Annotated in this window: 42 protein-coding genes, 2 tRNA genes and 1 pseudogene; 19 read left to right on the top strand and 26 right to left on the bottom strand. The window is 51.7% G+C overall.

The window, feature by feature from the left end; translation table 11 throughout:
* Positions 1 to 195 precede the first annotated feature (195 nt).
* Complete coding sequence (locus Q4D85_RS10265) at positions 196 to 1,446, top strand: RtcB family protein (protein WP_303200194.1); 1,251 nt, start codon at positions 196 to 198, stop codon at positions 1,444 to 1,446.
* Positions 1,447 to 1,520: 74 nt separating this feature from the next.
* Here Q4D85_RS10265 and Q4D85_RS10270 read toward each other — a convergent pair whose 3' ends face one another.
* The 4 genes from Q4D85_RS10270 to Q4D85_RS10285 all read right to left on the bottom strand — a co-directional run bounded on the left by Q4D85_RS10270 (position 1,521) and on the right by Q4D85_RS10285 (position 6,085).
* Positions 1,521 to 1,784 carry an HPr family phosphocarrier protein gene (locus Q4D85_RS10270; RefSeq protein ID WP_303200195.1) on the bottom strand — a complete coding sequence of 88 codons (264 nt, stop codon included), beginning with the start codon at positions 1,782 to 1,784 and terminating at the stop codon, positions 1,521 to 1,523.
* Positions 1,785 to 2,154: 370 nt separating this feature from the next.
* The gene (locus Q4D85_RS10275) at positions 2,155 to 4,224 is read right to left on the bottom strand and encodes a fructose-specific PTS transporter subunit EIIC (protein ID WP_303200197.1); all 2,070 of its coding nucleotides are present in this window, start codon (positions 4,222 to 4,224) and stop codon (positions 2,155 to 2,157) included.
* 68 nt (positions 4,225 to 4,292) lie between these two features.
* Complete coding sequence (locus tag Q4D85_RS10280; protein ID WP_303200199.1) at positions 4,293 to 5,285, bottom strand: 1-phosphofructokinase family hexose kinase; 993 nt, start codon at positions 5,283 to 5,285, stop codon at positions 4,293 to 4,295.
* On the bottom strand, positions 5,282 to 6,085 hold the full coding sequence (locus tag Q4D85_RS10285; protein WP_303200200.1) for a DeoR/GlpR family DNA-binding transcription regulator: 804 nt from the start codon (positions 6,083 to 6,085) through the stop codon (positions 5,282 to 5,284). The genes Q4D85_RS10280 and Q4D85_RS10285 overlap by 4 nt, the downstream gene beginning before the upstream one ends.
* Positions 6,086 to 6,451: 366 nt before the next feature.
* On the opposite strand from Q4D85_RS10285, the gene ptsP reads away from it, so the two are divergent.
* Positions 6,452 to 8,152, top strand: coding sequence for a phosphoenolpyruvate--protein phosphotransferase (gene ptsP / locus Q4D85_RS10290; RefSeq protein ID WP_303200202.1), 1,701 nt, complete (start codon positions 6,452 to 6,454; stop codon positions 8,150 to 8,152).
* 78 nt (positions 8,153 to 8,230) lie between these two features.
* Here ptsP and Q4D85_RS10295 read toward each other — a convergent pair whose 3' ends face one another.
* Both Q4D85_RS10295 and lexA read right to left on the bottom strand, forming a co-directional pair.
* On the bottom strand, positions 8,231 to 9,010 hold the full coding sequence (locus tag Q4D85_RS10295; protein ID WP_303200204.1) for a DeoR/GlpR family DNA-binding transcription regulator: 780 nt from the start codon (positions 9,008 to 9,010) through the stop codon (positions 8,231 to 8,233).
* 363 nt (positions 9,011 to 9,373) lie between these two features.
* On the bottom strand, positions 9,374 to 10,090 hold the full coding sequence (gene lexA, locus Q4D85_RS10300) for a transcriptional repressor LexA (protein WP_303200206.1): 717 nt from the start codon (positions 10,088 to 10,090) through the stop codon (positions 9,374 to 9,376).
* A gap of 326 nt (positions 10,091 to 10,416) precedes the next feature.
* Between lexA and Q4D85_RS10305 the strand changes: the two genes are divergently transcribed.
* Positions 10,417 to 10,875 (top strand): hypothetical protein, encoded by a 459-nt coding sequence (locus Q4D85_RS10305; protein WP_303200207.1) that lies wholly within the window; start codon positions 10,417 to 10,419, stop codon positions 10,873 to 10,875.
* 109 nt (positions 10,876 to 10,984) lie between these two features.
* Positions 10,985 to 11,443, top strand: coding sequence for a transcriptional regulator NrdR (gene nrdR / locus Q4D85_RS10310; RefSeq protein WP_303200265.1), 459 nt, complete (start codon positions 10,985 to 10,987; stop codon positions 11,441 to 11,443).
* 9 nt (positions 11,444 to 11,452) lie between these two features.
* On the opposite strand, the gene hrpA is transcribed toward nrdR, so the two are convergent.
* Positions 11,453 to 15,481 (bottom strand): ATP-dependent RNA helicase HrpA, encoded by a 4,029-nt coding sequence (hrpA, locus tag Q4D85_RS10315; protein WP_303200209.1) that lies wholly within the window; start codon positions 15,479 to 15,481, stop codon positions 11,453 to 11,455.
* 161 nt (positions 15,482 to 15,642) lie between these two features.
* Between hrpA and Q4D85_RS10320 the strand changes: the two genes are divergently transcribed.
* Positions 15,643 to 17,259 carry a hypothetical protein gene (locus Q4D85_RS10320; protein ID WP_303200210.1) on the top strand — a complete coding sequence of 539 codons (1,617 nt, stop codon included), beginning with the start codon at positions 15,643 to 15,645 and terminating at the stop codon, positions 17,257 to 17,259.
* 119 nt (positions 17,260 to 17,378) lie between these two features.
* Here the strand turns inward: Q4D85_RS10320 and Q4D85_RS10325 are convergent, their stop codons facing one another.
* The 3 genes from Q4D85_RS10325 to Q4D85_RS10335 form a co-directional block, all read right to left on the bottom strand.
* The gene (locus Q4D85_RS10325) at positions 17,379 to 18,311 is read right to left on the bottom strand and encodes a hydrogen peroxide-inducible genes activator (RefSeq protein ID WP_303200211.1); all 933 of its coding nucleotides are present in this window, start codon (positions 18,309 to 18,311) and stop codon (positions 17,379 to 17,381) included.
* Between the two features lie 255 nt (positions 18,312 to 18,566).
* Positions 18,567 to 21,107: an RNA helicase gene (locus Q4D85_RS10330; protein WP_303200213.1), complete on the bottom strand. Its 2,541-nt coding sequence runs from the start codon at positions 21,105 to 21,107 to the stop codon at positions 18,567 to 18,569.
* Between the two features lie 62 nt (positions 21,108 to 21,169).
* Complete coding sequence (locus Q4D85_RS10335; RefSeq protein WP_303200214.1) at positions 21,170 to 22,138, bottom strand: PAC2 family protein; 969 nt, start codon at positions 22,136 to 22,138, stop codon at positions 21,170 to 21,172.
* 306 nt (positions 22,139 to 22,444) lie between these two features.
* Here Q4D85_RS10335 and Q4D85_RS10340 point away from each other — a divergent pair, with 306 nt between their 5' ends.
* Positions 22,445 to 23,554, top strand: a complete 1,110-nt coding sequence (locus Q4D85_RS10340) for a DUF4192 domain-containing protein (protein WP_303200216.1) — start codon at positions 22,445 to 22,447, stop codon at positions 23,552 to 23,554.
* Here the strand turns inward: Q4D85_RS10340 and galE are convergent.
* The 6 genes from galE to Q4D85_RS10370 all read right to left on the bottom strand — a co-directional run bounded on the left by galE (position 23,551) and on the right by Q4D85_RS10370 (position 29,659).
* Positions 23,551 to 24,534, bottom strand: a complete 984-nt coding sequence (galE, locus tag Q4D85_RS10345; protein ID WP_303200218.1) for a UDP-glucose 4-epimerase GalE — start codon at positions 24,532 to 24,534, stop codon at positions 23,551 to 23,553. The genes Q4D85_RS10340 and galE overlap by 4 nt on opposite strands.
* A 160-nt stretch (positions 24,535 to 24,694) precedes the next feature.
* Entirely contained in the window at positions 24,695 to 25,378 is a 684-nt protein-coding gene (locus tag Q4D85_RS10350) for an iron dependent repressor, metal binding and dimerization domain protein (protein WP_303200220.1), read from the bottom strand.
* A 247-nt stretch (positions 25,379 to 25,625) separates the two neighbouring features.
* Positions 25,626 to 26,690 carry a sigma-70 family RNA polymerase sigma factor gene (locus Q4D85_RS10355; RefSeq protein ID WP_303200223.1) on the bottom strand — a complete coding sequence of 355 codons (1,065 nt, stop codon included), beginning with the start codon at positions 26,688 to 26,690 and terminating at the stop codon, positions 25,626 to 25,628.
* A 143-nt stretch (positions 26,691 to 26,833) separates the two neighbouring features.
* Positions 26,834 to 27,268: a D-aminoacyl-tRNA deacylase gene (dtd, locus tag Q4D85_RS10360; protein WP_303200225.1), complete on the bottom strand. Its 435-nt coding sequence runs from the start codon at positions 27,266 to 27,268 to the stop codon at positions 26,834 to 26,836.
* Between the two features lie 23 nt (positions 27,269 to 27,291).
* Positions 27,292 to 28,908 (bottom strand): class I SAM-dependent methyltransferase, encoded by a 1,617-nt coding sequence (locus tag Q4D85_RS10365; protein WP_303200226.1) that lies wholly within the window; start codon positions 28,906 to 28,908, stop codon positions 27,292 to 27,294.
* Positions 28,909 to 29,065: 157 nt separating this feature from the next.
* Positions 29,066 to 29,659: a DUF3099 domain-containing protein gene (locus Q4D85_RS10370; RefSeq protein ID WP_303200227.1), complete on the bottom strand. Its 594-nt coding sequence runs from the start codon at positions 29,657 to 29,659 to the stop codon at positions 29,066 to 29,068.
* Positions 29,660 to 29,714: 55 nt separating this feature from the next.
* Between Q4D85_RS10370 and Q4D85_RS10375 the strand changes: the two genes are divergently transcribed.
* The 4 genes from Q4D85_RS10375 (at position 29,715) to Q4D85_RS10390 (ending at position 34,163) form a co-directional block, all read left to right on the top strand.
* Positions 29,715 to 29,951, top strand: coding sequence for a DUF3039 domain-containing protein (locus Q4D85_RS10375; RefSeq protein ID WP_047262203.1), 237 nt, complete (start codon positions 29,715 to 29,717; stop codon positions 29,949 to 29,951).
* On the top strand, positions 29,951 to 31,660 hold the full coding sequence (locus Q4D85_RS10380; protein ID WP_303200228.1) for a DEAD/DEAH box helicase: 1,710 nt from the start codon (positions 29,951 to 29,953) through the stop codon (positions 31,658 to 31,660). The genes Q4D85_RS10375 and Q4D85_RS10380 overlap by 1 nt, the downstream gene beginning before the upstream one ends.
* A 398-nt stretch (positions 31,661 to 32,058) precedes the next feature.
* Positions 32,059 to 32,634: a hypothetical protein gene (locus Q4D85_RS10385; RefSeq protein WP_303200229.1), complete on the top strand. Its 576-nt coding sequence runs from the start codon at positions 32,059 to 32,061 to the stop codon at positions 32,632 to 32,634.
* A 149-nt stretch (positions 32,635 to 32,783) separates the two neighbouring features.
* The gene (locus Q4D85_RS10390) at positions 32,784 to 34,163 is read left to right on the top strand and encodes a DUF418 domain-containing protein (RefSeq protein WP_303200231.1); all 1,380 of its coding nucleotides are present in this window, start codon (positions 32,784 to 32,786) and stop codon (positions 34,161 to 34,163) included.
* 148 nt (positions 34,164 to 34,311) lie between these two features.
* Here the strand turns inward: Q4D85_RS10390 and Q4D85_RS10395 are convergent, their stop codons facing one another.
* Together Q4D85_RS10395 and ppgK are read right to left on the bottom strand one after the other, a co-directional pair.
* Positions 34,312 to 35,928, bottom strand: a complete 1,617-nt coding sequence (locus Q4D85_RS10395; RefSeq protein WP_303200232.1) for an RNA polymerase sigma factor — start codon at positions 35,926 to 35,928, stop codon at positions 34,312 to 34,314.
* A gap of 281 nt (positions 35,929 to 36,209) precedes the next feature.
* On the bottom strand, positions 36,210 to 36,962 hold the full coding sequence (gene ppgK, locus Q4D85_RS10400; protein WP_303200234.1) for a polyphosphate--glucose phosphotransferase: 753 nt from the start codon (positions 36,960 to 36,962) through the stop codon (positions 36,210 to 36,212).
* 139 nt (positions 36,963 to 37,101) lie between these two features.
* Here ppgK and Q4D85_RS10405 point away from each other — a divergent pair, with 139 nt between their 5' ends.
* The gene (locus tag Q4D85_RS10405; RefSeq protein WP_303200237.1) at positions 37,102 to 38,100 is read left to right on the top strand and encodes an inositol monophosphatase family protein; all 999 of its coding nucleotides are present in this window, start codon (positions 37,102 to 37,104) and stop codon (positions 38,098 to 38,100) included.
* A 501-nt stretch (positions 38,101 to 38,601) separates the two neighbouring features.
* Positions 38,602 to 38,895 carry a DUF4193 domain-containing protein gene (locus Q4D85_RS10410; RefSeq protein WP_303200239.1) on the top strand — a complete coding sequence of 98 codons (294 nt, stop codon included), beginning with the start codon at positions 38,602 to 38,604 and terminating at the stop codon, positions 38,893 to 38,895.
* A gap of 81 nt (positions 38,896 to 38,976) precedes the next feature.
* Here Q4D85_RS10410 and Q4D85_RS10415 read toward each other — a convergent pair whose 3' ends face one another.
* Positions 38,977 to 39,501 (bottom strand): DUF3093 domain-containing protein, encoded by a 525-nt coding sequence (locus Q4D85_RS10415; RefSeq protein WP_303200241.1) that lies wholly within the window; start codon positions 39,499 to 39,501, stop codon positions 38,977 to 38,979.
* Between the two features lie 237 nt (positions 39,502 to 39,738).
* Positions 39,739 to 40,977 (bottom strand): annotated as a pseudogene (locus Q4D85_RS10420) (low temperature requirement protein A).
* Positions 40,978 to 41,175: 198 nt separating this feature from the next.
* Here Q4D85_RS10420 and dut point away from each other — a divergent pair.
* The 4 genes from dut (at position 41,176) to dxs (ending at position 45,993) form a co-directional block, all read left to right on the top strand.
* Positions 41,176 to 41,613, top strand: coding sequence for a dUTP diphosphatase (dut, locus tag Q4D85_RS10430; RefSeq protein ID WP_303200244.1), 438 nt, complete (start codon positions 41,176 to 41,178; stop codon positions 41,611 to 41,613).
* 190 nt (positions 41,614 to 41,803) lie between these two features.
* Positions 41,804 to 42,646, top strand: a complete 843-nt coding sequence (locus Q4D85_RS10435; RefSeq protein ID WP_303200246.1) for a DUF3710 domain-containing protein — start codon at positions 41,804 to 41,806, stop codon at positions 42,644 to 42,646.
* A gap of 50 nt (positions 42,647 to 42,696) precedes the next feature.
* On the top strand, positions 42,697 to 43,941 hold the full coding sequence (locus Q4D85_RS10440) for a class I SAM-dependent RNA methyltransferase (RefSeq protein ID WP_303200247.1): 1,245 nt from the start codon (positions 42,697 to 42,699) through the stop codon (positions 43,939 to 43,941).
* Between the two features lie 141 nt (positions 43,942 to 44,082).
* Positions 44,083 to 45,993: a 1-deoxy-D-xylulose-5-phosphate synthase gene (gene dxs, locus Q4D85_RS10445; protein WP_303200249.1), complete on the top strand. Its 1,911-nt coding sequence runs from the start codon at positions 44,083 to 44,085 to the stop codon at positions 45,991 to 45,993.
* On the opposite strand, the gene Q4D85_RS10450 is transcribed toward dxs, so the two are convergent.
* Positions 45,985 to 47,196 (bottom strand): HRDC domain-containing protein, encoded by a 1,212-nt coding sequence (locus Q4D85_RS10450; protein ID WP_303200251.1) that lies wholly within the window; start codon positions 47,194 to 47,196, stop codon positions 45,985 to 45,987. The two genes, dxs and Q4D85_RS10450, sit on opposite strands and share 9 nt — an antisense overlap.
* Positions 47,197 to 47,206: 10 nt before the next feature.
* On the bottom strand, positions 47,207 to 47,821 hold the full coding sequence (locus tag Q4D85_RS10455) for a DUF3000 domain-containing protein (RefSeq protein WP_303200253.1): 615 nt from the start codon (positions 47,819 to 47,821) through the stop codon (positions 47,207 to 47,209).
* Positions 47,822 to 48,063: 242 nt separating this feature from the next.
* Between Q4D85_RS10455 and Q4D85_RS10460 the strand changes: the two genes are divergently transcribed.
* Positions 48,064 to 48,231: a hypothetical protein gene (locus Q4D85_RS10460; protein ID WP_303200256.1), complete on the top strand. Its 168-nt coding sequence runs from the start codon at positions 48,064 to 48,066 to the stop codon at positions 48,229 to 48,231.
* A 39-nt stretch (positions 48,232 to 48,270) separates the two neighbouring features.
* Positions 48,271 to 48,975: a hydrogen peroxide-dependent heme synthase gene (gene hemQ, locus Q4D85_RS10465; protein WP_303200258.1), complete on the top strand. Its 705-nt coding sequence runs from the start codon at positions 48,271 to 48,273 to the stop codon at positions 48,973 to 48,975.
* An 85-nt stretch (positions 48,976 to 49,060) separates the two neighbouring features.
* Here hemQ and msrB read toward each other — a convergent pair whose 3' ends face one another.
* From msrB to Q4D85_RS10485, 4 genes are all read right to left on the bottom strand, one after another.
* Positions 49,061 to 49,471, bottom strand: coding sequence for a peptide-methionine (R)-S-oxide reductase MsrB (gene msrB, locus Q4D85_RS10470; protein WP_303200260.1), 411 nt, complete (start codon positions 49,469 to 49,471; stop codon positions 49,061 to 49,063).
* 25 nt (positions 49,472 to 49,496) lie between these two features.
* Positions 49,497 to 50,750 carry a glycosyltransferase family 87 protein gene (locus Q4D85_RS10475; RefSeq protein WP_303200262.1) on the bottom strand — a complete coding sequence of 418 codons (1,254 nt, stop codon included), beginning with the start codon at positions 50,748 to 50,750 and terminating at the stop codon, positions 49,497 to 49,499.
* 172 nt (positions 50,751 to 50,922) lie between these two features.
* On the bottom strand, positions 50,923 to 51,693 hold the full coding sequence (locus tag Q4D85_RS10480; RefSeq protein WP_303200264.1) for a pyrimidine reductase family protein: 771 nt from the start codon (positions 51,691 to 51,693) through the stop codon (positions 50,923 to 50,925).
* A gap of 66 nt (positions 51,694 to 51,759) precedes the next feature.
* Positions 51,760 to 51,834 (bottom strand) — tRNA-Val (locus tag Q4D85_RS10485).
* A gap of 255 nt (positions 51,835 to 52,089) precedes the next feature.
* Between Q4D85_RS10485 and Q4D85_RS10490 the strand changes: the two genes are divergently transcribed.
* Positions 52,090 to 52,165: transfer RNA gene (locus Q4D85_RS10490), tRNA-Gly, on the top strand.
* Positions 52,166 to 52,242: the final 77 nt, after the last annotated feature.

Here is a 52,242-nt window from a genome sequence, read left to right on the forward strand (position 1 = left end):
GCACTTGTTGTCCTACGCCTCAACCACAAGAAGCTCTGGTGAGAAAACCTCAGTTGTATTCGGTAGTTAGGTCATCGGTGCGATTAGGTAGCACCGATTATGAAGCTTGCCCTTCAGTAGTAACCGACAGCGGCGGCATAGGCTAGCTACCCGTTAACCAATTGTCAGTATTTTTCTCAAACTTTGGAGTTTCTCATGGACACAAAGTCCGTTCAGTATAGCCATCCCGTCAATGACTACGGTCTACCCCAATCCTTACCAGGCACCGAAGCGCCGGTGAAATTATGGTCGCCGTTATTAGAGATCGATTTTTCTGCCCAGAGTCAAATCCGCACGGTTGCCGCGTTGCCGAACGTGCACGGTATTGCGATCATGCCGGATGTACATTCTGGTAATTCCGTAACCGTCGGTAGCGTTATCGCAATGCGCCAGGCAGTTTCTCCGGCTGCGGTTGGAGTCGATATCGGTTGCGGCATGATTGCGGTGAAACTCAGCATAACTATCGCTGACCTGCCAGCCGATCTTTCGAGCATCAGGAACGCGTGGGAATCTGTTGTCCCGGTTGGGTTTGCGAAGCATAAAACCAAGGCTGAAATCTTCAAAACCGATGGATTTTTTCGCCGAGATCTGAAAAAACTGTACTCCAGGTTCAACCAATTGCGGGTTGACGTGTCTAACTTGGAAAAAACTAGCGTGCGCCAGTGCGGTACTTTAGGCGGTGGTAATCACTTTATAGAACTGTGCGCCGATAGCGCTGGCACGCTCTGGTTGATGCTGCATTCAGGTTCCCGCGGAATTGGAAAAGCGCTCGCTGAGCAGCACATAGCTCGGGCACGCAACTTGGAGTGGAATAGCGACTTACCCGACCGGAATCTTGCAGTTTTCCTGCACCGCGATGAATCGGGACACGAGTTTCCCGAATGGAAAGACTACTTGCATGATCTCTACTGGGCGCAGGAATACGCTGCGTTTAGCCGTCGTGTCATGATGGCATCGATCATCAAGGCATTTCGTGCGTTTATTCCGGGATTTAGCTGTGGCGAACCCATTAATTGTCATCACAATTATGTCAGCGAAGAGCGTTTTGACGACCTTGAACTGGTGATAACAAGGAAAGGCGCAATTAGCGCCCGGCGCGGCGAGCTGGGGATTATCCCAGGTTCGATGGGAACCGGAGCATATATCGTTCGTGGGCTCGGGAACGAATCTTCGTTTTGTTCCGCTTCCCACGGCGCGGGTCGCGTAATGAGCAGGTCTGAAGCGCGACAAACGTTCAGTTTGGCGGATTTATTGGAACAAACCGCTGGCGTTGAGTGCCGCAAAGATCGAGGAGTGTTGGATGAAGCTCCTCGGGCCTATAAGGATCTTGACCGTGTGATGGATTTTCAACGTGATTTAGTTGAGATAGTTGCGAAACTGGATACCCTTTTGTGCATTAAAGGCTAAGTAACAAATGTGCCGGTGGAAGACTTGAATACCAAGTCTTCCACCGGCACACCTGTATTAAAAAGGGGGAGAAGTTAAGCGTCGAGATCCTGTTCGATCAAGTCTGCGATCTTTTCAACCGCTTCTGCGTTTTCTGAGGTGACAGTCACCTTTGCGCCTTTTTCTGCGCCCATTGCCATGATCATCATTAAAGAAGCTGCGTCTACCTCTTCGTCTTCCTCACCTTCGAGAAAGAGGAAGATGTCGTCGTCATATTCTGCTGCAGCTTCAGAAATGATGGAAGCAGGACGAGCGTGCAAGCCGACTGCGGAACCTACGACAACTGTCTTGGAAGCCATGTGATGGTCCTTTCTAAAAACCTAACTAGGGAGTTTATTAACTAGATAGGGAAGAGGGATGTGATGAAAGTCGGAGAAGAAATGTCTACTCGGTTTAGAGTTCTAACCTTCAAGTGGTTCTAACTCTAGTGATGTGGATAATTCGTTCTACGCCTATGCCCGATTCTATGTGGAATTCTGTGGTTTCGCCACCAATCGGGCATGGGATTTTTGGTTTTCTTTGCTGGCGCGGGGTGACCCGTGAAGATTATCGATATAACCAGCGGTTATCGAGAGCACCCCGATCCAGCAAGTATCACCAATCCGTTATGGTCTTCGGTTCGTTCGATACCTTCTTTTGGAGGGCATCATACGTGAACCTGGACGATCATTAGACGGTTGCTGTGGTTTTAGCGGTTGCTTGGGCAGCACTTGCAACTAATGGGTTCGGCCAGAATTGCTTGAGGGCGAGGACTAATACGGTAGACACGATGACGCCAGCTGCAATTGCCACCAACCATGCCCAAATCGGATCAATAGCGAAGAGGACGAAGATACCACCATGCGGAGCGCGAGAAGCCACGCCCAAGCTCATCGATAGGGCGCCGGTTACCGCACCGCCAACCATCATGGATGGAATTACGCGCAACGGATCCGCGGCTGCGAATGGAATCGCGCCTTCGGAAATGAATGAGATTCCAAGCAGCCAGGCGGATTTGCCGTTTTCTTGTTCGGCCGGTGTGAAAAGGTTTTTACGAATCAAGGTAGCAAGTGATAGCGCAATCGGGGGAACCATGCCGGCGCCCATGACTGCGGCCATGATGGTAAGCGAAGCGGTATCGCCTGTTGAAAGGCCTGCTGTTGCGAACAGATACGCGGCCTTATTGACCGGTCCACCTAGGTCGAAGCACATCATCAGCCCCAAGATGATTCCCAGCACGAGGGCAGAGGAACCGGACATTCCCGCTAACCAGTCTTGTAGCGCAGTGAGCACGGCAGCGAGGGGGCGTCCTAAGAACAGGAACATCAGGAGGCCAACGCCTAAGGATGCAACTAGTGGGATGATAACGACGGGCATCAAGGAACCCAGGATTCGTGGAACACGCAACTGACCCAACCACATGGCTAGAAGCCCGGCGATGATACCGGTGATGAGGCCACCAATGAAGCCCGCGCCGAGAGTGACTGAGATTGCGCCGCCGACGAATCCTGGCGCGATGCCGGGCCGACCAGCAAGTGCGTAGGCGATATATCCGGACAATGCGGCCACGACAAAGCCCATGGCAGCTTGTCCGATCGCGAAGAAAACAGCACCTAGGTACAGACTCAATCCAGCACGGTCGAAGGTCACCTCAGCGCCGTCGATAAACATGGAGTGGCCAGGAAGGTTGGTTATCGAATATTCGGTGGCGATATGCATCCATCCGTTAGCCATATCGTAGCCGCCGACCAAGAATCCCAAAGCTAGTAGCAAACCGCCAGCTGCCACGAATGGAACCATGTAGGAGACTCCGGTCATGACGGCTTGTTGTAGCCGCTTTCCGATGCTTAAGCTACTTGCTCCGGCGGCGGATGCATCTTCGGATGCTGAGCTTGTGCTGCCAGAAACCCGTGGTGCCTGTGGGTTTGATACTGCTGCAATTGCCTCATCTATCATCACATTCGGCTCGTTAATTGCTCGTTTGACGCCGGATTCAATGACCGGTTTTCCAGCGAAACGTTCTTTGTTTTTCACTCCGATATCGGTGGCGAAAATAACGGCATCAGCGTTGCGAACAATGTCTTCGGCAAGAGAGGTGATTGACGAGGAACCTTGGGTCTCCACATGAAGCACCACGTCGTCGCGCTCTGCTGCCGCCTGCGCGAGAGAATCAGCTGCCATATAGGTGTGTGCGATTCCGGTTGGGCAAGCCGTGATAGCTGCGATTGTGAAAGTGGCATTGCTGGTTGTTGGTTCCTGGCTTACTGTGGTTTCCGGTTGTGGAGAACTCGGTGCCGTTTTATCCGGAACTGTAACAACTTCGGTGACCAGCGCTACTAATTCTTCTTTGGACGATGCGGCGCGCAGGGCGGCCACAAATTCTTTCCGTACCAATGCACGGGCCAGCTTGGAGAGGATTTTTAAATGCGCTTTTCCTGCGCCAGCTGGGGCGGCAATCAAGAAAACAAGGTCTGCTGGCCCATCGGGACCGGAGAAATCCACTGGGTTACTTAACCGAGCAAAAGCCAAGGTTGGTTCGACAACTGCTTCCGAACGGCAGTGTGGAATAGCGATTCCACCGGGGACACCGGTGGGGGATTTTTGTTCCCGAGCATTGGCGTCGTCGAAAAGCAATTCTGCATTGGTGGCGCGTCCGGCGGATGTCACAGCGGAGGCCAGATTTTTGATCACTTCAGGTGGCGTTTCGCCGAGGTTAGCATCTAGCTCAACTAACTGCTGCGTGATGATGTTCTCAGACATGGATAGTCCTTAAGTAGTGGGAAACATGTGGGTTTTTAGTTATGAAATTCCGTTACACCGAGGATCGGCTACAGCGCTGCTTGTTCAGCTGAAGTCTGAGATGGGCGGACGGTCACGGCGCTTGTGTCTATTAGCTCCGGGGTCGGAATTGTCGTACCAGGTAGCATGACAGCCGCTCTGCCGTAAGCTACTCCCAATGCTAGAGAATCGGCTGGGTTAAGTCCGGCAGCTTGCCCCATCACGAAACCGGCCAAGGCGCAATCGCCAGCACCAACTGTCGATACCACTTGGGTTTTCGGGGTATTGGCAACCCAAGCCCCGTCTGTGGTGGCTAAAACTGCTCCCGCCGCGCCTAGAGTGATCAGCGCCATCTCAACTCCCTTTTCCACGAGTTGATTCGCTGCTGAAACCACCGGAAGATAGTCGCCGTTCATCGCTGCTTTTTCTAGTTCGTCTCCGGCGGCTCCAATTATTTGGCCAAGTTCAATGCTGTTGGGTGTCAGCAATGTGGGGGCGTTGTCTGGCAGCGCGTTTGCTATGGCTAACAACGGTTCATTGGACGTGTCGACGGCAATTTTTGGCGCAGGTGACACCCTCGTACGCAGCAATTCAATTACGTGCGTGTACCAGTCAGCAGAAACACCCGGAGGTAATGAGCCAGCAAGTACCACCCAGTCTGCGGACTGGGCCTGAGCTACAATCGCGGCTTCTAGTGCCTGTAAATCGGAGGTGCTCAATTGCGCACCGATGCCGTTGAGCTTTGTGGTTTCACCATCTGGGTCAGCCAATGTGGTATTGACTCGGACCGGGAAGTCAGTGGGGGTTGTCACGAACGGCAATCCCACTTCTTGAACAAGTCCGACGAAGGGGTCGTCCTGGGAGGCCGGAAAGATAGCTGTAGTAGCTTTGTTGGCGTTATGGACTGCGTGGGCGACGTTAATGCCTTTGCCTCCAGCTACGGACACCGCGGCGCTGAGTCGCATGACCGTGCCAGGGATGAGCTTCTCCGTCAGCTGAAACGTCGAATCGACGCTCGGGTTAGGGGTAGCCGTGATAATCATGGAATCACCATTCTTGTGTTAAACGGGCAAAGTTTTTGGGAAAAATCTTCAGGTGCTTGGCGATCCGAAATAACGACATCTATTTCAGAAAGTTGGGCGAAGGATACTGCGGATTCGCGGTTGATTTTCGTGGAATCGCATAACACAACCGAGAACTTCGATTGTTGAATCATTAGTGATTTAATTGTTGCCTCGCGGGGATCGGAGGTGCTTAATCCATGGTCGATACTCAGTCCGTTTGTGCCCATAAATGCGATATCCGCACGTAAACGTTGGAGATCTTGGACTGCCTGGGGGCCGACGATTGCCTGGGTACGTGGTTTTAGAATCCCACCAAGGATGATCACAGAGGGCACGCCAGCTGAAGCTAAAGTATGGGCAATATTTGGAGAGTTGGTGACGACATTCCACTGTTGGCCAACATAGGTGCGTGCAAGTGTTTGGGCAAAAGCTTCAGTAGTTGAACCTGCATCGATAAACATGGCGGCATGGGGGCCAGGAATGTAAGTGACACCGAGCTGAGCGATAGAATTCTTTCGTCTTTGGGACTGCTGAATTGGCAAATCGTCGTGTTCATCGACAGCACGCAATTCACTGGGTTTAGTGGCTGAACCGGACACAGCGCCGCCGTGGACCCGTCGAAGCATGCCGTTGGTTTCTAAAAGTTTGAGATCTCGTCTGATTGTTTCTGCTGTCACATTGAACCGATGGGCGAGATCGGAAACTGTGCAACGCCCATACTGATTCGTGATGGCGGCGATGAGTGATTGACGATTGGAAACTTCGGTGACGGTGGCCATAATTGCTCCGAACTCACCTCCTCAAACTCTGAAACACATAACGATGGCAGTGGAGCTATGTAAGCGTTAGGTGCTGTCTATTGTTATTGGTTCTGTTTTGCGTCAATGGGGGTGTGTTGTGGGAAATAACATATTCAATGTTGCCTTTGTCGACTATACGAAAAATTCCAGGGAAAATACCCTTTTTGACGCGGCGTATTGTAGAAAATGTTGGATTCAAACCCAAGTTTATGCCCATTTGTTTTTGTTTGTCAATGGATTGCAGAAATAAATGTTTTGATTTTCTGTGTTTTTGGTTGCGGTGCTGTGGATTTTATGGTGTCCTAGTCTTAATACCCACTCCAATGTGAAGACAGGTGACTGAGAGTGAATAGTGTGAATAATGGCACTGTTTTTAAAGGCACTGCTGTAGTTCCTGGCGTTCGTTACGCCAAAGCAGTATGGATCAGCCCACGGCCGGAACTTCCTCAGGCGGGCGATGTTATAGATGAAGGACAGCGAGAATCTGAACAGGAACGCTTTGTACAAGCTGCCGACACGGTTGCGCAGCGGTTGACTACGCGTTCGGAACATGCCGAAGGCGCTGCCGCTGAGGTTCTCAAAGCTACCGCAAGCATGGTCAACGATCGCGGTTGGCGCAAGGCTGTGACCAAAGGGATTCAAGGCGGGCATCCAGCCCCCTACGCGGTAGTGGCCGCCACGACCAAATTCATCACGAAGTTCGAAGCAGTCGGTGGAGTTATGGCAGAACGCACCACCGACCTGCGCGATATTCGGGATCGTGTCGTTGCTGAATTACGCGGCGAGCCGGAGCCAGGATTGCCTGACGTCACTGAACGAGTCGTCTTATTTGCCGATGATTTATCGCCTGCTGATACTGCAGCATTGAATACTGATTACTTCGTGGGGCTGGTGACCGAACTCGGCGGGCCAACATCCCACACCGCAATCATCGCTCGCCAACTCAACGTTCCATGCATTGTTGCGGCGGGCGACAAAGTAAAAGACATCACACAAGGCGAGATGGTGCTGGTTGATGGTTCATTGGGTACGGTCACGGTTAACGCCGATCCAGAAACAGCAAAAGCTGCCGAACAAGAATCCAAATTATTGGCAGAACGAATCGCTCAATGGCGTGGACCAGCGCAAACAAAAGACGGGCACCGAGTTCAATTGCTCGCGAATGTCCAAGACGGCGACGCCGCCCGCATCGCGGCAACGCAATCACAAGCGGAAGGAATTGGGCTTTTCCGCACTGAATTGTGCTTCCTAAGCGCAACGACCGAGCCTTCTGTTGAGGAACAAGCCGAGGTTTACAAGAAAGTCCTCGAGCAATTCCCGCATTCGAAGGTAGTTGTGCGCTCGTTGGATGCAGGATCTGACAAGCCAGTTGCCTTTGCGACGATGGCGGACGAAGTCAACCCAGCTCTCGGCGTTCGCGGATTGCGCGTTGCTCGGGCAAATGAAGAACTGATGACCCGGCAATTAGACGCAATTGCGAAAGCTTCTGAAGAATTGGGCCGCACAGAGGAGACCGCCCCGACGTGGGTGATGGCACCAATGGTCGCCACTGCCCGTGAGGCGAAATGGTTTGCCGGATTGTGCGCTGAGCGTGGTTTGACTGCCGGGGCCATGATCGAAGTTCCAGCAGCTTCATTGATGGCGGATAAGATTATGCCGCATTTGGATTTCGTTTCTATCGGCACAAACGATCTCACCCAATACACAATGGCTGCCGACAGGCTTTCACCTCAGCTGGCGTACCTGACTGACCCCTGGCAGCCAGCAGTATTGCGGTTGATTGAGCACACCTGTAAAGAAGGGCAGCGCTTCAATACTGCGGTAGGCGTTTGTGGCGAAGCTGCGGCAGATCCACTTTTGGCCTGCGTCCTGACCGGTTTGGGAGTTAACTCTCTCTCCGCTGCAGCGACTGCGATTGCCGGTGTAGGTGCGCAATTGGCTGCGGTTGACTTCGAAACCTGTAAGCGGGCAGCCGAGGTGGCTCTTGACGCCGAAGGCGCCACAAATGCGCGTGCCTTGGTGCGGGAGATTCTATTAGGGGAGTAGTACCTCTCAATCCGGCAATCATTTAAGCCGCTCCACAAATACTCGTGGAGCGGCTTTATCGTCGTAAAGCATCCGAACTTAGTTCGCAATAATTACCTGCACATCGCGTTCGCGTAATGCTTTAACAAACGACTCAGGTGCATTGGCATCGGTGATAAGAACATCAATATCAGCAACGGTTCCAAAACTAACGAGGTAATCAGTTCCCATCTTTGTGGAGTCGCAAAGAACGACGACCTTATGGGCGTTTGTTATCATGGCGGATTTTATGGCAGCTTCTTGGGAATCTGCCGTTGAAAGACCATGATCAAGCGTTAACGCGTTAGTACCAATGAATGCTACTTCTGCTCGCATAAGGGCCAGCGTACGTAGCGCAGTATCACCTACAACTGCCTGGGTGATCCCCCTCACCGAACCGCCCAGCAATTGAATCTCGTCTAATCCAGAATTGGCTAGCGTCAGCGCAATCGACAGGCTATTGGTGACAATTGACCAGTGTTTCGCTGACGGTTGCATAGCAATCATTTCGGCTAACGCTGCGGTGGTAGTGCCTGCATCTAAAAACATGCCACCTTGAGATTCTGGTAGGAACTGCAGGGCTGCCTGGGCGATGGAGTTTTTTGCGCTTGAAGCGGAACGCGCGCGGGTGTCCAAGCTGTATTCGGTTGTCTGGAAGGTTTGATTCGCAACTGCCCCGCCGTGAACACGATGCACAACTCCCTCACGGTCAAGCACGGCTAAATCACGTCGAATGGTCTCCGCGGTGACGTCGAAGCGGGCAGCTAATTCAGTAACATTAACGCGACCTTCAACCGCGGTCAGTGACGCAATCTGACGGCGGCGTTCCTCCGAGTACATTCTTTCGACGCTCCTTTAATGTGGAATATCAAAAACAATCACAACACCAACTAGTACTTGGGTCTGTCCGATTGCTTATTGGTCTGACGTGCTTACTTTGTTTATTCTTGCACGCCTTAAGCCCACGCAACCGCAGAATTCAAAAGTGAATTCGTGCATTTTCGGACACAAAAGAAGGTGTCTATCAGATTCTTTAAAGCTAAGCGCAGGAAAAACCAACACTCGTGTGAGTTTGAAAGTGGTTTTGTGATCTCCAATACACCCCCTTAATGGGGGTGTATATTGTGGGGTTTTGGGTGAGATTTAAAGCTCTAAAGCGGGCAGCGGAATTACGTAACCGCTGCCCGCTTGTGGGGAGATGCGTCAGAGCTTACGCATAACCGAAACAACTTTTCCCAGTAGTTCTGTATCTGGAGTGACGGCAATAGGGCTAAATGCCTCGTTGTGCGGCAAGAGCCATGTGCCACTTTCGTCTTTGAAAAATTCTTTGACGGTGGCTTCGTCATCGATCATTGCGGCGACAAATTCGCCTTGCTCGGCAACCTTTTGCGAACGGATGACAACCCAGTCGCCGTTGAGGATTCCAGCATCACGCATAGACTCGCCGACAACTTGCAACATAAACAGTTCGCCACTGCCCACAATCTCTTCAGGTAGTGGGTAGTATGCGGATACATTTTCTTCCGCCAAAATCGGGTTTCCGGCAGCTATGCTTCCGACAACTGGAATGAACTGAGGGGATGATGCATCCTCCGATGGGGGTGTGGAAAAAACTTTTCCACCCTTCGTTTTGGGCCCAGCTTTTGGTAGATCGTCACCGGGAAGAGTGCGAACATCTACCGCACGCGGCTTATTTGGGTCACGCCGCAAAAAACCTTTGCGCTCAAGCTCTTTCAACTGGTATGCCACGGAAGAGGTGGATTGCAGGCCTGCCGCGTCGCCGATCTCTCGAATGCTTGGCGGGTATCCTCGCAGGATTACAGCATCTCGGATCACCTGCAGGATGCGGCGTTGACGTTCTGTTAGTGAGTCGAGATCGGTTTTTCCGGTAGGGGTTGTGGTTGCTTTCTTTCGGGGCATGAATTCTCCTTGTTATGGCGATTAACTTCTCAGTTTAGACACTATTCGAACAAACTGCACGTTTTATATGAAAAATATGGTTTAAATTCCATTTGGTGGTGTTCGAAAAAACGTAGCTTTTGCCTTATAGCTTAGTCGAACATTGCAGGTTTGGACACAAGTGTTTGAAAAATTTTCGAAAATTCTTGACAACCATTTGTTCGAAGCGCATAATTCGAATCAAGTTAAGTTTTTCGAACAAACAAGCGGTGAATCTTCGGTTCACGTCAGAGTAGAACGATATCTTGTTTTCAATTGTTCAACGGCACAAGAATGAGGAGAAGGACATGACCATTACTTCGGGAAATGTTTACCAAAAGAGTGCTTCGTTTCTTCACCGTGACAGTGGTTTCGTGCCACAACGGTCACGTGGAACTGTTCAAGTGGTGCCTCCGGCGGATACGTGGGACGGTAATCGGCTTCCTATAGGGGTTGGTGTTGGTCGCCAGGTTCGAACGTTAAATACTCGCGTTGAGCACGCATCTGTGAGTAGCATCGCACTCAATCAGGGAGGCGCTATTGGTTCTGATGCGGCCTCTTGTTCGAATTGGAAGTCGGTTTCCAACGCAACGAACCCCGACATATCGCACGTCGGTGGTTTCAAGAACTATTTATTTGGCCTATTGTTTGGTTCAATCATCGGCATCGGATTTTACTTCGGGGGTCAAGCCGCGATTGACGATTCGATGAACGAAAATTCCTACCCAGCGGTTGTTTATGCCGACAATGATGTAGTTTCGCATTAAACGTCGTTGCGGATTGGCTGGCGGTGCGTTTGTGAGCAATCATCGACGGGGAAGTACGATGTTATTGTTAAGAACTTGCGTGCACCGGAAGTCTGGTTAAGGAGCAATGATGCATTGTCCGTTTTGTCATCACGAACAATCGAAGGTTATCGATTCTCGGGTTATTGACAGTGGCACCGCGATTCGGCGCCGGCGTGAATGCTCATCCTGCTCCGGTCGTTTTACAACAATTGAAAAAGCCCAGTTGTTGGTAGTGAAGCGCAATGGACTGACGGAACCGTTTAGCCGGGAAAAAGTTATCGTGGGTGTGCGCCGCGCCTGCCAGGGGCGTGATGTCAGCGACGACGCGTTAAAACGCCTTGCTCAAGAAGTCGAAGAAACAGTCCGTAGCCACGGTAGTTCCCAAATCCACGCGAACGATATAGGTTTGGCAATTCTGGAACCACTACGTGAATTAGACGAAGTGGCGTACTTGCGATTTGCCTCGGTTTATAAATCGTTCGAGTCTGCCGAGGATTTCGAATCAGAAATTCGACTGATGAATCGACGAGACCGTAGCGTCAATTAGCCGCAAAAGCTATCGTAAGTTCGCGATCTTTTTTGCGATTTTCGACTCAGACACCTTTTCGGCGGTTCCTAACCGTTGGTCAAACAAACTTACGCGAAGTTCTTGCAATAGCCAATAGATGTTTTTTACCTCGGTTGTTTTAGCGCTGCCGGGTGGTAACCCGGCTAGCCGGGTGTGCAATTGTTCCTCCAGGCCGTTAATGATTTCTTGGCGGTCGGCATCGCGATCGGGGTTCACCGACATATCGTCAAGCCGGGTTGCTATTGCTTGTACATACCTGGCTAAGTGTTTTAACCGCGCCATTCCGTGGATAGCTAGGGCATTGGCTGGTAAGAGGAATGCAAGCTGCCGGGAAATGTCATCGATCGCTGGGCCTTCCCATTTATCCAGTTCATGTTGAATGGAAAGATATTGAACCAAAGCTGGTGCCAATGTAACTATAGTTTGCCGCACTACCGTTGGAATTTGTGGCGCTATTTGTTCCGCTAGCGCCTCAAACGCTGCTGGTGTTCGTACTGGACCACCCAATTTCAGTAACTCGTCTCGGATTGCGGCGACCCGCGCGTCGTTGACTAAACCGGCTGCGCCACCATGTGGGTAATTTTCAATTGCGACTCGTTGCTGTAGGGACAAACCATTCAGCATTTTCCGGGTGTTGAGAGTGATCCTTCGCAGCAGGAGAGTCAGCGTTGCTGTGAGCATTGACGCATCAGCTTCGGATTTTGTCCCCAGTACTTTCACGGCAACGCCGTCACTGGTAGCAACCAAAGACGGATATGCGGTCACTTTTTGTCCATCGACTGAGGTGACGATTTCTTCAGCGATTGTGCCGAGCGTTTGCTCTGTCCACTCTGCTGTTGCCGCTTGTTCGATTCCTTTACTGACTTGAGAAACGGAGGACTTAATCTGTCTTGCCCGCCGGTTTTTCAGCTCTGCAAGATTCTTATCAGAATCGATTACTTTTCCACGCTTGTCCACAGCTGCGAAAGTTATCCGTAGGTGAGGTGGTAATGTATGGAATTTGAAATCTGACGCCGAAATTCCTGAGCCGCCGATTGAACGCAAGGCATCTGCAAGTTGTTGTGCCAAACCACCTGGTTTGTCAGGGGATAGTAATGGAAGCGCCAACCGGGCAAAGTCAGGTGCTGGGACAACCGAGCGGCGCAATGGCTTGGGCAAGGTCTTAATCAGTTCCGTTACAAGTTCCTCGCGCATTCCGGGAACTAACCACTCGAATCCCTCCGGCTTCGTTCCCGCTAACAGTGGAATTGGAATATGGACCGTAACTCCGTCTGCAGCGGACCCTGGCATGAATTGATAGCTCAGCTCGAATGTGAGCGATCCATACGCCCAGATGTCAGGGAACTCAACTTCCGTAACCTTTTCTGCTTCAGCGCTAACAAGTGCAGCCGGGTCGAAGTTAAGCAGTTCTGGTTGCGTTCGGTACGTTGCCTTCCACCACTTATCAAAGCTGGGGCCGGAGGTAACATCAGCAGGGATTTTCGTGTCATAAAACGCAAATAGTGTTTCTTCGTCGACAACGATGTCACGCCGACGAGCGCGATCTTCCAAGCCTCGTGCGGTTTGAAGCAAGTCATTGTTGTGATCGTAGAACCGGTGTCGAGTGTTCCATTCTCCCTCAACCAAGGCGTGTTTTAAAAACATCTCCCGTGCTGCGGGAGCGTCTATCCGATGGAGCGGGATTGTGCGCCCGGTAATGATGGGAACCCCATAAAGCGTCGACGATTGTTCCACCATTGCGGTTGCCCGTTTGCTAGACCAATAAGGTGCCGAATACTGATGCTTGAGCAATCCGGCTGCGAGATGCTCTACCCACCCTGGCTGAATTTGGGCGACCCCACGCGCCCACAACTGGGAGGTTTCTACAAGTTCTGCCGCCATGATGTACTCGGGCTTGGCCTTGGCCAATGCTGATCCGGGAAAAATTTTAAAACTGGTATTACGGCAGCCAGCATAGTCTCGTGTTTGTTCATTGCGGATACCGATATGGGAGAGCAACCCTGCCAATAAGGATTGGTGCACAGCATCGGATACTCCGGCAATATCAGCAAGGGGAGAGGAGATAACGTTATCGGCGGCAGCCGCCCCTAAGCGTTCCCAACCGAGTTGGTCAATCACATTGTGCAGCTGACGAACCAAATCAAACCATTCGCGTATTCGCATGTAATGCAGGAATTCCGCCTGCATCTGACGTCGAAAAGCATTACCGCTATTGGTTGCTCGTAGTTGGGTGATGTATTGCCACAGTAAAAGCAGCGACACAAAGTCCGAATTTTTATCTTTAAACCGTGCGTGCATTTGGTCAGCCTGTGCCTGATGCTCTAAGGGGCGCTCCCGCACGTCCTGAATAGTCAACGCAGCCACGATGATAATTACCTCAGGCAGGCAATCTTTCTTATGTGCTTCTACCAACATTCGTGCCATCCGGGGATCGACGGGAATGCGAGCAATGCTTTTACCAATAGCGGTGAGTTTCGGCACTTGTGACTTGGATTTCTGCGGATGAAGCGCGCCCAGTTCGTTTAAGAGTAAGAGCCCGTCGCGAATTGCCCGCGTATCTGGTGCCTGGACGAACGGAAAATCCTCAATATTGCCCAGTTTTAACGCAGCCATCTGCAAAATGACGCTCGCTAGGTTGGTTCGAAGAATCTCTGGGTCGGTGAATTCCGGCCGAGCGTCGAAATCTTCCTCAGAATACAGACGGATGGCGATACCATCTGCGACGCGTCCGCATCGGCCCGAACGCTGGTTGGCGCTTGCCTGGGAGATGGGTTCGATCGGCAGGCGCTGAACCTTCGTTCGTGTCGAATACCGAGAAATCCGGGCGGTACCGAGATCCACCACGAAGTGAATACCCGGAACCGTAAGCGACGTCTCTGCGATATTCGTGGCCAAAACGATGCGTCGACCCTGGTGCGGTTGGAAGACCTTATGTTGTTCCTGGTTAGACAATCGACCGTATAACGGAACTACTTCGACGTCTCGCCATTTTTTGCCTTCTAATGCTTCCCTGGCATCGCGAATGTCTGATTCGCCGGGGAAGAAGCACAAGATATCGCCTTCGCCGTACCCCATGAGCTCGTCGATTGCGGAAATAAGTCCATCGATCGGATCAATATCGATTAGTTTGTCGCCATGTTGTTGTAGTAACGGTCGATACAGAATTTCTACCGGATATGTGCGTCCTGAGACCTCAATGATGGGGGCGGGGTTGCCGGAAGCATCGGCGAAATGGCGAGCGAACCGCTCCGGATCGATGGTTGCGGAGGTGATAATCACTTTGAGATCAGGTCGCTTAGCCAATAATTGCTTAAGATATCCGAGCAGGAAGTCGATATTGAGGCTACGCTCATGTGCCTCGTCAATGATGATCGTGTCGTAGGCATTGAGATATCGATCGCGTTGCATTTCCGCTAGCAAAATGCCGTCCGTCATCAGCTTCACCGCAGTATGCGGTTTAACCTTGTCGTCAAACCGAATTGCGTACCCGACCGACTCGCCTATGTCCTGGCCCAGTTCGCTAGCAATCCGTTCTGCGACAGTGCGGGCTGCTAACCGCCGCGGTTGGGTATGTCCGATTAATCCGCGTCGCCCTCGACCAATCTCAAGACAAATCTTCGGAATTTGGGTGGTTTTACCGGATCCCGTTTCACCAGCAATGATAACAACCTGATGCGAAGCGATTGCCTCGGCAATATCGTCACGCCGAGCTGACACCGGCAGGGAATCCGGGTAAGAAATGTCAGGAATGAGGGCATTTCGCTTTTCGACGACATCTGCTGCGCGTTCCATATCCGCAGCAATAGCGTCGAACGCCTCTGGGGTACGGGCCTTGGCTAATCGACGACGAAACACATGTTCATCCGCGATCGCTACTTGGGCTAACTTTTCACCTAAAGTTCCGCGCAATTTAACAGCCTCAGCCGTATCCGGTTGCTGATGGGGGTGATTGCGTGTTGCAGAACGACGATGAGATGACGTCGTTTTTGATCGCTGGTTATTGTGTTTCGTGGTCATAGCTGTTGAGCGATTTTAGCAGTTAAGTACCCTTATTTAGGATTTAAGTGCTTGATGTGTGGCACCGACGCAACAACCAAGAATCAATTTCCTAAGAATCCCGATCATATAGATCGACAAATTTTTCGCGAAGTTTCTCTAGAATATTCAGATGTGCGGCATTGTCGTCGTGGCTATTGCTTACTTTAATCCCACGAATACAATGCGACAATTGGTTACACAGACTTATTGCCGACAAGGTTTCGTATCGAACGTTCGGTGTCGATTTCCGTTTCGGGGTTCGTCTTCATACAAAAAATCACGAAAGGATTTTTGTTTTGACTAACAACCAAAACAACAATGGTTGGCCTGATCCACAAGATCAACCGCAAAACAATAACCCAGCTGAGTCATCGCAGAATCAGCCAAACGGGGACCATGGCGGCAGCTACCCGGTGGGGAATAAACCAGAACAACCAGCTACCCCGGCTAATGGCACACCACATAACTCACCGAATCCGAATGGATCGGACGGTGCTGACTATCCGCAAGGCGGATATGAGCAGAACGCAGCACCAGGTGGCTATCCGCAAGGCGGATATGGTCAAGACAGCTATGGTCAGTCGGGTTATCCACAAGGAAACAATACCCAGGGCGGCTACCCACAAAGCGGTTATCCACAAGGCACTTATGGCCAAGGTGGATACGGTCAGGGTGATTACGGTCAAGGAAACTACCAGCAGCCGTATTCCACGCAACCCGGTTATGGCCAAAACCAGCCACAAGGCGGATATCCGCAAGGAGGCTACCCACAGGGTACGTCGTCGCAAGGCGCTTACGGGCAAGGCACTTATGGCCAAGGCACATACCAGCAACCGCAAACACAAGGTGGTTATGGCCAAGGCGCATACGCGCAGCCAGGACACCAAGCTGGTGGATACAACCAACAAAATGCATACGGTCAACCGCACATTGCGGGTACCGGTGTGGTCGGATTCAATCCACTGTACAACGTCAACATGGTTACCCGAGAAAAGGGCGTTGCCGTTATGTCGGCAATCAGCTACGGTTTCAAAGCGGTTTTCAAGAACCCAGTTTTATGGATCGTCGGTGCGTTACTGTTCTGTGTCGTAGCATTCTTTTTTGCCTTCGTATTTGGTTTAGGCCAACTTTTCTACGGACTGGATAGCGGAGGACTTGATCCAGAGAATCTGAACGCGTACTCGGAACCTTCGGTTGTGAAAATCTTGCTCAACCTTTTGAGCTATGTCCCTTTAATTCTCGTGTCACCTCTAATTCTCACCGCGGCATTGCTGCAAATTGACGGTAACCAAGTCACCTGGGACGCCATCAAAGCACGAATGAACTACCAACAAGCGATCTATGCTTCCCTTTTAACGCTCCTGATTAGTGGGATACCGCTTGTGATTCAACAGTACCTTTCAATGAGTGCAACCAGCATCGATGCATACGGCGAAGTGCAGTTACATACCGGTAAAATAATTGGTTCATTCCTTCTCGGGTTAATCGTATGGTTGCTCACCATTATTCTCATGTTCGCGATTTATCTCGCGGTTGAATCCCGAGCCACTGCAACCGAAGCTATAACCCAAAGCGCTAAAGCGGTATTCACAAGCTTTTGGCCGATCCTTGGCTACATGATCCTCATGATATTGATCTGTGCCGTTGGTACAATCTTCACCCTGTTTATCGGCATAATTATCCTGGGTCCAGCAAGCGTGAACGCTTCGGCTCATGTCTACCGTCAGGCAACGAACGCCCCTTATCCGGAAATTTAGAATAGCTTCCGCGATACGCCTGGAAACCACAATGCCTCGCTAGTTCAGAACTAGCGAGGCATTAGTTTTTCTCAGGAACGCAATTGCTTGGCGCTCAGCTAGACTTGGCTATACGTACCTTAGGACACAACTTTCCGGAATGCATCACTGATGAGCTCGCCAAGAAGATTGAAATCATCCGAGCGCGTAGAAGAACCACGGTAAACGATGCCGACGCGCCGGGCAGCAGACACCGATGGTGCAAACTTCGCGGTGGCGACACCGGGGCGGGAGCACTCAATAGGCACCGCTGATTCAGGGATGAAAGTGCAGCCTAAGTTACTCGCGATTAGCTGCATCACGGTGGTAAGGCTTGAAGCCCGGGTTTCGGTATGGCTTGCCGTCATCGGGTTGTATTCGGCCTGACGGCATAAATCGACAACTTGATCACGCAAGCAGTGGCCGTCGTCAAGCAACAACAGTGAGATATCTTTAATGTCATCCAATACCAAGTCATCCCGTCCTGCATACTTGTGTCCGCTTGGCACAACCATTCGGAATTTCTCTTCATAGAGTGAAATCTCATTCAGACCAGCGGTGCTGGTAGGTACCGCGACCAATGCGCAGTCGATTGCGCCATCACGCAGCATCTGCAGCAAATGCTTTGTTTGGTCTTCAATGATCTGAAGTTCCAGTTCTGGGTATTTCTCGCGCACCAAGTCGATGATCGTGGGCAACAAATATGGTGCGATGGTCGGAATGATTCCGATGGCCAGTGGGCCGGAAAGCGTTCCGGTGGCGCCATGGGCATGAGCTAAAAAGTTATCGGCGGCATCAAGCGTCGCTTTGGCCAACGGGAGAAGCTTTTCGCCTGCGGGGGTTACGATGACGCGCCGGGTGGAACGTTCGATTAGCTGGATATTAAGGCCTGTCTCCAGTGCAACGAGCGCTTGAGAAAGCGAAGGCTGTGAAATATTGAGCTTGGTCGCCGCCGTTCCAAAATGCTTGTTTTCGGCGATGGTTACGAAAGTGCGAAGCTGTGCCAATGTGGGGCGATACTCTTTTATGCTCATGTCAAAAGCCTATATGCGAAGATTAGGGGGTCGTGGAATAGTTATAGAGCTGTATTGGGGATGGCAATTAATTCACCCCCATTTGTAGGGGGTTCTTATCGGAGCTTCTCTCAACACATGCTCTGAAGTCTGTGTATGTGAAGTATATCCCCAAAACAAAGAAAACCTTAAAAATCTTAAGTCAAAATAAGACATTTTCGAGAAAAATAGGGTTTGTGGGGGTAAAAACACTGGGTTTTATAACCCCCGTCAGCCTCAGTATTCCACTGACAACGCCTCAAACCGCACTTCACCAGCCGCATCAGAGGCGTCAAGATCAACGATCCCAACAACGCTGAACCCATTATCTTCCTGGGGGTCTTTCATGATTTGTCTGACCTCCCATCTCCGTCCGCTCTTTTTCACTATGAAGTATTCTGGGCCGCGGGCATCTGGGCCTAGATCCATATCGCTGTATTCTTCAAAATACGCGTCCAAGGCATCGGTGAAATCTGGCGGATTGTCTAAATAATCCACCATCTGCGCCAATTGTTCTTCCTTTTCCAGGGCAAAAAGTTGAACAATCCGGAACATCCTATTGCGCACCATGACCGTGAACGCACGCTGATTGGCAGTTAAAGCAGTCGGGTCTTCGATACCGAAGGCCAGCTCTCTAGCGACAGTATCGGCCGAGATAGGGGCATCCGGGTCCGCCATCCGCGCCCATTCGTCGACAAGCGAAGAATCCACCTGCCGAACCATTTCACCCAGCCAACTGATAACATCCTCTAATTCTTCCGTGAGGTATTCCTGCGGAATCGTGTGCTGTAAGGTACGCCAGGCGTCAGTGAGATACCGCAATACCACGCCTTCGCCACGAGCCATCCCGTAGGTAGCTATCACATCCGAGAAGGTCATTCCGTGTTCGATCATGTCACGGACCACCGATTTCGGCCGAAGCTCAAATTCCTTAGCCCACGGGTGGTCCTGGCAATACATGTCGAAGGCACGCTCGAGTTCGTCTTCTAAAGGTTTCGGCCAGGTTATTTCTTCAAGGATCGCCATGCGTTCGGTGTAATCGACCCCTTCAAGCTTTAACGCGGCCAATTCCTCGGAGCGGGCCTGCTTTTGCTGGGCAATGAGCAACGCACGTGGATCTTCAAGGATTGCTTCGAAAACACTGATGACGTCCAATGTAAAGGACGCAGAGTTAGGATCCAGCAGTTCCAATGCTGCAATCGCGAATGGCGCCAGCGGTTGATTCAGTGCGAAATCTCGCTGTAACTCTTCGGTAATGTGATACAACCTGCCCGCGGTATCGGGGGACTTAAGTTTCACAATGATCCCGGCATTCACGAGCCCACGGAACAGCTCTACGGCTTTAAGGATGTCGTTGTTCTGGGCCGAACGACTATTGTGGCTTCCCCTGAGGAGCTTCTTTAGATGCTCATATCCGTCGCCAGGGCGAGCGGCAACATTGAGTAACAGGGAATTGGAAACCCGAAACTGGCTGGTGAGATCTTCAGCCTGTGCGTCGATAAGCCGCTGATAGGTCTTTTCCGTCCACACAACCTCGCCATCCCGAGCGGTTTTCTTGCGGAGCTTTTTGAGCTTTGCGGGATCCGACCCGGCGCGTTGCCGTAGCCGCCAGTTTTCGATTTCGTGCTCGGTTGCCTCAATGACGACATGTCCCACCGTGTCGAAGCCAGCTCGTCCTGCCCGCCCGGCGATTTGGTGGAATTCCCGGGAAGCTAGTATGCGGCTTCGGCTGCCGTCGAATTTTGCGAGTCCGGAAAACAGCACAGTACGAATGGGAACGTTGATTCCGACTCCCAACGTGTCCGTCCCGCAGATCACCTTCAGCAACCCAGTCTGTGAAAGTTTTTCTACCAATCGGCGATACTTGGGCAACATACCTGCGTGGTGGACGCCAATGCCGCGTCGTAGGAGTTTGGATAGGGTGTGGCCGAATGTCGTCGTAAACTTAAAATCACCGATTTCCGCAGCTATGCGCAGCTTTTCTTCATCAGAAATGATGCTACCTAGGCTGGTGAGGGATTGCGCCCGTTCGACGGCTTCCTTTTGCGTGAAATGCACGACGTAGATGGGTGCTTTGTCGGTTGCTAGCAGCTTTTCGACGGTCTCATGTATCGGCGTGTAGACGAATTCGAATTCTAACGGAACGGGTCGTTGTGCATCGGTACCAATGAGCGATGTAGTGCGCCCGGTGCGTGTGCTGAGATCTGCGCGAATGGTGGATGTGTCGCCTAAGGTCGCAGACATGAGTAGGAATTGGGCGTGGGGGAGCTCTAACAGGGGAACTTGCCATGCCCAGCCGCGGGACGGATCGGAATAATAATGGAACTCGTCCATAATCACTTGATCGATGGTGGACTGGGCGCCCTCGCGTAACGCTATGTTGGCCACAATCTCGGCGGTGGCGCACATAATCGGTGCTCCACCATTGACTGTGGCATCCCCGGTCATCATCCCTACCGATTCGGGCCCGAAAATATCGCATAGAGCGAAGAACTTTTCGTTCACTAGTGCCTTGATCGGCGCGGTATAAAAGCTTCGCTGTCCGCGCGCGAGTGCTATGAAATGCGCGGCGATGGCTACCATGGATTTTCCGGATCCAGTGGGTGTTGCGAGGATGACGTTGTCTTCTGCCAGGATGCTTAATGCTGCTTCTTCTTGGGCGGGGTAGAGCGAAATTCCTTTCTGGCGAGTCCAGGCGAGGAAGGAATCGAATATCGATTCATCAATGAGTGATTCGGGTACTTCTTCTAAATCTGGCAGCATTTGGGTAAGATTCACACCTTTAAACCCTAGCGAAAAAACTCCCTCACGTATCACTCATTGCCATAGGGGATACCTGTTTATGGTTCCTCGTTGTCTTCGGAATCGTCGTGAGCTTGGGTATCGAGCTCCGCGAGGAAACGCTCGAATTCCTCGCCAAGTTCGTCGCCTGTTGGAACAGGCGAGGCAGGTAGTTCTCCAAGGACAGTCGCATGTGGATGTTCTTCACGGTACCGGTCGAGATTTTCGTCGTATTGCTGTTCAAGCAACGACACGACCTGTTCGATTTCGTGTGATGTAGCCACCTGCTCGTCAATTTGGGCTGCTACCCGTTCAGCATCTTCTTCCAATGCCCCAAGCGGTAGTTCCAGATCAGCTGCGTCACCTACTGCTTCAAGGAGTTTGAGGGTTGCTTGTGGGTAAGGAGATGCGGCGAGATAGTGGGGGACGTGTGCGGTGTATCCCGCCACGTTACGTCCCTTCTTGTTCAAAAGGCGTTCTAGTTGCAGCGCGGCTGAACCGGGAATGCTGAATCGAGAACCCAATTTATAGTGCGGTTCCAGCAACTCAAGGGTGTTTCCGTGGGCGCTGATGACCATCGGCCGTGTGTGTGGAACCGTCATCGGAGCGGAGTACAAGCAAATGGTTTGGCTGACGTTGAACCGCTCAACAAGATCTGCGACAGCTTCGGTAAATGCTTCCCAGCGCATATCTGGCTCTGGCCCGGAAAGAAGAAGAAACGCCTTTCCATTGGTGTCTTTGAGGACTTGAATGCCTAATTCAAGGTTTTCCATATCGACCACGGAGTTTCTGTCGATAGTTACGCTTGGCCGTCGAGAGCGATAATCAATCAATTCATCATTATTGAAAGACGCAACGAGCCGATGATCTAATGCTGCTAACAGATGGGCGGAGCTGGCATCGACTGCGTGTCCAGCGTCGGCGTAGCCTTGAAGGGCGACAATGAGCGTGGGCCCATCTGCACCCTGATCAGTAATAGCGGGTGCGGGGAATTCTAATTCATACATGCGTGGATTTCGTTCCTGCATGGGGCCTCCTTTCTCTAAGTCCATTCACACAGCTACTTTAGCCGAAGTGGTTCATAAAAGCCGCAATGGCTGGGCGGGGGAATATGAAACCTCAGAGAAAAGATTGTGTAAAACTGTTTTTCCTGTTCTTTGTGGAATGTCGACCCTTAAGTATCGAACGTGGTGGATGATCGTGTCAATGGTTTTTCGTTAAAAAAGTGGGCTGTGGATAACTTTCATCAGCATAGAAATTAATTCCACATTGTGAAGGTGGTCGCCCTTGCCGATTGCGTGACAACGACAGACCTTTTCGGTTCTTATAGCTTTATGACCAACTTTAAACATGAAACAAGCGTGCCGGCGAAGATGCTGGCAAACCTCCCGGCTATTTTGGGATTTTTTCCACAGGAGTCGGTAGTTTTTACGGGTTTTACCTTTGAAGGCGAAACGACACTCAAATTGGGCCCGGTACTTCGGGTAAACATCGAGGATCTCCAGGTGCTACCGGAAATCGGAGAGGCACTCGAACGTACCAACATGGATATTGTCTTTGCGTTTGTGATTTCGGAACATGCCAGCGACCAGCATCAACTGCTTGAAGAGATCATCGATATGTTGGTACACGCCAGTGAGACCCAGGTGGTCAACATTGATGCGTGTTGGTACGGCACAGAAATTGCAACTGGAAACTCATATCGATTGCTGTTTGATCGTGTCAGTGCATTGTCGCGTCGGGTAAACACTGGAATTGGTGGCTGGCTACGCGGCACCATTCCAGACATTGCAGCCACGGTGGCTATGAAATCAATGGTGGCAGCAGGTGACGTTCCAGAATTAACTCGGGATGAGTCATTTCGGTACTTTGCTCGCAAGACCGACAATCGAGATCCACATGCAGATTTCGAAACCGAACAACGAATTGCTCGCATCGCAACGGGGTTACTTGAAGACGTGTATGCGTGTCCATCGCAGGTAGAAACCTATATCGACCAACTATCGGAGGTTTTGATTGCGGTTGAAGCCCAACCTGATTCGGCGGAGCCACCCTATGAGTGCGTGGAATTCTGTGCCGCTCTTTGTAATCGGGTGATGCTGCGCGACGCAATGCTGATGACCTTTTTGGTATCACCGCACGGATCCAAGCGATTGTGCCTCGCTGTCGCCAGGACGTTCAGCGGGGTGAGCCGCAACAATGCATTATGCATTTATGCGATGTGTGCGTTGAGTCAGCACCACAATCCGAAAGGGTTTCATGCATTGATAGCCTCAAGCATGGATGATCCGGAACATTCCCTGACCCAATTGCTGCTCAACGGGTTTCAAACGGGAATTATTGATAAATTGTTAGACACTGTTGAAGCCGGTTGCACGCACACGTTGGCCCAGCTGGGAGTAAACAAGGCTGATCCCAACGGTGACGCGCAACATGCCGCTTAACGACGGGCGCTGTGGGCGTTGTCCCCGAGTTTCTCGGTAAACGCCCACGCATCTGACACGATGGTGTGCAGATCGGTTTTTGACGGACGCCACCCCAATTCGTCCTGTGCCTTTCGCGACGATGCGATGAGTACGGCAGGGTCTCCTGCACGACGAGGAGCCACCTCTGCAGGAATTGGATGGCCGGTGATTTCCCGACACTTGTCGATAACTTGTTTGACGGAGTAGCCATCGCCCGACCCTAGGTTGAAAATGCGGTGAACACCAGCAGTATTAGATTCAAGCGCTAGCAAATGAGCATCCGCTAGATCCTTGATGTGGATATAGTCACGAACACAGGTGCCGTCGTGGGTCGGCCAATCGTCACCGAAAATCATGATGTTATCTCGATGCCCCAAAGCAACCTGCAGAACCAATGGAATCAAATGGGTTTCGATTTCGCGGTTTTCACCAACGTTTCCGTATGCGCCAGCGACGTTGAAGTAACGCAAGCTGGTGGCAGCGAGACCATGTGCCTGCGCATAAGATGTGATTGCGTAATCAATAGCTAGCTTGGAAGCGCCATATGGATTGGTGGGCTTGGTAGGTGCGGTCTCGACAATCGGGACAACTTCAGGCTCACCATAGGTGGCGGCCGTTGAAGAAAAGACTAGGTTGTTGACATTGTGGGTGCGCATGGCATCAAGCAATGCCAAGGTGGTAACGAAGTTGTGGTGCCAATATTCTTCTGGTTTAACCATCGACTCGCCGACGAGGGAACGCGCGGCGAAGTGGATAACACCGTCGAAATCACCGCTGCTTAACACCTCATCCGCTTTGTCCCTGATGTCTGCTTTGATGAAAACTGCGCCTGCGGGGATTGCCGATTCATTACCAGTACTGAGGTTGTCGACGATGACGACCTCGTGTCCTTGTTCCAATAGAACGGTTGCGCAGACGCTGCCTACATAACCAGCGCCACCCGTGACCAAAAGCTTCATAACTTCGCACCTTTGAATAGAAAACGGCTAGAAAGAAAAAGTAGAATTAAATACTTTAAGAAATAAGATTAGACCACAATGATTCATTTTTACTGTTCAATCATTCGGTAAATCCAAAAAAGTGGCACCGCAGTGCCACTTGTGACCAAACTGAAGAGGATTAGATCTCTTCCACTCGGATTGCGTGGGCAAGATCGTCGACAAGTTCAACAACCTTGTCACCGTTGATCAATCGAATCTCACCATCATGGTGTTCAAAGTCGACTTCGGAGCCGACCGAGATGCCAGCGTCGATAAGTGCCCGGAACTGTTGCGGATCAACCTGAAGAATCTCGTTAATCTGCACAATCCGAACCTTACGGGGAATGTCGCTTTGTTGCGTATCGATTGTTCGGGTTCCTGGCTCGACCGGATGGGCTACTGATACACCTAAAGATTCCAAACCAGGAATTGGATTGCCAAACGGCGAACGGTCGAAAACATCTAACACTTCCACGAGGCGACGTTCCACTTCATCACTCATGACGTGTTCCCAACGACACGCTTCGTCGTGGACCTTGTGGATATCAAGACCAATGATATCGGTGAGCAGCCGCTCAGCGAGGCGATGTTTACGCATGACAGCCGTCGCAAGGCTGCGGCCTTCCGGCGTCATCTGCAGGCTGCGATCATTGGCGACAACGACTAAGCCATCGCGCTCCATACGCGCAACAGTTTGGCTAACGGTAGGGCCGGATTGATCAAGGCGCTCAGCGATCCGAGCCCGAAGAGGAGTGATGCCTTCTTCCTCTAATTCGTAAATGGTCCGGAGATACATTTCCGTCGTATCGACCAAATCTTTCACGATGAGTGCCCTTTCTATTTTTGTATCGTCGTGCGCAACAAACAGAAACGTTCGAAGCGCTAAAACTAGTTATGCTGGGAAAACAATTGGAAGTCTTCTAATACACCTTAACCTAAAGGCAACAAAAAGTAGGGGACACCACATTTAAAAAGTCATAAATACTTAACTGTGTGTCTAATTTCTTGTTTCCTCTCGGCTATATAAGGCGCGAGACAGCAACAAAACTAGTCCCGGCGCACCTAGCGTTTTAAATAGCGTACTCCCGGAGTTTCTCCGCCCGGGAGCCATCCCGCAGCTTGCGCATAACCTCACGCTCGATCTGGCGCACCCGTTCCCGGGACAATCCGAATTGCCGACCTATCTGATCGAGGGTACGCGGGACGCCGTCGTCAAGCCCATACCGCATACGAATAACATCTTGTTCACGTTCCTCGAGCGTGCCGATTACTTCGCGGATATCTGAGTGGCGCAACGACGCAACAACCGCAGACTCAGCATCCGCTGCTTCGGAATCCTCGATGAAATCTCCAAGAGGAGCTTCCTCGTCCGCGCCCACCGGCATATCCAAGCTCACTGGATCCCGTGATTGCCGCAGTAGAACCTCGATTTTTGACTCATCAATACCGGATTCCTCCGCTAACTCTTCGTTTGTGGCTTCACGGCCCAATTGTTGGTACATTTCTCGCTTTATCCGGGAAAGCTTGTTTACCTGTTCGACCAGATGTACTGGTAGGCGAATTGTACGAGACTGATCCGCCATCCCACGAGTAATAGCTTGCCTGATCCACCACGTTGCATACGTGGAGAATTTAAAGCCCTTGGAATAATCGAATTTTTCCATCGCCCGAATCAGACCCAAATTTCCCTCCTGGATCAAATCCAACAAGGGCATGCCTCGGCCGGTATAGCGCTTAGCTAGCGAAACCACTAACCGTAAATTAGCCTCAAGTAAATGAGACCGGGCTTTCCGGCCCTCCTTGACCAGGATCTTAAGATCACGCTTCATGGCGCGGGTTAATTGCTGGTCAGAATCATGCAAGAGATACTCAGCATATAATCCAACCTCAATCGATTGCGCGAGCCGGACTTCATCCTCGGCCGACAACAATGCGGTTTTGCCAATGCCGTTCAAGTACACCCGGACAAGATCCGCAGACGGGTTGTCATTATTATGACCGCGCCGCGAACCTTTATCTATTTCTTCCCCCTCTTCAAAAGCAACATCTACATCAACCTCGACTACGTCGTCTGCACCGCCTTCTACTGGAGCAGTATCCAAGGCTTCGTTCTTTTTGGTAGTAGAGCTAGGCATAATGTGCCTCCTTTGATAGCGACGTTTCTATCTAACCAACGGAACAGGTGTTCAAAAAGTTCCGATGTGATGAACAATGTTCGAAATATAGAATTCTGTGCAGGTTATTTGATTTTTCTCTCCCTCCCGCAAACGGGGGTGATTTAACACTCAACGATAACGGTAACTGGTCCATCATTGACGCTAGACACTTGCATATTGGCACCAAAAACTCCCTCCGCTACCTCAATTCCGGCATCACGCAACCCTGAAGCAATCTTCGCCACCACTGGTTGCGCCACATCCCCCTTTGCGGCATCCGACCAGGAAGGACGCCTGCCCTTTGCAGTGCGTCCCAACAACGTGAACTGGCTGACCAGCAAAACTGGCGCATGAACGTCCGAAACAGACTTTTCATCACGTAGAATCCGCAACTCCGCAATCTTCCGAACCATTGTTTTCCACGCATCGGGGGCATCGTGTGCGCCAACGCCCACCAAAGCAAGGATCCCTCCGGTCTCCGGGCAGGAAATAGCACCAACTACTTCGCCATCCACGCTCACCTGAGCCTCGGACACCCGAGTCAAAACAGCACGCATATGTAGTAACCCCTTCAACCTCGTCAAAGAGCAGAAGCTGCATCCGTAGGTATGAGAAAACCATGCCGGACCAAATCAATAACAACAGCAACAATGTCCAAAACAACCGAATCCGGATCCAAGCCCTTTGAAACCGCAAACAACTGGGCAACCTCGCCAAGCGAAAGCCCATCTGGATGCAACCCCGCGACGATGGCGGCAATATGGGCGTCAATTTCATGAGACCAACACGGTCCAGTCATCCGCGTCAACCGGATGACGTGCTGGGCAAAACCCATGCCAAGCGCAGCGTCGTGGGTGAAAACCTCCTCCTTCGCCACGTCATTCGACACCATAAATTGACTGTCGAGAATCTCGGCCACATCGCGGTTTCGCAACCAATCGATTCGATCAAAGTACGCCAACGACTCGTCACCCAAATTCCCGTTATACAAATGCGGTAACTCCTCAGCCAGAATCTCACTTGCACCGGCACTCACCACGGAGCCGTCCACCACGGTGGCGTCGTCGAAAAGCTTCACCGCAATATAGCCAAAACCCACTTCAGTTACACCCGCATCGCTGAAATGCTGGAGCCACGCGCGAGTCTTGTCCCGGCCCGCAACGGAACGGGGATCAATCGATTCATCCCGCAACCACGTGCCCACATATCGGGCAGGATCGACCCGATCCCGCTCTACAATCCACGCAGCCACCCCAAATTCCGGAAACCACTGCGCGACCCGTTGACGCCACGACTCATCAACCGTGTGCACCCATGCCCCCAAAATATGAGCGGTACCACCCGGTTGCAAGTGGGCGATCGCATCAGAAATAACCCGTTGGGTGGCTCCATCCAAATCCAAACCAGAATCCCGATACACATGCGAAATCACCGGTGGGCCAACCACAAACGGCGGATTAGCAACAATCCGATCGAACAAACGCCCCGAAACTGGCTCGCACCACGCACCCGACAAAAGTTCAACACGATCCAACGCACCCGCAGCAGCGAAAGTCGCTTCAGCTAAATCCAGCGCACGAGGATGAATATCCGTCGCCGTAATCGAAGTTGCCTTATCAAGCTGACCTAGCGCCTGCACACCCGAGCCGGTACCGATATCTAAAACCGACCCTGCGCACGAAGTCGGCGTTATATTCAACAACGACACACTGGCAGCCCCAACTCCCAAAACGTGATCAGGGCCCGGAACATAATCCGGAAGCATCGACGCATCGACATCCGAAAACACAAGAAAACTCTTCCCAGCGATGATGTGCGGTTGGATATCGATCAAAGCCGTAACAGATACGTTTTGAGACTCACCCAATGAAGCGCCATGCTCGGCATCGTCCGCCCAGAACCAAGACCGGCGCCCTACAACACCGTGTTCTAACAAGGCGTCGCATAATTCTGAACCGAAAACAGCGCGCAAAGACGAAAGCGGCGTCTCATCATGAAGCAAAAACGCAGAAACCAATGTGGCCAACGGTTCATCGTCGCGTCCTGCCAAAGCGCACCGTACCGCCTCCGGTTCACCGCGCCGGGCCGCTGCCATCACGTCAGTGCCGAGGTATTCCACCAATCCCGTGGCGGTAAAACCACAAGAGTCAAAGACTTCGCTTATCGACGGGGCAAGCATCGTCAACGGGGAACGCACAATCAACTCCTAGGTTTGCGGCACAGCAGAAAGCCAACTTAAGAAACTGTAGTCGAAGTTTTCCCACATTCAGGACATGCAACGCGGAAAGCGGAGATAAGGTCAAAACCGCGGTCTCTATAGAATTTCCACTTACAAAATAGTGGCGTTTATTACGTTACGTGTCTGAATCGAGAGAAATAGAGGCGTCTTGTGAATCTCGTGCCGCGCTGCCTGGTGGCAACTCTGAAATAGCGCCAGCGCTTCCCAGAGATGGCGTGTTTGATGCTGCTAGTGCAGTGGCTTCTTCTCGGGCCAGTGCTGGTTTATAAACAGCGGGCGCGCGCGGATCACGCGGTTCTCCGATTCCATTGGCAATGACGACAGCGATCCAGGGGAGTGGGACCGAAATGATGAAAAGCAAAGCAGAAAGCCAAATGTTGTGCATCCACACATAGGTGGCCATGGACACAATCAAAAACGGCAACCGAACTCCCTGAATCCACATGTACTGCTTTTCCCGTTTCTTACGATTCTGGGTCGGGGAATATGAAGCGGTGGTAACCAACGCCACATTGGAACGCCGCAACTGTTTAATGCCCCGAGACATCCGCCTCGTGCGACCTCGTTGCGACAATCGTTCGTTCGTGTCTGGTTCATCGGACTCGATATCGATAATCTCGAATGCATCGTTGGCGGTTGAGTGAGCAGACGACGCCCCCGAGGTGTCGTCAAATAGCCCGCGTTGAGCTTGTGCTTCTTCCTTCGCCATACTTACTAACCTAGACCCGCTTGGCATTGAGAGCGAACGTGGGCAATATAGAGGGGTGACTACGAGTACCAAAACCATCGAACGCCCAGACATTCGCGAAGACATTGGCACAGATGATGATACGCCGAAGTTTTTCCACTACGTCAAGAAAAACCAAATTGTGGAATCGGCGGTATCGGGACGGATGGTCGTAGCGTTATGCGGTGAAACCTTCCCCGTTACCAAACAAGCGAAGCCGGGATCGCCCGTGTGCCCAGACTGCGAGCGAGTGTACAGGAGCCTTCGGAAATAGTGAGCAAGGATCTTCGTGTTTGGCAGCGACAAGCCCTGACGAAGTACCTGATGAACAAGCCGCAGGATTTTCTTGCGGTTGCAACGCCTGGCGCAGGAAAGACGACTTTTGCGCTGCGCGTGGCTACGGAGCTGAAAGAGCGCCGGACAGTTGATCGGGTGATCGTTGTAGTTCCCACAGAGCATCTGAAAGTTCAGTGGGCAGAGTCAGCGGCCCGGGTGGGGTTAAGTCTTGACCCGTATTTCAAAAACTCTGATGCGGTCAATCCCCAGTATGACGGCGTCGTCGTGACCTACGCACAGGTTGCTATGCACCCGTATAAACACTATGCGGTTGCCACCGCTAAACGTAGCCTCGTCATTCTGGACGAAATTCACCACGGTGGCGATGCGAAAAGCTGGGGTGACGGAATTCGGGAAGCGTATCAAGATGCCACTCGGCGTCTCGCTCTCACCGGTACTCCATTCCGCTCAGATGATTCCACAATCCCGTTCGTTCGCTATGAAGAAGACGGGGAAGGGCATCTGGTATCCCAAGCCGACCACACTTACGGATATTCAGATGCGCTTGCCGACGGCGTCGTGCGACCAGTAGTCTTTCTCGCCTATTCTGGTGAAGCCCGATGGCGGACAAGCGCCGGTGAAGAATTCGCGGCGCGGCTTGGAGAACCACTCAACGCTGAGCAAACTGCACGGGCATGGAAAACTGCACTCGATCCGAAGGGTGATTGGATTCCAGCCGTCCTGCAGGCCGCTCACACCCGCTTACTGCAGCTGAGGAAAACCATTCCGGACGCAGGTGGTTTGGTGATCGCAACGGACAAAACCACCGCCCGTGCATATGCCCGAATTTTGGAAAAGCTTTCCACGAAACCGGTGTCGGTCATCCTCTCTGACGAAACCGGGGCATCCGAACGCATCGAGCAGTTTTCTGGCAACGATGATGAATGGATGGTTGCAGTCCGCATGGTCTCGGAAGGTGTGGACGTCCCCCGATTAGCGGTCGGCGTTTATGCAACAAGTTCCTCGACACCGTTGTTCTTCGCCCAGGCAATTGGTCGGTTCGTGCGCTCCCGCCGCCCCGGCGAAACCGCTAGCGTGTTTCTGCCTTCTGTTCCTGTTTTGCTTGACCTTGCGGCAAAGCTGGAAGTATCCCGCGACCATGTTTTGGGTAAACCGCACCGGGAAAAAGAAGGATGGGATGACGATCTGTTAACCCAAGCCAATAAAACCGAAACGGAACCAGACCAGCTGCGTCCGTATGAATCCCTCGGTGCTGAAGCAGAATTGGATTCGCTCATTTACGACGGGTCCTCATACGGCACGGCAACCTTTGCGGGTTCTGACGAAGAAGCCGACTATTTAGGGCTACCAGGATTATTAGATGCCGAACAAATGCGACAGTTGCTTCGAAAGCGGCAGGAACAACAGCTCGATGCGAGGGAACAAGAAGCAAAATCCGCAGCGGAAAAGGCGGAACTAGCGAAACAATCCAAAGGCCGCCAGGAAGCAGAAGAACGGGTTGCTAGCCAAGAGATCCCGCAACTGCGCAAAGAACTCAACGCATTAGTCGCTATTACTGCTTCCCGTACCGGCCGACCACATGGCTCTATACACACCGAGGTGCGGCAAAAATGCGGTGGCCCGCCAACCGCGATGTGCTCAGCTGAGCAGCTACGGGAACGGATCGCCTATTTACGTCGGTGGTAATGGTAATGACTATCCGTTTATTTAAAATCATGACACCTCGATTCTGGATTATTTGAGAAAATAACCCACCAATCTGGACGTATAGTCCTATCACATTCAGCATCATATTTGCCGTACTCTCGTCTTCCCCGCGTTGGGTGTCGGTCTTAGTGTCCCAGGTATCGGCGATTTTCTTTTGGGCGATGTCGACGAGAGTGATGGGCTGGGTGTCGCAAAACTTTCATTAATCCCGTTTTCGGTGTTGTGCATGGCGGGAATCGTGGCAAAGCCCCTACGCAATTTTATTAAGATTTGATGACAATAATCGGCAAAGTTCTTCATAAGGGTGGGGAACTGTAACTGTTTTCTATTAAACTTTGGAAGAGTTGTTTTTTCGTAGAAACTTTGAAGGAGTTATTTTGACCACACCACCAAATCCGAATCCATATGATCCAGCTGGAAATACGCCACAAGCCGGTGGCCCTGCAGCACCCCAAGACATGAACTACGGGGCACCTAATACGGGCGCAGATTATGGTGCCGGAAGCTACAATGCAGGTAATTATGGTGTTGGCGACGCTGCGACGTACTCTTTCCCCGACACGGACAATACATTAGTGACTGCCAAGAACGGTCTTGCACTTGCAGCTCTGGTCGTATCGCTGATCGCATTGTTATTCCTTGTTTCGGTGTTCGGAACCTTGTTCGCGTGGATTCCGGGTATCATCGGCATCATCCTTTCGATCATCGCTTTAGTGAAAGCGAAGAACTACGTTGCGCCAAACGGGCGTAAAGGAATGTCGATCGCAAGCCTTATAATTTCGCTTCTCGTAGTCATCATCTCGGGATTCTTGGCGTTAACTGCTTTCTTGGTCTACACGAAGTCGGCAGAAGCGTGTTCCCAATACTCAGGTAACCCGGAGGCGTATTCTCAGTGTGTTGCTGAATTCATGGCTGAGCAAACTGGAGTTGATATTAAAACTACTACCAACTAATTCGGTTGGTAAAGATGCTCGAATACGCTGTTCGAGTGTCATCATTTGCAGCGTATGAAAATAAACCGTAGTCCTTGGGCTGCAACACAGGCTGATGAGTGTTGTTTCCAAGGACTATCTGCGTTTATGACAGAAAGTGGACTTTCCTTATGACGTCTTCTGTGCACAATTCTTCAAGTCAGAATCCGCAATCCTACAGTAATACGTTGGTGGATCGAAATAAGCGACTTATCGCGCCGGATTTGGCGCGTGGACTCGTCCTATTAGGGATTGCGATTGCAAACGCAATCACCACGTTTGCGGTGCTAAAAGTTTCGCCACCTGACGCCGTTGTCACCGCCGCGGGGAACATATACAACGATTCAATTGCCGATAAGATCTCGGTGATGTTTGGAACGATGTTCATTCACGTGCGAGGGTTGCCGATGTTTGCCACATTATTGGGGTACGGCATCGGCATGATTTTCGTTCGGGAATGGCGCAAAGGTGCTACTGCAAAACAGGTGCAGAGTACCCTTGTGCGCAGGTATAGCATTCTCATTGCGTTTGGTCTCGTTCACCTCATCTTCCTTTTCTGGGGCGACATCATGCTCCTGTACGGATTGATTGCGCTGACGTTAACGCTGTTGATCAAAGTTTCCGATAAAACTCTTTTCTACATAGCGCTGGGACTGTATTGCGTCGGCGCAGCCGTCGCTTTCCTAACTTCCTATTTCGTTCCGGAGCTTTTCCTGGTGCGTAATGGATACGGTTCTGGTTATGTGCGGGATCAATTGTTCCAAGGGTTACTTATAGCAACTGCTATACCAATCACGTTTTTTGCTTTTGTTCCGGTGATCGGGCCGATTGTTTTTATCGGTTTCATTGCTGGTCGACGTGAAGTTTTCGTAAATCCAGAACCGTACCAAAAATACATGCGGATAGCCGCCGCGCTCACGGTTCTCGTCGTCGTGGGTATCGGAATCCCGTGGGGTCTGGCCGAATTAGGGATCATCCCCAATAGCATTTTTTGGCAATCGTTTAACCAAGCATTTGGGTTTTTGAGCGGACCTGGGTACTTGGTTTGGTTGTACTGGTTTGGCAAGTGGATTGAGAAACACAAGTGGCGGGAATCTCTTCCAGTGCGGATGATCACCTCCCTGGGGCGGATGTCGATGTCAGGCTACGTCATGCAATCCGTGTTGTTCACGGTTCTCGTTTTGCCGTATGGGCTGGGATTCGGCGCAGAAAAGGGCGCATTTGAAGTAACGCTTATCGCAGCTGGCATTTGGGCGATAACGGTTGTGCTCGCATGGGCTTGGTCACTGACTGGTCAGCGGGGACCGTTGGAAACGCTTTTTAGAAAAGCTGCGTATTCGACGAACCCTGCGAATAACCGTAGAGTTTCACCACCGACTCCAGCGGTTTCCCAGATCGAAACCCAAAGTGCGCAACCAGGCTCTGGAATGGGGGAGACGCCAGTGCGCGGACAAGAACCTACGTCTGGCCCTTCCGACGACGGTGCTTTTCGACGCCCCGATGCGCATTAATCTAGCCGACGGGCGATGAAATGTCGCGGAAATAGTGGGCGGCCGTCGTCTAAGCGGCCAGGATCATGTGAAGCGTAGCGCGTTTTACCCACATGAAAACCGCCTCGTGGTTTCCAAGCGAATGAACCACGAGGCGGTTTAACTCTATTTAGTCTAGGTAATCGCGTAGGACCTGCGACCGGGATGGGTGACGAAGCTTAGACATCGTCTTCGACTCGATCTGGCGGATGCGTTCCCGAGTAACGCCGTATACTTGGCCGATCTCGTCCAACGTCCGTGGCATTCCGTCGGTAAGCCCGAAGCGTAGCTTGACGACACCAGCTTCACGTTCCGAAAGGGTGTGGAGAACATCTTGCAATTGGTCTTGAAGCAATGTAAACGACACCGCGTCGACCGCAATAACTGCCTCGGAGTCTTCGATGAAATCACCTAACTGGGAGTCACCTTCATCGCCGATGGTCTGATCCAAGGAAATCGGTTCACGCGCATATTGCTGAATCTCTAGAACCTTTTCCTCAGAAATGTCCATTTCTTTGGCGAGTTCCTGCGGGGTCGGTTCGCGGCCAAGATCCTGCAAAAGTTCACGCTGGATGCGGCCGAGCTTGTTGATCACTTCGACCATGTGAACCGGAATACGGATTGTGCGTGCCTGATCGGCCATGGCGCGGGTGATGGCTTGCCGGATCCACCAGGTGGCATAGGTGGAGAACTTATATCCCTTGGTGTAGTCGAATTTTTCGACGGCGCGGATAAGACCCAAGTTTCCTTCTTGAATCAGGTCCAGGAACGCCATGCCGCGACCTGTGTAACGCTTCGCTAGCGACACAACCAGACGCAGGTTGGCTTCCAGCAGGTGGTTCTTCGCTTTCCGGCCGTCACGAGCAATGGCGCGCAAATCGCGTTTGACTGCGGGCGTCAACTTGGCGTCTTTATCACCGTTGTTGTAGGCCTCCTCCATTTGCTCCATGCGGTAGGTTGCATAAAGGCCAGCTTCAATGCGCTTTGCCAACGATACTTCTTGTTCAGCGTTGAGCAAGGCGACCTTGCCGATTTGCTTGAGGTAGGCGCGAACCGAGTCCGCCGAGGCGGTAAGCTCTGCGTCCTTACGGGCCTGACGAAGTGCAGCGGATTCGTCCTCGTCCCAGACGGAAGAGCCGTCTTCGTCTTCTTCCTCGTCTTCGCGTTCGTCCTCTTCGCCGTCTAGATCGCCGTCGACATCAGTGTCTAGCTCGTCGTCTTCATCGTTGAAATCTTCGATGTCGGAATCGTTGTAGTCCTCATCGCCAAGATCCTGATCGGAGTCGAAATCTGAGTCGGCGGTGGTGTCAATGGAAAGATCGTCTTCTTCAATCAGATCGGAAGCGGAATCTGCTGGCGCTTCCTCTTTTTTAGACGAAGTGCTCTTGACCTTGGTCGTGGTTTTCTTAGCAGCGGCCTTTTTTGCAGTTTTCTTCGCAGTCTTCTTTGCCGTTTTTTTCGCGGCTTTCTTGACTGGTTTCGATTCAGTAGCGGAATCAGAAGCGGCTGCACTGGTCTTTTTGGTGGTTTTTTTAGCCGTCTTCGTTACCGCAGCTGATGCATCGGATTCACGGCTGTCTGTGGTTGCTGAAACGGGTTCGGCGACCCGAGGGGTGGCTTTGCGGGCAGTTTTCCGCGCGGATTTTTTAGCAACTTTTTTAGGAGTGCTGGTCACGGATGCTCCTTCGTCGGAGGTGCCTCCAATGCGTGCGGTTGCGGAAGTTTCTGAATTATCAGTGGCTGCCACGAACGCCCTTTCGCTTGGATGGATGAACAAATTGGTGAGCAACAAACCTCTCACTGGGACACATGTAAAGGTGGTGTCTTTCCACCCAGTTTCTCAAGCCACTGGGGCTGGTAACCGAACGTTTTTTGAAACTGGGGGTTGAGAAAATGTTTCCTCGCCTTGGACAAAGTGCCATTATAAAACATTTGCTAGAAAAATGTCGTGTTATGCCGTCAAAATATAGATTTAGTGGCGGCTGTGTGCTACGGCATGTCCAGGTTTTTTGGTGATGGGTGAAACTTCTACGGCGCCAAGTGCTTTTCGACGGCTAACGCGGCGCCGACGATTCCCGCCCGATTCCGAAGCTGAGCGGCCACGACCGGAGTTTCACAACTCAGGTGAGGAATCCACTTGTGTGACTTTCGGGAAATGCCGCCGCCAGCGATGAAAAGTTTGGGGTTGAAAAGTCGCTCGAATTCCTTCAAGACTGTGTCGACCCGGCCAGCCCATTGCTTGTAGCCGATTTCGTCGCGGTCTTTTGCCCGAGAAGAAGCAAATTCTTCCGCCTCTTTGCCATCGATGATGAGGTGACCGAGTTCAGTATTGGGGAAAAGTGTTCCGTCGACAAGCAGCGCGGAACCAATGCCGGTGCCGAATGTCAGAAGCATCACCGCACCATGGGAGGCGGCGGGGTCGCCGAAATGGACCTCAGCGAGTCCCGCTGCGTCGGCGTCGTTAAGAACGCTAACGTCGCGGTTGTTTAGGTGCTGCTGGAAAAGGTCCGCGACATTCACGCCGATCCAGCTTGGGTCGATATTTGCGGCAGAAAGCGCTGTTTGGTTCTTAATCACGCTAGGTAAGGTGATGCCTACCGGGCCATCCCAGTCGGCTTGGTTGAGGATTTCGGCGCAGGTTTCTGCGACTGCCTGCGGGGTTGCTGGTTTGGGAGTAAGAATCTTTATCCGATCACCAATGAATTCCCCGGTTTCTAAGTCCACCCGGGCGCCTTTGATTCCGGAGCCACCAACATCAATTCCAAATCCAATTTTTGCCATGTGATTAGTGTACTTAAAACTTCCGGAAAATACGTTTTGGCAATCGTCGAAAAGTATGTTGGCATCTGTGTGACAATGGCGACAAAATAAAGCCAGTATTTTCAGTTTTTATTTCTGGACTCGGAGTAACCTAACAAAGGTGTCTCGATACCCATGGCAACCTTCACTACTGACCGATGAATCACGCGGTTTCACACCGCCAACTCAGTGCGAGTCTTTTGACTACAATTTCTCTGCGGTTTATTCGCAACTTACAAACGAACACATTGGTGAGGTCGATCGTCGCGAACTTTTGAGCGTTCTATTCGAGACGCTAACGAATGCTGCTTCAACGATTGCTCGGGAGCGCAAAGCCATTGTGGAAACGGGTACTTTCGCCGACGTTACCCGAACCAAAAGTAGCCAAGAAGATCCAGTAACTATTGTGGATACTGCGGCTGAGAAAACTATTGCGGCAACCCTGAAGAAGCTTCGACCACACGATGGCCTCATCGGGGAAGAAGGAAGCGATAATCCCGGCACAAGTTCTGTTGTGTGGATCGCAGACCCCATCGATGGAACAGTGAACTTCATCTACGGGCATCCGCAATACGCGGTGTCACTTGCTGGCGTAGTGGCGGGCACGATCACTGTTGGTGGTGTCCTGAACGTCGTGACCGGCCAGTTATGGTGTGCTGTTTCCGGAGAAGGGGCATGGAGCGTTTGGCCGAATGCTGCTGGCGGACAAATAACCCGCTTGGGTTGCTCTGGTGGGGGCACATTGGGGCTTGCGTTAGTGGCAACCGGATTCTCTTATTCCGCAGATTGGCGGAAACAACAGGCCGATTTTCTGCACACAGTTTTGCCGCAAGTCCGCGACATTCGGCGGCGGGGAAGTGCTGCGTTGGATTTGTGTGCTGTCGCCGAGGGATTGGTTGACGGCTATTATGAGCACGGAATTAACGCGTGGGATTTTGCAGCCGGTGCGCTCATCGCTGCTGAAGCAGGGGCGATTGTTTCGACGCCAACGCTTAAAACGCCGGGTAGTTGCGGTGAAATTGTATGGGCTGCAGCGCCCGGTATTGGTAAAGAGTTCGCCGAGTTAATTGCCCAATTGCCCTCTGCATTAACAACAAATTCAACGATGGAAACGCGTTAATTCTGTGTAATTGAGTCTGGCGCGCGGAGGATTTGGTGCTGGGACGCTATTGAAAATTTAACGTGGTGTGAAACTCGCATTCGTAGGATTGTGTTAATGATTGTGAATGCAGCACTTTTGCTCAAGCCGGGCGATGGTGTGAACAATTAGTTGGTAAAATTACCCCCGATTAGTTTCGGGTGTCGCTACGATTTTCGCCTTTCTGTGTATAGCGGTTAATAGTTATTGAACTGCGATTATCCTGTCTTCATGTGGCGCTAAACTTTCTACTTTTTGGCGTTTTAGGCGGGGGCACCGCCCCGACACGCCAATGTGAAAAAAGCAAATGTGTGACAACAGGTGTATTTCACGTGTATAACTATCGCCAATAGCTGACAATCACTTGAATCCACAAAGGAATCATGATGGTGTTTCGCGGGGAGTTAATTCACAAATGGTAGAAAGTTTTAACTCATTACGATTCACCATCACCTTTGGTTACACCTAGAAAGCAGAAGTCACATGGCAACCGACTACGACGCGCCACGACGTCGCGCAGAGGACGACATTGAAACCGATTCCCTCGAGGGACTCAAGGCCGCAGAAAACGTGTCCAGTGGAATAGACGATGATGGTGAAATTGTGGAGCCCTTTGATCTGCCAAGCGTCGATCTCACCGGCGAAGAGCTTAACGTCACCGTCATTCCACGTCGGTCCAATGAGTTTACGTGCTCCAGCTGCTACCTGGTGCAAAATAACAGCCGGATCGATCACACTGAGGACGACGGATCGATCATCTGCAAGGATTGTGCATAAGTTCAGCAGGTAGTGCTACGTAAAAAACCGCATGTTCACATGTCAGATTTCTCTGGTTCTGGTTGAACATGCGGTTGTGTTTTATTGTAAATTCTTCGTGGCAGAAGCAGCCTGATCGGGAAGGAATGCCGCAAGCAACTGTTCCGGGTGTTTTGTGGCAATGAGCCAATACGGGGTCGGATCCGCAGGATCGTCAAGGACCAACATCACCATTTCTGGCACCCAGCCATGAGAGACGACAAAGGCAGCAGGATCTAATTGCCGTCCCATTGCATTTCGTTTAGCGGTCGCAGGTACCGCTAGCGACCGGGAGACCACAGAATCCGGCAAATTCGCTTGGCCGGTGACGAGCCACCGAGTGCCATCTGGGTCTTGTTCGACCCTAATCGTGGTATTCGACATATAGAACAACACCCAAACCGCCAGCAAGCTCAGTACCACAGCGGGAATATAAAGCCACATAACAGATCGGTTCCAGCTGAGCTGTGCAGAAATCAATGCGACGATTAAGGTTGCTAAAAGCCACCAATACCACGGCACCCACTGCCGTTCCGAATACAAAATGCGTGGTTGATTCGCCGGTTGCTGTTCCTTGTTTTCACTCACAAGACATAAGTGTACTTCACATACTTTTAGGCGCTATCTTCGCAGCAACGGTCCCCGCCGTTTCCCACAAAACGATGAGATGATACCGAACGAGAAACCTAAACAGCACCAACCTATGGTGGGGTCATCGCCAGATAACTGCGGCGTCCACTCGGACCGTGGAACTGCCGATCTCCACGCCCAACAACTCCACCCGGTTGAAGCGCACCGTTTGAACCGAATCAGCAGATCGTTGAACTACGAAGCTAACCGTCGAGCGACTTTATCGGAGCCGAAAATACACAAAATCGGTGCGCAGCCAAGAATGACCAGACCCCACCCAATAGAGACGGCTTGGGAAGCACAAACGACACCGAGTGCTAAAATCGAAATACTCATTGCTGGCCATAACCATAATCGGAACACCCATTTTTGCGCCAAGAGCGAAATCATAGCGAAAAGCGCCACGATATACACCGCAGTCGGAATGGCGACACTCAAAAGAACCGAACGTTGCGATAACTGAGTCTCATGCTCGACATAAAAGCCGACTAAATGAAGACCCGCACCTACCGCAGCGATGGCCATATAAAGTAGGACATGGAGCGCAATGAATCGAACAATGCGATCCGCATGAATCCGCAGCATCGCACCATAATCGGCGTAGAAATAAGCCCACCACATCGATGCTGTCAAGGCAATACCAGAGAGCACCACCAAAGCCGATTCAAGATTCCACCCAGTTTCAGTCACCACTGCAGTCATCGCAGCGACTGTACCCACTACGCCTTCACCCAAGGCAACGATTATTAAAAGGCTGTAGCGCTCAGCTAGATGCTCCGCATGCCAACGCGGACGCCCGAACCTCCGATTAACCAGCGAAATGCCGCAAAACTCGAAGACGAGTATCGCTACCGTGACCAGCAGCGCAGGAACTACCGCAAGCTGAACGCATGCAAACGCCACCTACATCGCTTGAGCAACAACGATGACCACGATATGCCGCGCGGCAAGCTTGCGAAATTCCTGGTTACCGGCGTACACCCGACTCCATTGCCACACCAGTGCTAGCCGCATAACGACATAACCGAAGACAATGACACGGTTATCCCATAAGTAGTCGTCTATAGAAGCAAAAACATCCGGCACGCCGATTGAAAAGATAACAACACCAACCATCGTGGCGAACGCCGCTAACCGGTACAACCAATCATCAGTATCAAAGGAATTAGCAAACCAAACGAAGTAAATTCAAGCCCACACGAGCGCGAAAATGCAGAACACGAAGCCAAGCACCCCGGCAACTATGTGGCTTCCTCCTTCCGCCACATAGTGGGCAAACTGTGCTCCTACCGTGCTGAACCCCACAACAAACACCAGATCAAAAAGCAGTTCCAAGGCAGTAGCTACCCGATGTGGCTCATCCGGATCCCGATTACGCATGTGCTGTAATGTTGCCCGGGGATTAATGGCGATTTGTAGTGAGTGCGTGTCCATGGTCAAAACTTTAGCGGGTACCGAAACCCGGGAAGGTAAACCTGAGCCTTAACACAAAATGCAGTAGCGTTGGGGACGTCAACACCCTTAACATTTGTCTCCGAGCAGACAGCCACAACCAAAAAGGAGAAAAGAGTTTTGATACACAGTGCAGAAACACCACACAACGCTGATGAGATAGTCCAGCCATGTGAGTCAGTGACCACAGTTCAACTCCGACGGTTAGACCCAGAACTACCAATTCCGACTCGTGCCCATCGAGGAGACGCCGGAGTCGATTTATACTCGGCGATATCAGTCACGATTGAACCCGGCGAACGCACACTGGTTCCCACCGGGATCGCGATAGCCCTACCGCTGGGGACTGTAGGACTCATACACCCACGTTCAGGCCGAGCCTTAAAAGAAGGACTCAGCATTGTCAACACGCCTGGCACCATCGACGCGGACTATCGGGGCGAGCTAAAAATCTGTCTCATCAATCTAGATCCATTGATACCGATTGAGATTGAACGCGGCGAACGGATCGCACAACTGGTAGTGCAAAAGGTAGAACTATTCGACTTCGAAGAGGTCGAAGAATTATCTGAAACAGTACGCGGAACCGGTGGTCACGGATCTACGGGAATCAATTAAACTGCCCACAACAACGAGCACCAAAACGTCACATCGATACGTAGCGATTGCGTCGCTAGTACCGATAGGCTGCTATCCTTTTGTTGTTGTTTCGTTACAAAAATTGCCATTGCAATAACGCTGCGGAGCACACCGCAGGCATCCACAAAATCTGAAAGCTCAGATTGGTGAAAACGAAAGGGAAATAGACATGGCACTATGGCCGTTTTCCAAGAAAAAAGACAAAGAAAAAACATCAGTCGAAAAAGAAGAAGTAACCACTTACACCCAACCCGATGATGCCGCCGCACCTGAAACGGACACGATTTCAGAAGACAGCGTGCAGATCGACGATATAGCCGAACCAGGTGAAGAAACTGAACCGGTCGCAGAATCGGATCAATCAGAATCCGGCGACGTCGACGATTCAGAACCCGACCCGATACACGATGCTGTCGGTGGTGACCGCGGCCCATTCGACGGTGACACCGTGTCGATTGAGGATTTCGACTTTTCGGACTTCAGCAACGGCGTCCTCAACCTCGGGTCCATGCTGATCCCGCTGCCGCACGGTTCCGAAGTACAAGTAGAAATGGGTCCCGAAGGCCCAACCATGTTGCATGTCCTCACCGAATACGGCCGTTGCACGCCTGTTGCATTCGCCGCTCCGCGTACCGCCGGACAGTGGCGCGAGACGGTAAAAGAATTAACAGAGGGCATGCGAAACGACGGCTTAGAAGTACGCATCGAATACGGTCCATGGGGCCGCGAAATCGTCGGTTCCGCGCCGGGTGCTGGTGGGGTAGTCCGAATCATCGGAGTGGACGGTCCACGATGGATGCTGCGGATGACATTAGCGGCTCCGGTTGAGCATGCTGAGCAGATGGCTGAACTAGGCCGGGAAATCACAGCTCGTACCTTCGTTTTGCGCGGGCAGGAACCAATTCTGGCAGGTTCTTCTCTCCCCGTGGCTCTTCCTGGTCCACTTGCAGAGCAAGTACAAAAGGAAATGATCCGGCGGCAACAAGAAGCTAACGCCCAATCGGATAACTAACCGGTTTTTCGATGAAATTGTCACAGTGGTCGAGAAACTAAGAAAGTTACATGGGCGCGAAGTTGCTAAATAAAGATACGAAACTGCACGTTGGCGATGAAATAACGGTGGAGATCGCGCGTGCAGCACACGGCGGCGAGGGAATTGGGGTGATAGACGGCATCGTTGTTTTTGTCCCCGGTACGTTCATCGGTGATGTCCTGCGGTGCGAAGTAACACAGGTGAAAAAGAACTTCGCGCGGGCAACGGCCAAGGAAATCACCACGCCATCGCCGCTGCGAGTAGATAGTAGATGCCCGGCGGCCAATCTAGGCGCTGGATGTTGCGACTTTGCAACCATAGACCCCGAAGCCGAAGATGAATACAAAGCGGCAATCGTGCGCGATCAACTGAGCAGGCTTGCTCGGGGTGTAGACATACCGCCCATTCGAATCAAGGACCTGGGTTTGTCCACGCAGTGGCGCAGCCGAATGCGGCTCGGGGTAGATAGCAATGGGAATGCGGGCAGCAGGAAACTTCGGTCCAACGCCGTGGTTGCTGAACACCCCTGTTCGCAAGCTGTTCCCGGCTTATTAGATGGAATTGTCGGCCCAGGCGCTCAAAAATTTAGCCCAGGAGCTGAAGTTATCGTTGTGCTTGACGACGCAGCAAACCGCCATGTTGTGGAAGTCCGTCGGGCAGCGCGCGGTCGGCGTAGCGAAAAGATAACCAAAATTATCGAAGGGTCAGGGGAGGCATTACAGACGATCGGGGCAATCGAATTTCGGCTTCCTGCTACCGCATTTTGGCAAGCGCATATCGGGGCGCTACCCGCGTACAGCGAGATCATAAGCACAGCCCTAGCGGAAACTTGTTCCTCCCCAGGTGTGGCGTGGGACCTCTACGGTGGGGTGGGTGCTTTCGTTCCGGCGATCCAAGCGGCGTTTGGTCCACGCACTGAAATTCATTCAGTCGAGGTATCTCCTCATGCTGCTCGTGTTGGACAAAAGACATTTGATTCGACTGTCCATTTTCATACGGCTGCGGTGGAAAAAATCGTCGAAAAGCTACCACCACCGACCGCTGTCGTGCTTGACCCGCCCCGAAGCGGTGCGACGGCAACGGCAATTTCCGCGATTGCCCAGGCACAACCGCAATGTGTTGTCCACATTGGCTGCGACCCCGCAACCTTCGCCCGCGACGTAAAAATCTGGGACGATAAAGGCTATCAAGTTACTGCAATCACCATGCTCAACGCCTTTCCTGCCACCCATCACTGTGAATCAATCGCCGTGCTCGTTCCCACTAACAACTAAAGATGGATCTAGATTTTTCTTAGTAGAGGGCAACAACAGAGTAAGATGATTACAACATTTGCATTTGGCTACATCGCCTAGGCACATGAAACTCTGACCACCATTAAATTGCATCGAGAAGGGTGTACTTTTAAACCGCTTATGGGCATTCTCTCAACTATCTCAACCCCCGCAGATCTCAAAGCACTGCCGTTCGACATGTTGGAACAGCTAGCTCAAGAGGTGCGGGATTTCTTGGTGGAAAAGGTATCAGCTACCGGTGGGCACCTAGGGCCAAATCTCGGCGTTGTCGAGCTTACGATTGCTCTCCATCGAGTTTTTGATTCGCCACGAGACCCAATAATTTTCGACACTAGTCACCAATCATATGTCCATAAAATTCTCACGGGACGCGCAGACCAATTCGATACTCTGCGCCAAAAAGGCGGCTTGAGCGGCTATACCTGCCGTGCTGAAAGCGAACACGACTGGACAGAATCATCGCACGCCTCGGCTGCCCTCAGCTACGCGGATGGTTTGGCGAAAGCCTTTGAAATTAAAGGCGAAACAGACCGAACCGTGATCGCTGTTGTCGGCGATGGAGCCTTGACCGGCGGGATGTGTTGGGAAGCGCTGAATAACATCGCCGCATCTAAAAACCGAAAAGTCGTAATTGTTGTCAACGACAATGGTCGCAGCTATTCGCCAACCATCGGTGGTTTTGCCGAGAATCTCGCTAATCTGCGCATGCGAACCGGCTATGACAAAGTCATGGAACACGGCAAAACAACTCTGAAATCCTTAGGTTGGGTCGGGGAGCGGACATTTGAAGCACTCCACGCCTTCAAAGAAGGAGTAAAATCCACCGTTATCCCGACCGAAATGTTCTCGGATCTCGGCATGAAATACATCGGTCCAGTCAACGGACACCACCAACGCGCGCTTGAATCCGCCATGTCGTATGCCCGAGATTTTGACGGCCCGATCATTGTTCACGTTGTAACAGAAAAGGGACGTGGCTATGCGCCTGCCGAAAACGACACCGAAGAGTTGATGCACTCGACCGGCCAGATAAACCCGGAAACGGGCTTGCCGCTTAAGCTCTCCAACCCAGACTGGACCAGCATCTTTAGCCGCGAATTAGTCGAGGCCGGGCGAAATCGCGATGACATTGTTGCGATAACCGCAGCGATGGCCGGCCCCACCGGACTCGCAGAATTTCAGAAACATTTTCCCCACCGGTTCTTCGACGTAGGAATCGCGGAACAACACGCCTTGACCTCCGCAGCTGGTTTGGCTTTAGGCGGTTTGCACCCAGTAGTCGCAGTCTATGCCACCTTTCTCAATCGCGCTTTCGACCAATTACTCATGGATGTCGCCTTGCTGGGGCAGCCAGTGACTGTTGTCCTCGATCGGGCTGGTGTTACTGGATCTGACGGCGCAAGCCACAACGGTGTGTGGGACTTTGCCATCACCAGTGTAATTCCTGGAATCAGGGTTGCAGCCCCTCGAGATGGCGAGCAATTGGCGGAGCTTTTTCATGAAGCTATCGCTATCGACGGGCCAACGGTTGTTCGGTTCCCAAAGGGGGAGTTACCGCCGACCATCCCGGCACTTGACACGCTTTCCGACGGAGTCGAGATCCTGCATTACACAGATTCGCCGCTGGGTGAATCTGCACCTGCAGTTCTCGTTGTCGCTGTGGGCGCGATGAGTCAGCAAGGTTTAGCCGTGGCTCGAGCTCTCGAAATTGATGGCTTAAGTGTTACCGTCGTTGACCCGCGCTGGGTTGTTCCAGTAGCACCAAGTATCGTGGCTTTAGCTGCGGAGCATGACCTCGTGGTCACTATCGAGGACGGGGTGATCCATGGTGGTATAGGTGCGATGATTTCCGAAGCGCTTTCCTCTTCAATCGTTGATACCCCGGTACGTCACCTGGCTTTCCCGGAAATTTTCCCGCTGCATGCATCTCGTAGTGAGCTGCTTGCTGAAGTGGGACTGGACGAAACAGGGTGTATCTCGGCAGTACGCGAGTGGGTCGATCAGCTGTTTCCGTCTGAATCCTCACAATAAGTGATCCAGAAGCACCTGTTGACACAATTCTTGTTGCCACGGGCGTACCTGAAGTCGACGCAATGCTTTACGAAGCTCTACGTCGGAGGTTATGGGGGATTCTTGGCTGTGCCACCAAACGATTTGCTTTAAGGCAGCTGGTTGAAAAATATTCTCGACCGGGACTGCCGCTACTTCCGCGATTTCGCGAAAATCCGCACGAATATCGCGGAGAATCTGATGCGCCTCTGGATAAAGTTGTGCCCAGTAGTGCGAGGCAACCATCGTGTCGGCATCATGTGGATCTTTTATTGATGTCGGCCACGTTGCTCGCGGCGATTTCAACGCTGCACGAACGACGGCCACCCAGTGGTGCGCACTGCGATGAAGCCGCCGGGGCACGCTTGGGATTTCACACAGACTTAAAACCGTGCGAGGGGCTACCTGAGCGATAGCTATTAATGCCTTGTCGGGGAGAACAATTTGGCGGGCACGATCACGCTTTTGAGCAATATGTTCTCGGTGCATCCAAAGTGCTTGGGCAATCACGAGCTGCTTCGGGGTTTTCAGCGCTGTCAGCCCTTTAACATCCTGCCACCGAGGTGCCGACACAGGGGCGCTAGCACAGGTTGACACGATGTGAGCAAACTCTTGCTGCGCCCATTCCAGCTTCCCCTCGCACCGGAGTTTTTCATGCTGGGCGTCTGCTAATTCGATCAATAATTCCACATCAAGAGCCGCGTATGTCAGCCATGACTGGGGAAGGGGCCTTGCGGACCAGTCCTGGAAACCGTGTTCTTTCCGAAGTTCGAACCCAAGAAAGTGAGACACCATCGAGGCTAGGTTTACTCGTTCAAAGCCTAATAGTCGACCAGCGATTTCGGTATCAAATAGGCCACCAGGAAATAACTGCAGCTCAGCCAAACATGGTAAATCAGATACCGCTGCATGCATGACCCATGTTTGGTTATTAAGCACCGGTGCGCAGTGCTCAATGACAGATTGTGAATTATTCTCCGGGTCTATTAAATGTGTTCCAGACCCAGACCGCCGGATTTGAATGAGAAAAGCTCTATCGTCGTACCGGAAACCGGATGCCCGTTCCGTATCTATCGCAAATCGGCCAGAACCGTTTCTAAGCTTTTTTGCCGCAGAGTGGATTTTAGCTGGGGTGTTGGCGACAGGAGGGGTACCGTCACGGGGTGATAGTAGCGGTGCGGACATAAATGCCTCGCTAATTTATTGCAGTAATTCCTTCGGGTGGAAGTCCGGCAACATTTGCTAGAACTTTAGAAAACGCGACAACGTGCGCTGCCAGTTCGTTAGTGCTGGCAGTCCACGAAGCGCGCATTTCTAATTGATACGCGCTCGGAGGGCCGCCAATATCGCCGAAGCGGACTGACGTGGTTGAGGTTACTGTACCGCCAAGGTTGGTAAAGTCCGCTCCGCCTTCGCTGAGCCCCTCATTAAGCCATTGCCAGGCAACTTCGGGAAGCAATGGGTCTGATGCCACGGCGTGTTCCATATCGGCTTGGATATAGGCAACAAGACGCATGGAACCCTCCCAAGCGTCATCAGCTTGCGGATCATGTAAGAGAATGAGACGCCCGAAAGCATCACCCTCGGCCTCTGTCTCATTCATGGCTGAGGATTCGGGACGAGTGACTTCCAAACCGATCGCGTGGCTAAACGGTGCCAGGCGCTGAGGTGGCCGAATTGTGCCCAACGTTATTTCGCTTCGAAGCACGGCTTCATGCATTGAGTCCACTGCGCGGCAAAAGTCTGCCGGTGCGGACTCGGGGGCAGGTGTTGCGGATACCGGAGTTGGGGATACAGGGGTGTCAGTCACAAACGCAAAACTAGCGAAATATGGTTCAGTGTCGGCGACGCCACGCCGAAAGCTGAATCACAATGCCGTAACGTGGGGAAGTGCGGGGCGGGGGCAAAGATGCAGAAGCTGTGGTTACGCTGCTTTTTAGTTACGCGCTTAGTACAAGAGGCTTCAGAGTCATGGTCAGGTGCAAATGCTAGCCGGCGCGGTGACTGGGGGTGGTTCGGGGGTAAACCTACGGAATTTAACATATGCAACTTATGATCGATATCATTGGCGTTGTGGCTAAACCAAAGCTGACCGTTTTGCCTTTGAATATTAGCTCCTACGAAAAAGGTGAAATGAAAGCTGCTAGCCAAAACCATGCCTGGCGCTGGCAACTGGGCAACTGTGCGGGACGGTCGGAAATAGACGTGGATTTCCGATGAAACTACGACGTAAGCCTGTAAGAAAGGACTTAGCTGACAATGGCTGAGAAACTTAACTTTGAAGCCCTCAATAAGATGCAACAATACGCTCAGTGGGTAGTATTCCGAGCAATTCCTGGGGCTTTGGGAACTGAACGTGATGAGATAACCGCGCAAGCGGCTGAATTCTTTCACACGGTGGAAGAGTCGGGCGGTGTTATAATCCGGGGGATCTACGATCTTGCGGGTTGCCGCGCAGACGCTGATTTTATGATCTGGTGGCACGCAGAAGAATTCTCCCAATTGCAAGACGCCCTTAGCGCTTTTCGACGAGACACGGCGCTTGGCCAGCTGGTAGAAATAGCGTGGATCGGAAATGGCCTGCACCGACCCAGCGAGTTCAACAAATCTCACCTGCCCAGCTTCATTATGGGGGAGACCCCTGGCGACTGGATTACGGTATATCCATTTGTTCGTTCCTACGACTGGTACGTCATGGATCCAACCGAGCGACGTCGAATCCTTGCCGAACACGGCATGGCGGCACGGGATTATCCTGACGTTCGCGCAAACACCGTTCCAGCATTCGCTCTTGGTGATTATGAATGGTTGTTGGCCTTTGAAGCGCCAGAACTTCACCGAATTGTCGATCTGATGCACACGATGCGTTACACCGACGCTAGGTTGCACGTTCGGGAAGAAATCCCATTTTTCACCGGTCGGCGAGTCTCGTCAATCGCTGATGTTATTCGGGTGTTGCCTTAGCCAAACGCATAAAAATAGATTGATAGATGGGCTCGGTTTTTATGGCTGAGCCCATCTATTGTGGTGTTAAAAAGAAGAGGATCTGTTAACTGATCGGCTTTTCCTCCAAAGTGAGGCAAATGGAATTGATGCAGTAGCGCAGATCTGTGGGGGTATCGTAGCCTTCGCCCGCGAAAACGTGCCCTAAATGAGACTCGCAGGTAGCGCAGATTACTTCGGTACGGACCATGCCGTGGGAACGGTCCTCGCGTTCTACGACTGCATCTCCGGCCAGTGGTGAAAAGAACGACGGCCATCCGCAATGAGAATCGAATTTTTCAGTCGATCGGAATAGCTCACTGCCACATGCACGGCAGGAATACACTCCCTCCGTGGTGGTTTTGGTGTATTCGCCTACATGCGGTGCTTCGGTTCCTGCTTGTCGTAAAACCCGAAATTCCTCATCCGTCAATCGCTCGCGCCATTGATCGTCGCTAATGAATTTAAAATCAACCATAGGGCTATCTTAAACGACAGCTTGTTTATAGCTGAATTGGGGTTTTTGAACGTCGAAAAGCGGCGACAGAAAACGCCGTTACCGCGGCAATAATAATTGCCCAGCCAATCGTCGCTTGGAAGGTATTAAACCACCTGCCCCATATTGAAAAGTAAACCGATACCCAATCAAGCGGCGACAAACATAAAATGGTGCCTATCCATCCGGCAGCTGAATGCATGGGTGACCGATCCTTGAACACGGTGAACAGTAGTGGAAAGAGCATCATGGAATAATACATTTGCCCTAAGGACGATAGTAAGAACGCGCCAGCTAACAACACGCCGGATGTGGCGGAAACCCACAGCAACGGATCGCTATTACGAAGCCGAAGTAAGAAAAACACCGCAATGATAACTGCAGCTGCAAATAGCGCGAAAACCAGATTTTTCACCCATGGATTTAGTCCGAAATATACCGCTAACCCGGGAAATGAGCTGTTAGCGTAGTCGCGAACCTCGCCCAGGTAGGGAACTGTTCGGTGAAGGTAATCCGAGGCGCCGGGAATAACCGGCCATGCAAGAACGTTGACGATAATGGGAATGCCGATCGCAGCAGAAAAAGTTTGCCAGTAAAACTTTACGAATGGAATCAGAAGCAAAGGAGCGAAAACCGGTTTAATCAGAATCATTATCCCCAAAATTATCCCGGCGAGCCATTTTTTATCGCGCAATATTGCCCAAATGAATCCGCATAATGCGCATAATAAGATCCCATTGATATTGGCAAAAACCAAAGTATTAATAACGGCTTCCGTGCAAAAAGCTATAACGATAACTGCGGGGAAAACCACACTGTTAAGCGCATGGCCAAATAGGCGCGTGAGTATTGCTAAGCCGCCAATTATGAAGAGCGCATTAATGACGATAAATCCGATTCTGGCGATAGTCGGATCCTCGACCAATCCCAACGGAGAGAGAATTAATGTTGCGCCGGGGTTATATAAATAATGAGGATCGACGAAATGATACGTCTCGTTATAGACCGATTCGCCGCTTAGGAACCTTCTCAGGGCTTGATAGACCGTAGTGAAGTCATCGGTTTTGCTCCCGTTGCCCGCCAAGATAAACACCCGATGAGTTATTAAAAATATCGCTAACGGCCATAATGCAAGCCTGCCAATTGCCTGTAACCGGGCTGCCTTGCCGGTGTGGTCTATGCTCTCAGCCTGGTTGTGCCCAGTATCAGAAGAAGGCTGCTGTGGTAGTGGCTCCGCCCACATTGTTTGCAGTTTGGTCATCGAGAAAGTGTTCACTCTCTTAGGTTAGCGTGGCTCAAAGTTAATGCGGGCATGGCTCGGAAATATTCTGTAACTTTCCGATACCTAACCTAATTGCTTCGCATCTACTCGTGATTCTCGAGAGAACGAGCCGAGGATACGTGTTGGTGTGCGCGTGGCAAGCACGTAGTTTTTACTGCTTGGGAATCTGATACCGGAGAAAGACGAAACCGTCAGTACTAGCCCCACACTGGCTTAACTCAAGGTTTATTGCCGATGGGCAGTCTGTAGTCGACAACGGAAATAGCGGTGATGTGATCGCAGTGACGCGGGGGTCAATAGTGAGATTCAGTGAGTCGACCAGACCGTTAGACAAAAATTGTGAATATATCTGCGGCCCGCCTTCCACACTGAGGTGTTTAAAACCTAGCGCGGTTAGCTCAGCGATGATCGATGTTGCATCTAAATTCGCAACCATTATGGTCGTTGCGCCGGTATCCGCGATTCGAGCGAGTGCTGAAGGATCCGCAGTAGCCGGATCGGTGATGATGATCGGGGGGATAGGGGTGTCGGTGAACAATCTGGATGTGGGATCTAATTGTGCATGTGCCGTTATTACGGCGATCGGGGCGATAGGAGATTGGCCGCGGTTTCTGCGCTCATTTTGTTCCGCCTCGGTGAAGGTGACACCGCCGTAGTTTTCCGCACGAGCGGTTGCCGCGCCGACGATAATGCAATCGGCGAGAACACGAGACTTGAGTAACAACGCGGTATCGACGTCATTTCCCAGCGCCTGACTGGAACCGTTTATTGTTGCTTGCCCATTAAGTGTCGACACGGCAATTGCTTGAACATAAAAATTCTTGGTTGTTCTTGGGCAGAAAGCTGGAAGCAGTTGGGAGATGTTGTCAGTGGATAAGGGGTCTGTAATGATGCGCGGTGACAGCTTGGGGGTGGGGAACATGGGAAATGTGGTGTGGTTTTGGTGGATAAAAAAATAACCGCAACCATCAATATGAAGGTGCGGTATTGGTGGTCCTAGCTGGGATCGAACCAGCGACCTTTCCGGTGTGAACGGAACGCTCTTCCACTGAGCCATAGGACCTGAGAAAGATAAGTCTGCAATGAAGCGTGACCGGCTTTCGTTACACAAAACTAGCACGGCTAATCGCGGAAACCTAATTTTTAGTTTCTTCTGTAACGGCGGGTGGAAATCCTTATGTCACCCAAATTACACCGATGTTGTTTCACGCCAAGTGAAAGCGCCAGAGCCTGCACGAAATCCAGTGAGATTACGTGCAGATTTGTGTTTCCTGGGTGGAAGCGGCTAATGTTTTTTCCGCACCAAAAAAGAGTGCATGCGGATGTAGCGCAGTTGGTAGCGCATCACCTTGCCAAGGTGAGGGTCGCGAGTTCGAGTCTCGTCATCCGCTCCACATTCATTTATGAATGTTGGTTGCGCGTTTAGCTCAGCGGGAGAGCGCTTCCCTGACACGGAAGAGGTCACTGGTTC

It is taken from the genome of Corynebacterium sp., assembly GCF_030532965.1.
In the GTDB taxonomy this organism is placed as follows: domain Bacteria; phylum Actinomycetota; class Actinomycetes; order Mycobacteriales; family Mycobacteriaceae; genus Corynebacterium.

What these genes read in the sequence shown, in the direction of transcription:
- Q4D85_RS10435 (WP_303200246.1), top strand. Translation starts at nt 41,804, where the DNA reads ATGGCACTATGGCCGTTTTCCAAGAAAAAAGACAAAGAAAAAACATCA.
- ppgK (WP_303200234.1), bottom strand. Translation starts at nt 36,962, where the DNA reads ATGGCAAAAATTGGATTTGGAATTGATGTTGGTGGCTCCGGAATCAAA.
- Q4D85_RS10285 (WP_303200200.1), bottom strand. Translation starts at nt 6,085, where the DNA reads ATGGCCACCGTCACCGAAGTTTCCAATCGTCAATCACTCATCGCCGCC.
- Q4D85_RS10450 (WP_303200251.1), bottom strand. Translation starts at nt 47,196, where the DNA reads ATGTCCGCACCGCTACTATCACCCCGTGACGGTACCCCTCCTGTCGCC.
- Q4D85_RS10355 (WP_303200223.1), bottom strand. Translation starts at nt 26,690, where the DNA reads ATGCCTAGCTCTACTACCAAAAAGAACGAAGCCTTGGATACTGCTCCA.
- Q4D85_RS10370 (WP_303200227.1), bottom strand. Translation starts at nt 29,659, where the DNA reads ATGGCGAAGGAAGAAGCACAAGCTCAACGCGGGCTATTTGACGACACC.
- Q4D85_RS10440 (WP_303200247.1), top strand. Translation starts at nt 42,697, where the DNA reads ATGGGCGCGAAGTTGCTAAATAAAGATACGAAACTGCACGTTGGCGAT.
- lexA (WP_303200206.1), bottom strand. Translation starts at nt 10,090, where the DNA reads ATGCCCCGAAAGAAAGCAACCACAACCCCTACCGGAAAAACCGATCTC.
- dtd (WP_303200225.1), bottom strand. Translation starts at nt 27,268, where the DNA reads ATGCGTGCTGTTTTGACTCGGGTGTCCGAGGCTCAGGTGAGCGTGGAT.
- hrpA (WP_303200209.1), bottom strand. Translation starts at nt 15,481, where the DNA reads ATGACCACGAAACACAATAACCAGCGATCAAAAACGACGTCATCTCAT.
- hemQ (WP_303200258.1), top strand. Translation starts at nt 48,271, where the DNA reads ATGGCTGAGAAACTTAACTTTGAAGCCCTCAATAAGATGCAACAATAC.
- Q4D85_RS10275 (WP_303200197.1), bottom strand. Translation starts at nt 4,224, where the DNA reads ATGTCTGAGAACATCATCACGCAGCAGTTAGTTGAGCTAGATGCTAAC.
- Q4D85_RS10335 (WP_303200214.1), bottom strand. Translation starts at nt 22,138, where the DNA reads ATGCAGGAACGAAATCCACGCATGTATGAATTAGAATTCCCCGCACCC.
- Q4D85_RS10480 (WP_303200264.1), bottom strand. Translation starts at nt 51,693, where the DNA reads ATGTTCCCCACCCCCAAGCTGTCACCGCGCATCATTACAGACCCCTTA.
- dxs (WP_303200249.1), top strand. Translation starts at nt 44,083, where the DNA reads ATGGGCATTCTCTCAACTATCTCAACCCCCGCAGATCTCAAAGCACTG.
- Q4D85_RS10265 (WP_303200194.1), top strand. Translation starts at nt 196, where the DNA reads ATGGACACAAAGTCCGTTCAGTATAGCCATCCCGTCAATGACTACGGT.
- galE (WP_303200218.1), bottom strand. Translation starts at nt 24,534, where the DNA reads ATGAAGCTTTTGGTCACGGGTGGCGCTGGTTATGTAGGCAGCGTCTGC.
- Q4D85_RS10410 (WP_303200239.1), top strand. Translation starts at nt 38,602, where the DNA reads ATGGCAACCGACTACGACGCGCCACGACGTCGCGCAGAGGACGACATT.
- Q4D85_RS10460 (WP_303200256.1), top strand. Translation starts at nt 48,064, where the DNA reads ATGATCGATATCATTGGCGTTGTGGCTAAACCAAAGCTGACCGTTTTG.
- Q4D85_RS10475 (WP_303200262.1), bottom strand. Translation starts at nt 50,750, where the DNA reads ATGACCAAACTGCAAACAATGTGGGCGGAGCCACTACCACAGCAGCCT.
- Q4D85_RS10390 (WP_303200231.1), top strand. Translation starts at nt 32,784, where the DNA reads ATGACGTCTTCTGTGCACAATTCTTCAAGTCAGAATCCGCAATCCTAC.
- Q4D85_RS10295 (WP_303200204.1), bottom strand. Translation starts at nt 9,010, where the DNA reads ATGTACTCGGAGGAACGCCGCCGTCAGATTGCGTCACTGACCGCGGTT.
- Q4D85_RS10325 (WP_303200211.1), bottom strand. Translation starts at nt 18,311, where the DNA reads ATGAGCATAAAAGAGTATCGCCCCACATTGGCACAGCTTCGCACTTTC.
- Q4D85_RS10305 (WP_303200207.1), top strand. Translation starts at nt 10,417, where the DNA reads ATGACCATTACTTCGGGAAATGTTTACCAAAAGAGTGCTTCGTTTCTT.
- nrdR (WP_303200265.1), top strand. Translation starts at nt 10,985, where the DNA reads ATGCATTGTCCGTTTTGTCATCACGAACAATCGAAGGTTATCGATTCT.
- Q4D85_RS10340 (WP_303200216.1), top strand. Translation starts at nt 22,445, where the DNA reads ATGACCAACTTTAAACATGAAACAAGCGTGCCGGCGAAGATGCTGGCA.
- msrB (WP_303200260.1), bottom strand. Translation starts at nt 49,471, where the DNA reads ATGGTTGATTTTAAATTCATTAGCGACGATCAATGGCGCGAGCGATTG.
- Q4D85_RS10270 (WP_303200195.1), bottom strand. Translation starts at nt 1,784, where the DNA reads ATGGCTTCCAAGACAGTTGTCGTAGGTTCCGCAGTCGGCTTGCACGCT.
- Q4D85_RS10280 (WP_303200199.1), bottom strand. Translation starts at nt 5,285, where the DNA reads ATGATTATCACGGCTACCCCTAACCCGAGCGTCGATTCGACGTTTCAG.